We start from the raw sequence: 52,456 nt of genomic DNA, 5'->3' as shown, positions 1-52,456 counted from the left end.
GTTCGACTTCAGGAGATCGAGCCACGGGTCCACGTGCTCGGCGAGCCAGTCGGCAACATAGGAGTGCCGCTCCTCGTCGGACCTCAGCTCGAAGCCGTCCGGGCAGGTGAGCCGCAGAACGGGCGCCTCGGGCGTCATGCAGGCCTCGATCAGCGCCGTGGTCAGATAGACGCCCGATCCCTGTGCCGGGATGCAGTCCAGCTCCTCGGCCGCGCCGGCCCCATACGATGCCCGGATGTTGGCGCGCCATTGCGCTTCCGCTTCCGGCGACCAGGGCTGCCCGTTCACAAGGCAGATGCGCTGATAGAGGCCCTGCTCGATCGCGTCGTCGAAGGTGACCCGCACGATATTGCCCGGCCGGCGGCCGGAGCGGATCTCGTTGAGCAGCTCGTTGAAGGGATTGTCGACGCCGTTGTGCGTCGAGATGACCAGCACCCGGCCGCCCCAGATGAGCAGCGCCATGGCCGCCTTGAGCAGTTCCTCGGCGTCGTCGTGGAAGGCGAACTCGTCGAGGATGACGAAGCCCTGCCTGCCGCGCAGCGACCTCGGCCGCGACGACAGCGCGACGATCTCGAAACCCGAGGCGAAGGTGATGCGGAACGCCTGGATCGCGCGGTCCTCGCCCTTCTCCCCCAGTTCCTTGAAGAGCCACTCGTCGACCGCGGAGCACGCTTGTCCGAAGGCCTTGGCCCACATGGCGCAGGTGTCGATGAACTCCCGCGCCATGTCGAGGTTGTAGCCCAAATAGAGCGTGTCCATGCCGCCTGCGGACTTCTGCGCGCCCGAGATCAGCACGGCCGCCGCGCCGACGCCCCATGTGGCACCGACGCGGCGGCTCTTGTCGGTTGCCGTGAGGGAGTGGAGCGAGACGCTCTCGACCAGCTCTTTCTGGTAGCCGAGGAGCACGCCTTCGAGATCGCTGGCGTCGACACCCGGAGGGAACGCCTGCATCGCCTCCCGGCGGTGCCGTGCCCACTCGTCGGCCGAGATGGGCGCGTTCATGAGCGGATCCCGAGGATCTGTGCCTTGATCGCCGAGACGGTGTCCGCGGTGAGGCCCTTTCGCGCGGCGATCGTGTCGACGGCCTTCGCCGCCTGTTGTTTAAGATCGGCCTCCAGCTTGCTGCGGCGGTCGGAGCTGATCTTCTGCCCCTGAATGGTGGCGAGGAAGGCGCGCGCCAGTTCCATGGCGCCCTTGGGCGTCTGGTTGGGGCTGTCGGTCAGCTCCAGGATGAGCATCTTGATGACCTCGCCCAGGACGATGTTGTTCTCGTCGATGCTCTCGGGCGTGAACTGGGGCGCGATGCCGGCGAAGACGGCGCGGGCCTCGGCCACGCGGCGCGCCGCCGCCGCAGTCCGCACGGCCGTCCGATTGAAGGCGCTGCGCGAGATCGGGTCGATGCCTTTCACCGCGAGCCGGTCGTTGAGCTCGAAGAGGATGTCGGCTTGCGTGCGGCGCCGCTCGTTCAGCTCGCCGAGCGCCCACAAGACGTCTTCCTGTCCCTCTTCGGGGATGAGATCGAGCGACGAGAGCCGGCCGCGTCCCTGCCGCATGTCAGGCCTCCCGGATCGATCGGCGGATGGCAACGCGGTTGAAGGTGCTCCGGAGAACGGGAGCAATCCCCTTGGCCGCGAGCCGGTCATTCAGCTCGAAGAGGATGTCGGCTGACGTGCGACGCCGCTCACTCAGCTCGCCGAGCGCCCACAGGGCATCTCCGTGACCTTCCGCCGGGACACGGTCGAGCAGCAAGGCATCCGGGCCGCGCAACTGCATGTCAGCCCCCCGCGCTCGGCCGGCGGACGCCTTCGAGAACGATGCGGCGCTCAGCGTGATCGACACCCCGCTGCGTCGCCGTGACGATCCAGGCGCCGCCCAATTCCCTCACGGTCACCGCGCCGACGTTCTCCAGCCAGCGGATCTCGTTGCGCAGGAAGTCGCGCCCGCGATCGACGCTGAAGCTCTTGGCGATGTCCAGGAGCATGCCGTCGTTGTGGGAGTAGTTCGGCTCGGCCGCGAGCGCCCGCAGCACGATGAGCCGCGCGTGCTGGCGCATGATGTCGAGAAAATCGCTCATCGCTTCGTGCCCTGGCTGATCAGAAACTCCTCGATCCGCTTGACGCCCTCGGCCGTGGCCCGCTGGGTGTCCCGCAGAGCCGTGATCTCCGTGCCCTGCCGTTCGACATGCAGGGCGAGGGCGTGAAAGGCGTCCTTCGTCGGCAGGTGCTCGGTCGCCGTCTCCAATTGCTGGAGGCGGCGTTCCGTCCGGCTGGCAAGACCGTCCAGACGCTCCTCAAGCCCGGCGAGCGCCTTGTTGACGTGTTCGCTCTGCTTGCGGAACTCACTGCCCGGAACGAACTGCGAGCGCAGATAGAGGATCAGGACCCCGAAGCCGAAGGCGCCGGGGCCGACGACGGCCCACCACCAGCGCTGCAGGACATCGAGCAGCGAGGGCGCGACGACGCCGGGCACGGCCGAGGCCGGCGCCGCCCGCGTGAGCGCGACCGTCAGGAGACCCGCGAGAAGGAGCACGAAGCCGAAGCGCGGCAGGACCGGCCAGATCATCGGGCGCTCCGCCACGTCTTGATGGCGTCCTTGATCGTGTGGCCGCCCATGTAGAAGCCCGAGAAGAGCCCGGTGAATACCATGAGCTGATCCCACGGGATCATGGGCACGCGCGCATCGGTGAACAGGCTGACGAGGGGCGCGAGCGTGCAGTTCTGCAGCCACAGGAAGCCGATGAGCCACATGCCGCCCGGCCGCCATCCCCAGCTGAAGATGCCTTCCTCGCGATCGAGCTGGGCGAGCGCCAGCTGGTGATCGAGCGCCTTCTTCTCCAGCTCGACGATGAGCGCCGCGTGTTCGGCCTCGACCGCCTGGACGACGTCGGCCGCGCGCGGGTCGTTCTGGATGGCCTGTCCGACCGCCTCGGGCGTCGCATCGACGCCGAGGCGACGCGCGATCTCCTTCCCGACGACGCTGCCGAGGGATGCGCCCAGCGGCCCGCCGATCACGGTGCCGAGCCCGGTGGCGCCGGTCTTGATGATTGCCCCCGCGAGATCGCCCCACTGCATGTTGCCCCCCATAGGTCAGAACGATCGCAGCCACGCTGCCAGACGAGGCAGCCGGCGCTGGACGCGGGTCGCGACGACGTCGCGGTAGCGGTAGGCGAGGATCGCCAGCACGGCGATGCCGGCAGCCGCCACGATGAGGCCGATCTGGCCGGCGAGTGCCGGGTCGATGACGGTGGACACCGCGTCGGGCGCCACGTCGCTGCCGCCGGCGAGCGCGCCGCCGCCGGCGGCCGTCGCGGTCTGCGCCTTCGCCTTGGCTCGCGCGTCGATGTCGCGTTGCAGGGCCGACAAGGTGGCGCGGCCGATCTTGCCGTCGACGGTCAGGTCACGGTCGCGCTGGAACGATCGCACGGCATCGGCGGCGATCTCGCCCTTGTGCGGGCCGACCGCGTAGCCGAGCTTCTCCAGCTCCTCGCGCACCGCACCCTTCTGAGCATCGTCGACCGCAACGACGAAGACGGCCCAGGCGCCGGGCTTCGCCGACAGGGTGGCCTTTGCGTCGCTGTGATACTTGCCGCGGAAGATCTTGTCGGCTTCGCGCCGGCGCCGGTTCTGCAGCCCCGCGACCACACGTCCGCCGGCCTTGTTCCACGTCTTGAGCGACGCCTCGGCTTCAGTCAGCTTGCCCGCGTTGAAGAGCTTCACCCACGTCGCGTTGTGGATCCGGCCCGTGTTCCAGTCGAAGTGGACGGCGCCGTCGAACGCTGCCTGATTGTGCGGCACGACGCCCTTGGCCACCGCCTTTCGTACGCGCGGTTCGTAGTTGCGGGCAAGCGCGAGCCTCGTGAGCCGATCGCTCTCGGCCGCGGTGATGACCATTCCCGCGTGCGGCTTGACGACGCCCGAGGCCGCCGTCAGGCCCGCCCCGATAGTCCACACGCCGGCGATGTCGCGATAGGCCTTGAGGACGTCCCCTTCCTCGACCTTGAGATCGGCGAGGCCGCGCTCGCTCGTCGAGTAGTTCGAAAGGGTCTGCATGAAGTCCTCCGACGCGGCTGTCGTCGAAGGACGGTATGTTGGGGAGCCCTCTGCCATCGCCCCGGAAACGCTTCAGGGGCAGCTTGCGAACGATGCGGAAGGACGGCCGATAATCGACGCTTGAGGCGCCCCGCGCAAGAGCCTCTTCGGTTGTTCAGAAGAGGCTCTTTTGCCGCCGGTCGGGAGCCTGCATCGCGCGGCGCCGTGCCCGGCGCTGGCGGATGGCCCGCTCGGTCATGCCGAGCTCCGACGCGATGCGCGCGGCACTCGCGCCGCCGTTCTCGAGTTCGGCATAACGCCGGTCGATCTCCCGGCGCATGCGGGCGAAGGTCCCGGCCGGCCCGAGCGGAATGTCGAGGCGCCCCGGCCCGAAGCTCTCGACGATGGCGCGAGCCGCATCCCAGCCGACAGCCTCCACCAGCCAATTGCCTTCGTGCAGGCGGACGGGCAGGTCCACGCGCCTGCCGCCGTAGCGCTCGGCCAGCACGAGCGCGACGTCCAGGCCGGCCGCGTCGGCGATGGTGCGCAGCACTGAGGGCAGCCAGGACGGGCTCATGCCAGCACCACGCCCTGGATGGTCAGCGCGACCGTCGAGACCATGGCCGAGCGGTTCCGCATGACGAGGCGCACCGTATAGGAGCCGTCCCGGCAGCCATACAGCCGGCCGGACTTGGTGACATAGCCGTCCGCGGACAGCTGGTCATGGAGACCTCGCAGGCGCTCGCTGGCCGCGAGCAGCTGCTCCAGCGTGACCGACCGCCTGCGGTGGGACTTGCGTGCCATCGTCACCTCCCCACCGACCGGACGGCCCTAAGGTCGAAGCCGTATTCGCTGGCGATCTCGCGCGGCGACCAGCCGATCGAGCGCAGGGCGCGGACCGTGCGGATGTCGGCCGGCGACAGTTCAGCCGGCGCGGCCTCAGCCGCGGCCGTCGGCGGCAGGTCGACCGGTTCTGGCTCGACGGGAGCCGGCGCGACCGGTTCCGGCTCCACCGGCACGGGCGCCGGCGGCTTCGGCAACTCGGCCGAGATCGGGGCGAGCTGGGCGACGCCGCAGGCGTGGGACCACGCCGCATCGATCAGCTGCTCGACATAGGTCGAGAGGCGCAGGCCCTTTTCCCTCGCCCGCTCGGAAAAGACTGCATGGAGGCGAACCGGCAGCGCCACGGTGACCGGGATCGGCCGCTCCTGCTGGCGGTACTTCTCAGTGACTTGCACCATGGCCCTTCCTCAATTCCGTCTCCAGCGCGAGCTGGCGCTTGGTGAGTTCGACGAGCTGGGCCGTCAGCACCACCCGGCGGTGGCTGTTCGGCCGCAGGCGAGCAATCCGGTCCTGCAGGGCGGCGCGCTCCGTTTCCATTCGCGCGATCGCCTGAAGGTCGTTCCAGACCAGGAGCGGCGGCGGGGAAGCGGAGCGGCCCGGCATCGGTCACGCCCTCCGCTGCGCCCGGCCGGATTGCCGGCCCCGCAGGTGGTGTCGAAGCTGGTGGCCGAGGCAGGCCATCATCGTGTCGAGGTCGGCATCGCTGGTCTCTGGTTCCAGCCGCACATCCGGGCAGGGCAGATCCAGCTGCCGGAAGATCTCCAACTGAGCGGCGATCACATTGCGCTTCGGGCAGCGGATCTCGCCCGAGCTGGTGACGGCGCCGCCCTGTCCGCGCTGGACGACGAAGTGCTTGGCGCTCCAGTCGACGCCGGCCTCCCGCGACAGCCACGCCTTCAGGCCCTCGATGGCCGTGCTGGCGTCCTCCCGGTCGATCAGGAAGCGTGGATGCGTGATCTTCGTCTGCCGCTCGATGAAGGCGATCAGGGCGCTGTCGTCGCGGTTCTCGATCACGCCGAGGTGATAGCCGGCGAGCCAGAGGGCGCGCAGCACGGATGACCAGCGCCCGCTCATCGTCTTTCCCGGCCTGCGGCCGGGCGGCGCCACGGACGCCGTCAGCACGTTCAGCCGATCGATCACCCGCGCGGCCTCCTGCCGCGTCAGGTCGCGCGAGGAGCGCTTGCCGGTGAGACCTTCGAGCAGGTCCCGGCGGCTGTCCTCGTCGAGGCCCGCCGCCTTGGCTGAGGCGTGGATGCGGGCGATCTGCCCGGTGGTGATGGCGTTCTGCATCGTCAGTCCTTCCGATGCGTCAGGAGCAGAGGTTGCTGTGAGGCGAGTTGCCGTGCCGAGCCGCGCGGGGCCGGCCGCTTGGGCGACACCGCCGAGGCGGCGCGCCGCATGGTTGCAGTCTGCTCCCGACTGATTTCGTGGAGATCCTGCAGCAACATCCCGAGGCGGATGGGATCGCGTACTTCGACCTCGATCTTCACCACCGTCGTCGCGCTCGCCTTCACTGAAGCCGAGAACGTCTTGAGGCGGGCATCGCTGTCCTTCCAGGCAATGGACCGGTACGTCATCGGGCGGTCTCCCGCTGAGAGATCGGGACCGGGCCGCTGCCGTAGGGGTTGACCACGTCGGCCGGTTCAACCGCTTCGAGCAGCTCTGCTTGAAACTCGGCCTGATCGACCTCCGTGGGGACTGCGATGTGCGGGATGAAGGCAAAGAGGGGATGGCCGGAGGCCGTGTGGCCCTTCCACACCCGAGCCGGCACGCCTGCGATGGTGACGAAGTCGGCAGTGCTTTCGAGGACAATCTTCATCGTCCCGCCTCCTCGATCAGGCGAAGGACCTTGCGCCCTCGCTCGGTGATCCCTGCCTTCTGGGAGGAGAGGTCGGTGGCGAATAGAAACTGCCTCTCCAGCACTTGGATGGTCTTGACCCCGATGAGGGTGCCGCCGGCCCAAAAGCCTTCCGGGCTGCGCGTAAGGCTGCCGTTGGCCAGCGCACGCAGGGCGATGACCTGGGCATTGGAGAGGCGCGGCTCGCCATAAAGGCAGCGACGCTTGTCGAGACGTTCCTTCATTGCTTCACCCTCCAATCGGGCCGTAGGCCGGCTCGCCGGCGCGGCGGCGAGCAATCTGTTCCTTGAAGCTCTTCCAGGCTTCGTACGCCTGGACGTCCGTCGTGGCCTCGGGGATGCCCGGCACGAGCAGCGTCTTGCCGTCGTAAGCGTGCCGCGCTGCGATCGAGACGCGGCGGCGGACGGACTGCTCGCCGCCCCTGTCGACCGGGAGCGCGCCCTCCGGGATGCGCGGTCCAAATTCAATGACGCCGGTGCGCCAAGCGTAGGCGTAGAACGAGCGGGCCATCGTTCCCTCCATCACGCCTTGGCGAGATCGATGGTCACCGGCCGCCATTCCGCATCGTGCCGGTCGCGCTCGTAGCAGCGCACATAGGTCTTGGAGCCGATGACCCGCATGGCATCGCGGATCGCCTCCATGGCCCGCTGCCAGCGCTCGTCTTCGATGTCGAGGCGCAGCAGCATGAAGATCTCGGCGCGGTTGATCTGGCCCGCCTTGTCCGTGTTGAAGGCGCGGGTGACGATGGCGCGGATCTCGGGGCGGCTGTCGGCCGACCACTCCATCAGGCACTCGTCGATCAGCTCCTTCGCGTGCTGGAGCTGCGGCCCGAAGTCGATGTTGTCCTGGACCTGCACCTGCACCTTCATCAGGCCGTCGAAAGTGGTGAAGGTCTTGTTGCCCTTCGCGCCCCCTTTGCTCGTGCCGTATTCCTGGGTGAGGATGGCCTCGAAGGCGCCGAGATCGTCGAAGGTGTGCTGCTTGAACCGGCTGATCTGTGCCGACAGGGCCTTGGCGTAGCCCATCACCTTGCGGACGGTCTCGTCCTCAAGCTGGTCGGCCGGCTTGATGGTGTCGACCGGCACGAGGTTGCCCTTGGCATCAGGCATGTAGATCTTGCCGTGCACCTCGACGGTGCCGGCTGATCGGGCGATGGTCTCAGACATGGGTTTCTCCGTCGGTAGGCTCTCGGCGCGGCCGAATGCACAGCTCCAGGCCGAGCACGTTCAGGGCAGCGTCGAAATTCGCGAGGTTGGGATTGGTCCGATAACGCCAGTCGCAAACCGTCTTCGGCCCAAGGCCGGCCCGCGTGGCGCACTCTCGGATCGTGGTCATTTGCGCATTCAGCTCGGCAATGAACTGGCGCACGAGGGGATGACTGTGCGACGGGAGCGGCAGCTTGCCGCGCCAGCGCGTGCCATGCCTGTTGCCGACAGGACGGGCGCGTTTCGTCATGCCGCGTCTCCTCCTGTCGGCGAAGAGCAAGGCAGCGCCCGCTGGGGGAACGGCACGACGTTGTCGACCGCGGCCGGCGCAGGTTCGCGGACCTCAAAGCGTCCGACGAGGTCGAGATCCTCGGCGATGGCGAGCAGCTCGCGCCGCTCGGCCTCGGCGGCTTCCAGCGCGCGTGCCTCGTCGACCATGTCGCTCAGACCTGCCGCAAGTTCGCGGGCGAAGTCCCCGTCGACGTGGAGCCCTTCGGGATGGCGGGCGAACATGTTCTGCAGCGCCTCCAGCATCAGGCTGAGCGGCACGTCTTCGGTTGTGGCCGGGAAGATCACCATGGCGGACCTCATTCGGCATCGACCGGCTGACTGGACAGCTGCTGCCAAGCCTGCCGGATGTGACGGACCGAGAGCGGTTCAGAGGCGCCGGCGGCGATCATGCCGGCGAGGCGCAGCGTCTTCGTCATGCCGCGCAGGGCGCCGGGCTTGCGGGCGATCGTCTTGAGCAGCTCGATCTCGGCCGCGCCGGCGATGCCCCACGCCTCGATCAGCTGGCAGATGTCCTTTGCGCGCGGCTTCGGCTGGGTGACGCGCATACCCACCCGCGAATAGAGCTGAGCGAACTGGGAGGACCGCGCCTCGCCGCTGCCCTGCAGCCGGCTGTAGACGCTCTCGTTGCCGGCGACGGCGACACCGCATTTGGCGAGGTCCTGGATCGTGCGCAGCTGATCGAGCGCCGCGCTGGAGAGGTGCTGCGCCTCGTCGATGACGATGAGGGCGGCGGCTCCGCGAAGCCGGTTGCAGATGGCCCGGCTGATCCACGTGCTGCGCCGCTCCACCACGCCGATCGCGTCGGCGAGCGCCGACAGCATGTTGTTCGGGGACGAGAGCACCGGCTCGGCCGTCATGACGAAGACGTTGGAGGAGCGCTTCTGGTACTCTTCGATCGCCATTGTCTTGCCGATGCCGGCGCCGCCGACCACGACGGCGAAGTCCGGCGCGCTCTGCGCGAATGCCAGCACGTCCATGATGGCGTCCGCAGTGGGTGTGGCGACGAACTCGGGAGCCTTCGGCAGGATCGCTGCCGTCTGTTTGCGCTCCCGTCGGGTTTCCAGCCAGCGCTGCACGGACCGGGCGATCTCGGCCGTCTTGCCCTTATAGGTTCCGCCCATCCACGGCGTGAAGGTGCCGTAGGCGATGCCGGCCTCGCGGGCGATGGCAGCCTGACTGAGGCCCTCCTGGGTCATGATCAGGCGCACCTCAGCGCGCAGCGCGTCCTGATCGTTCGCGGTCATTTCCAAGGTGATGGCGTCCATGGTATTGTCCTTTGCTTCGACAGTGACTTTGGCGGCGCGTGACGTTCAGACGTCCGCGCCGTCCTCTTGTCGGGACACGATGCGGAGCTGCCGCACCGCGCGCCCGAAGTTCTCCAGCACCGCGTCCTGATCGTGTTGTTCGTCGGGGGCATTCGCCGCCTGGACGGCGACCGCGACGTTCCCGAAGACGGGGCGCACGACGCGCGTCTCGGGCGGTTCCGGGGCTGTGATGGTGGGCATCATGGCGGCGACGTCCGCCGGCGAGAGACGCCGCTCGGCCTTTGCCGCCGCCTTCATCGCCTTCAACCAGGCGCTGCGGGCGCGGGCATGGGCGCGGCCCTGTTCGGTCGAGAAGAAGCCGACCGCGTCGAGGCAGGGCGCGTGGCCGAGATAGGCGCCGTCCGCGCGATAGATGTGCACGCCGTCGTGCAGCGCCTGCGGATCGAACCGCAGCACGACCTTGCGGCCGAGCTGCGCGACGAGGAACTCTGCCCAGTACCGGTTGCCATCGAGGTAGACGGCCCCGTCCGGCTGGCGCGCGGTCACCAGCTCGGAGGCGAGCAGCCAGAGGCGGCGTTGCTCAGGCGTCGCCTTGCGAACCGGCGAGACCTCGTAGGAGGCCGTGAACGCTTCCATGAAGGAGCGCCCGGCGCACACCTTCGTGCGCCGGCCGACGCGGGTGTTGTGCTCAATGATGGCCTCCGACACGACACGCAGGAAGACTTCGAGCGGCACCGCACGCGAGCCGTGGTTCTCGGGCTTGTTGGCGATGGTGTTGCCGGTCCATGCCCCGGCGAAGCGAACGTCGCGGGCGATGTTCTGCGCGAAGTCGCGGAAGGCACGCTCGATCGGCTTCGACTGGCCGTGGAAGGGCGTCGTCCAATGCACCTCGCAGCCGAGCGAGGTCATGATGCCGGCCGGTTCCTCGTCCTTGACCTTGAAGCGGTAGCGGTTCGGCGTGCCGCCCGTGATCCACTTCGAGGCGAAGTTGCGGCCGTTATCCAGCGTGACGTGGTCGGGGATGCCGTAGTTTTCGACGACATCGCCGAATGCGAGCCGCACGGCGTCCCGGTTCTCGGTCTTGTCGACCCGCCAGGACAGGATGAGCCCGGAGTAGAGATCCTGGAAGGCGACCATGCAGGGCCGCGTGATCTCGCCGTCCGGCCAGCGGACGAAGTTGTCCCACTTGTGGCCGTCCGCGTTGACGGCCTCCAGCGCGTGGAAGACCGACCGGTCGCGTTCCTGCGCCGGATAGAGCCTCTTGAGAGCCTCTGCGCCCTTGCGCAGATAGGTGCGCGTCGCCGGGTCGATCGAGGCGATCCGGCGCTCCAGCGTCTTGCGCGAAGGGATCTTCCAGCCGCGCTCGGCCGCGACCATCTGCAGCTGCCGATAGCAATGGGCTGCGGTGGGCTGCTCCTGCCGAAGGAAGTTCCCCTTGAACCATTCCCATGCCTCGGGATCGCACTCGACGGCGGCCTGCCGGCCAGCGTGCCGCGGCGCAAGGTATGGCAGCCAGTCCGCCGGATCGACGCCGTCCACCTCGCTCTGCCAGTTATACAGCGTGCGCAGGGAGACGCCGGCCTCGCTGGCGACAAGCTGCAGGGCAACATCGCGCTGGGTGCCGGCGAGCGTCAGATCGCGCACCGCCATCAGCGCATCGAACTTGGCGCGCGCCTGCGCCTTCTTCTTGTCCGGCAGCTGATCGTACCAGCGCCAGAGTTCCTCGCGGCTAAGGTCGGCCTTGGCCGTGGCCCTGTCTGGCTGCTCCGCGGCCTTGCGGGCACGAAAGGCCAGGATGGTCTTCGCGCGCACCGGCAGGGCGTCGAGCCTATATTCGAAGCCGCCGCCACGACCTTTGCGCTTGCGCCACTTGCCGGCAGGGTTCTGCGGATATTCCTCGGCTGGCTCGCGCCAGCCCTCGTCATCGGCCTTCTTGGCGATGCCTTCGCGGGTGTTGGGCAGGCCGGGCAGTTTCTCTGCGGCGAGATCGGCCGGGCTCCACCATTCGCGTGTGACGAAGCCGTTCACAACACGCCTCCCGTCTTGAGCTGGCGGCGCACTGCGTCGATCTCGCGGTCCATCTCGGCGCGCTTCTCCATGCGCTCGGCGAGTTCGATCGCTGGCAGGTAGCGGCGTTCGATGACCGCCCAGTCGAACATGGAGGCGATGAGTTCGAGGAGGCGCCGGTCGCGGGTCGCGTGGATGAGCGCGACGAACCGCACGATGTTGATGATGTGCTCCTCGCGCGCCTCGGAGGCGTAGGCGTTGAGCATGTTCTCGCTGACCGCCTCGCCGAGATAGGCACTCATCGCCTCCGCCACGGCCCCGCGGGGTTTGCCGCATTCCTTCAGCGTGAGCGACATGGCGCGGGCCAGCGACGACGCCAGCGATGCCGCGCGCACCTTCTCGACGGGAAAGGACTTCACGGGCTCGCTCGGCACCCAGCCGAGCAGATCCAGTTGATCAGGGTTGCGAATTCTGGGGTTCCTGCGTCGCGTCATCTCCATGCTCCCGAAAAGATCCGGGTGGCCGCGCTGGGCATGGGGGAGCGATGGCGCGGCCACCCGGACAAGACAGGGAGGAAACTGCGGGTTAGCCCCGCCACCGACCACTGACGCAGGTCGCGCGCTTCCCCTACACTCGACGCGTCACCAAACGAGCTGGGGGAAAGGGGAATGAGCGAACTCACCGCCGATGGCGCCCTGCACATTGCCAACATGCGCATCGACGCCCTGGAGGCGATCGTCGTGGAACTCCTGGTGGAACTGGAGGCGCGCAAGCGCTTGTCGCGCGCCGATGTTGCCAGGACCATGCTGAGAGCCGAGTGTGCCATGATGCAGAGTGATGTTGCCGCTGAGCTGGACGAAGGTGGGGAGCGGGAAACCGATGGCGCCGTCCGCCTCACGAGCGACGTCGTCGAGCACCGCCTCGGCGCGGCGCCCGAGTTTTATCTGGCGCGGACGGCGCAGCATCGCTGGATGATGGAGGGGCAGTCCGGCCCGAGCCCGCTCGAGCCGCGGCAATCCGCTCGTCGAGCCAGGCGCGGCGGGCGGCGTTGAGGGCTCGGGCGTTGTCCATGCTGAGCCAGCTCTGGCTGCGACCGGCAGCGCGGCCACGCACGGTCTCCAGCAGGTCATCAGGCCCCATGTTGGCCAGCACGACGATCAGCCAGGAAGCCTGTTCCTCCGTGAGGAACGCCGCGAGATCGCGAAGGCAGTCGCGCGCAAATCGGTCCGACTGTTCGTCAGTCGCGACCTCGCAGAAGGCCACGAGGGCTTTCTTCGTAGAGCTGGGTGCCCCGCCGCCCCTGATCTCCCGAATGAGTTCGTCGAGCGCGTTCAGTCTCGCCTCGGCGACCTCGGGCGCGTCCAGCAGAGCGGACAGTGCCGACACGCACTGTGCGCCCGTCCATCCCTCGGCCATGGCCAAGGTGATGATGCCGTGGAAGGCGGCCGCACGCTCCCGCGTGAGAGCTTCATTCGCCCAGGAAAACACAGCCGCACCGTCGCGGCTTGAGAACGCCTGCATCACAGAACCTCCTGCAGCATCGAGAGGGCGCGCCCGGCCTCCTGCCCCCACACTGCCGCACAGCCGATGAGGAGAGCGGCCAGGATCAGCCACATGGCCGGGATGGAGATGAGGGACGCACCGAAGCGGGTGTCGTGGGGAGTGCGCATGACGAGCCTCGTTAAGCCGCCGCCTGGGTGAGGAAGACGAAGCCCTGGGCTTCGAGATAGGCGAGGAACTCCGCGCGCGAGCGGGCGCCCGCGCGGCGCCATGCCTTGAGCAGCGCCTCGTATTGCTGGTCGGCTTCGGAGGGCTTCGCCTCGCGTTCGCCCCGCAGCGCCTTGACCGCCGCCCCGACGCTCTTAGGCGCGTCGCCGCCGGCGAGGATCATGTCGACCACCGCCCGCTGCTCGTCGGGGCCGAGCTTGGCCAGCGCATCGAGGTCGACGCCCTTGTCCGCGATCCACGTGCCGGCGATGCGGGCACGCACGTCCGGGGAGATCTTGCTGTAGCGGGCGATGGAGCGCCGGACATCGCGCTCGGAGACCCTGAGCTTCTCGGCGACCTCCGATGCAAAGGACAATTTTGTCCGTTGCATCCAGCGCGCGGCGGCGCCCGCCTCGCCCTGCCGGGTCTCGGGATACAGCTCCTCGTAGATCCGCTTGCGTTCGGCGAGATGGGCGGCGTGATCGAGCGGCGACAATTCGCGCCGCATCAGGTTTTCGTCGATCTCCCGCAGGCGCGCTTCGAGCTTCGAGCCGCTGAAGACGGTTGCCGCGATCTCGGTCCAGCCGAGCATCCGGGCCGCTTCGAGCCGGTGCATGCCGGCGATCAGGGAGTGTCGGCCCTTCTTGTCCGGCGACGTCACCATGATGGGCGTCTGCTGCCCGTTGATGTCCATCGACTGGGCGATGCCGACGACCCAGTCATTGTCGACCTGCCGCAGGCGGTCGCTGGTGATGATCTTGTCGAGTGGGATGTTCTGGACGGTCAGTCCCATGTTCAGGCTGCCTCGTGCATTTGACAGTGACCGGCAACGCGGGGGGCGCTAGATTTCGAACGTGAGCGGCGCTGGGGGCGCCGGCTGCCGTCGACGTTGAAGCGGCTCGGCCAGATGTGCCGGGGCGCGACACCAAGGGCGCCAGCGATCGCCAGCTCGCCGGCAAAGTTGGGCTTCCGCAGCGCGTGGCGGCACGCGTGATCGGGCAGTCCGTTCGCAAGCGACAGGCCCGTGAGGGTCCAACCGCGCTTGCGAATGGCGGCCTTGATGTCTTCGGGATGCCAGTCGCGGGAGGTCCGCTTTGCCATGCCGTTTCCTCGGGTGCCCCGGCCCTGCCAGGCCGGGTTTTTAGGGCGTGCGTTAGGTCCGTTCGGAGATAAGATGGTGTACTTTTCGAGACCAATCAAGCCCCAAAAACAGATTACAGTTCCATTTTCTCTACCGACGCCGGGGTGGTGCGCTAATTCGTTGTTTTACAATGGTTTTTGCACCACTTCCGCGCTGACTTTCAGCCTGATCGGTAGCATTACAGTTCGGTGGGCGAACTGTAATGCATGACGCGGTAGCAAATCGGCTACGCATGGCGCGTGCGGTCACCAAGTGCTCTCAGGCCGAATTCGCCCCGAAGGTCGGCCTATCGTTGAGTGCGCTGAAGCGCATAGAACTAGGACATAACGTCCCGAGCGGAGAGACTTTGCTGGGCTACGCGCGACTAGGCTTCAGCCCGAGTTGGATCCTCACCGGCGACGGCGCGATGCTGCTTGGTGGCTCGCATTCGGGTGTTTCCGAAAATGGCACAACGCGAGGCGACGCAAGGCCGACAGCCGCTCCGGCTTTTGAGGGCTCGGTCGCCCTCGATGACGATCTCTTTCGCGCCGTGCGCAAGCTCGTGGCGCAGGTTCATGCCGATGAAAGGGTGCGCCTGCCGCAGGAGGCACTCTTCGAGGAGGTCGTTCGTTGGTATAAGGAGGTCTGGGCCCGCGGCGAAGATAGCGCGGAGCGCCTCACGCAGATGGGCTGGCTGGAGACACGGCTGCGTAAGGAGTTGCAGGCCGCCCGCACCGAGCCCGGCACCGGGAAACGCTCGGTTTGATGATCATAGACTGCGCCATCTGAGAACGCAGCCTAACGGCGGCCAATCGGGGTTTCCCATAGGCCAAAGGTCTATTTTGAAACTAGAGCTAATTTCCGCGGTTAAGAGGTGTGGGGGCGGGAATTTAGAGGCGTCTAAGAGGGGCTGGCCGCGCGCGCCACGATCTGCAATATCAAGTGTCCCGCGCCCGCCGCCGCCGCTCTTCTGCAAATTCAAAGAGCAGCGCACGCCGCGCCGCCCAGGAGGCCCTGAAACCTATGCCGTGCCGCCACTTTCGCCCGATCGATCCCGCCAGATCCCACCTATTCCCACCTCTGCAGGATTAAGTGTCCCCCTTCATCCTATACCGACCGTCACCGCTCGGTGAGCTTCAGCTCGATGCGGCGGTTGCGACGGAATGCGTCTTCGGTGTCGCCGAGCTCGATGGGCTGGAATTCGCCGAAGCCAGCGGCGAGCAAGTGCTGGGGCGGCACGCCCTTCTCGACGAGATATTGCACCACCGAGATGGCGCGCGCCGCCGACAGGGCCCAGTTGGACTTGTACTGGCCCGTGCCGGACAGGGGGCGCTTGTCGGTGTGCCCGTCGACGCGCAGCACCCACGGGATGTCGGGCGGGATCTCGCCGGCGAGCTCGAGGACCGCGCTCGCGATCTTGTCGAGCTCGGCCGAGCCGGCGGGCAGGAGCGTCGCCTGGCCCGTGTCGAACAGCACCTCGGATTCGAAGACGAAGCGGTCGCCGACGACGCGGATGTCGGACCGGTTGCCGAGGATCTGCCTGAGGCGGCCGAAGAAGTCGGAGCGGAAGCGGGCAAGCTCCTGCACCCGCTGGGCGAGCGCGGTGTTGAGGCGCGAGCCGAGGTCGGCGATACGCGCCTGGGATTGCTTGTCGCGGGCCTCCGAGGCCTCGAGCGCCTCTTCCAGCGCCGCCAGCTGCCGGCGCATGGCGGCGAGCTGCTGGTTGAGCAGCTCGACCTGGGCGAGGGCGCGCGCGGAAACGTCCCGCTCCGCCGACAGCGCGCCTTCGAGCTCGCCGACGCGCCGGCTGGCCGCATCGCCCTCGGCCGTGCCGCTCGTGAGCAGGCCCGAGAGGCGGCTGCGCTCGGCCTCGCTCGCCGACAGCGTCGACTGGAGGAGGGCAAGATTGTCCTGCAGCTCCTTCTTCGAGCCGCGCTCGAGGGCGAGCAACTCGGTCAACTCGGCGATCTGTTGGTTGAGCCGCTGCAGGGCGGTGTCCTTGCCGGAGATCTCCTGCGACAGAAAGAACTGCAGCAGCATGAAGACCGACAGCAGGAAGATGATGGCGAGAACCAGGGTCGACAGCGCGTCGACGAAGCCGGGCCAGTAATCTATCCGGCGGTCGGAACGGCGGGCGCGGGACAGGGCCATGCTAGTCGATCCGCGCGCGCTCGGAGTTCAGGCGCTCGAGCAGCATCTTGATCTCGCGCTGGTGGCTCGCCTGGGCCTCCACCCAGTCGCGGATCATCTGCTGCTCGGTGCGCATGTGCTGGACGAGGCCCTGGATGCCCTCGGCGAGATTGGCCATGGCATGGGTGGCGGCCCGCCCGCTCTGGCCCTCGCCGACGGCGGCGGTGAGCCGCTCCAGCGCGGCCGCGACGTCCTGCCCGGCGGCAAGGGCCGGCGTGCCGGGCATGGCATCGAGCGTGACGTCGGCGACGGAGGCCGCGAGCCAGTCCTCCAGCTCGGTGTAGAAGCGGTTCTGCGCCTGGCCCGCCTGCAGGTCGAGGAAGCCGAGGACGAGGGAGCCGGCGAGGCCGAAGAGCGAGGACGAGAAGGAGATGCCCATGCCTCCGAGCGGCGCGGCAAGACCCGCCTTGAGCTCGTCGAAGAGGGCGCTCGCCTCCCCGCCGGTGCGCATGGACTGGATGACCTTGCCCACCGAGCTCACCGTCTCGAGCAGGCCCCAGAAGGTGCCGAGCAGGCCGAGGAAGACGAGCAGCCCGGCGAGGTAGCGCGTGATGTCGCGGCTCTCGTCGAGGCGCGCGGCGATGGAATCGAGGATGGCCCGCAGGGTCGCCGTGGGCACGCCGCCGCGGCCGAAGCGGTCGCCGATCAGCGTCGCCATGGGTGCGAGCAGCACCGGCATGTCGGTGAGGGCGACGCCGTCGCCGCTGCGGCGCAGGTTGTTGACCCAGCGCACCTCGCGGAAGAGCCGCGCCACCTGCCGCAGGGCGAGCACGATGCCGATGAGCAGCACCCCGAGGATGATACCGTTCAGCGCCGGGTTGGTGAGGAAGGCCGACCAGATCTGGCGGTAGAGCACGAAGGCGAGGAAGCCCACCAGAATGAGGAAGACGCCCATGCGGACCAGGTAGATCCGGGGGGAGGAAAGCTTGATCGTATCGCCGGCCGCCATCTCAAACCATCGGGTTGTGTCCAGAGGGACTATACACCCATGTTCGCCGGGGAATACCCGGCGATCAAGCCGGCACGCGTCGCGTCACGTGCCGACAATGGCCCTTCCTTGCACGTCTTGTCGGCATCTTCGTGACTGCGCTGCAAGGTCGCTGCGCCGCAGGAGCTGCCGCTCAGGCGCGCGCGCCCTTCAGCACCTCGAGCAGCTCGCGGTGCAGCGTTTCGTTGCCGCAGGCGATGGAGCCGCTGGCGACCGGGTTGACGCCGCCGTCGGCATCGCTCGCGAAGCCGCCCGCCTCGCGCAGGATGGCGAGGCCTGCCGCCATGTCCCAGGAATTGAGGCCGCGCTCCCAGAAGATGTCGAGCCGCCCGCAGGCGACATAGGCGATGTCGAGCGCGGCCGAGCCCGAGCGGCGCACGCCGGCGGCGCGCACGGAGACGGCGGCAAGCTCACGGATGAGCTGGCCATGGCCGCCCTTGCCCAGGTGCGGGATGCCGCAGCCGACGAGGGCCTGCGGCATCTCGCGGCGGGCGGAGACGCGGACGCGCCTGTTGTTGAGGAAGGCGCCCTTGCCCTTCTCGGCGACGAACATCTCGTCCTTGATCGGGTCGTAGATGACGCCGGCCACCAGCTGCTCGTCACGCTCGAGGCCGACAGAGATGGCGAAGTGCGGGAAGCCGTGCAGGAAATTCGTCGTGCCGTCGAGCGGATCGATGTGCCAGCGGTGGCTCTTGTCGCTGCCCTCGACGATGCCGCTTTCCTCCATCACGAAGCCGTAGCCGGGACGGGCCTTCTCCAGCGCCTCGCGCAGCGTCTTCTCCGCCTTGCGGTCGGCGGCCGAGACGAAGTCGCCCGGTCCCTTGAGCGTCACCTGCAGCGCCTCGACCTCGCCGAAGTCGCGCTTGAGCGAGCGGGCCGCCTTCATGACGGCGTCGGTCATCACGGTGATGAGGGGGGAGCGGATCATGCCTTGGGGTCTTTCGTCACTGGAATGGCGGCCGGGCGGCGGGTTTGCCCCCGCTGCGCGGCGCGGTCAAGGGCCGATGCCGAATTCGAGGCGTTCGGCCCGTTCACGGGCGTTGTCGGCGGCAGCCTTGCGCTGCTCGTCGGTGAGGGTCTTCAGGGTGTCGTCGAGCCAGCTGTCGGCAAGGCCCGCCTGTGCGGCGAGCATGTGCCAGGTGGCGGCCTCGACCGGATCTGCCGGGCGGCCGCGGCCGGCGGCGAGGATGCGCGCCAGCCGGTTCTGGGCGATGGGATTGCCGCCCCACGCCGCACGCTCGAACCAGCGCGCCGCCTCTTCCTCGCTACGCGCCGTGCCGTCGCCGTTGAAGAGCGCGATCGCGTATTCGACCTGGGCCGGCACGTTGTCGTTCTCGGCGGCGCGCGCCAGCCATTCGGCCATCTTGATGCGGTTGACGGGCACGCCGCGCCCTTCGCGGTAGAGCACGGCGAGCGCGTATTGCGCATCGGCGATATCGGCTTCCGCCGCCCGTTCGAGCAGCGCCACCGCCCGCGCGTCGGCGGCTTCGGAGCGCCTCGGCAGCAGCAGCAGGGCGAGGTTGTAGGAAGCGACCGGGTGGCCCTTGCCGGCGGCCTCTTCGAGCAAGGCCTCGGCCCGGGTCCGGTCCCGGTCGAGGCCCCGCCCGTCCATGGTCAGCATGGCGAGCGCGAAGGTGGCATTGGCATCGCCCTTCTCGTGGGCGAGCCGGTACCAGGAGGCGGCCTCGGCGAAATCCCGCGGCACGGCAAGGCCTTGCGCATAGAGCTCGCCGAGCAGCGTCATGGCGGCGGCGTCGTTGCGGTTGGCCTCCACGCGCGCCGTCGCGTATTTCAGGGCCGACACGTAGAGCCCGCGCTGATAGGCGCCGTAGGCGAGGTCGCTGCGGTCGCTGGGCAGCGTCGGGATGAGCGGGGCAGCCTGCTGGGGCGTCGGCAGGAGGCGCGTACGCCCGGCCTCGGCCGGCGCGGCGCCTTCCGCGGGCGGGGGCAGCGTCGGCTGCGCGGCCGGCTGGGCGATGGCGGCGGCGGGCAGGAGGGCGGCAAGAGCGACGGCGAGGCGCAACCTCATCGTTGCGGCACCTCGGCGGAGGCAAGCGCCCCGAGCGCGCAGGCCACGGCCTTGGCCGGCCCTTCGGGGGCGGACCAGACCGCATCGCCCACCGCGACGAACTCGACGCCCGTCTCGGCGAGCGGTGTCACGTCCTCCAGCGTCGGCGCGAAGGCGACACAGGGGACCGCGAAGATCTCGGCCCACCAGGCCGCGCGCTCGACCACCTGCGCGAAGGGCGGCAGGACGGCATTGGGCAGTGGTTCGCCGAACATGACGTAGTCGATGTCCATCTCGCCCGCGACCATGGCATCGTGCTTGCCGCGCAGCCCGCCGATGCCGACGATGCGGTCGGGCTTCATGGCTTCGAGCGCCTCGCGCGCCGCCGCGATCTCGGCCGGCGAGCCGGTGCCCGTGATGTGCACACCGTCGGCTCCGCCGCGAATGGCGACGACAGGCGCGCCGGCGACGACGACGGCGGCGCCCTCGTTCTGGGCGATGGGCGCGAGCGCCTTCACCTGCTTGATGGCCGCCCGCTCGTCGCTCGTGGCGAGCCGCAGCAGCACGGCCGCGATGTCGCCGACCTTGCAGGCCGCCTCGAGCTGCGGCGCGAAGGCCTCGACATCGGTGACGAGGGGGGAGACGAGATAGAGACGGGGCGTGAGGTCGGACATGGCCCTTGAGGTACCCGAGTAACGAGAGCCCGTGCCGGTCCGGTTGCAGGGCAATCCGGCCGGCTTCGGCTCCGAGGCGGCGTCGTCCGCGCCGGCTGCCGGCAGCGTGAGGTCGCGGGGGGCGACTCTAGAGCGCCGTGCCGGAAAGTGGAAACCTGTTTTTGAAACACGGAGGGCCGCCGTGCGGCGACCCTCGCGTCCTGCTCCGGTCCGGGAACCGGCCGGGCATGGATCAGGCGATCTTCGGGGCGAGCTCGCCGGAGCGGTAGCGCTTGGCCATCTCCGACAGGGAGACGGGCTTGATCTTGCCGGCCTGGCCCGCCGTGCCGAACTGCTCGAGGCGCTCCTTGCAGAGCTTGGTCATCGCCTCCATCGCCGGCTTCAGATATTTGCGCGGGTCGAACTCGCCCGGGTTCTCCGTGAGGATGCGGCGGATCTGGCCGGTCATCGCCATGCGGTTGTCGGTGTCGATGTTGATCTTGCGCACGCCGTGCTTGATGCCGCGCTGGATCTCCTCCACCGGCACGCCCCAGGTCTGGGGCATCTTGCCGCCGTACTGGTTGATGATGTCCTGCAGATCCTGCGGCACGGAGGAGGAGCCGTGCATGACGAGGTGCGTCTCGGGCAGGCGGCGGTGGATCTCCTCGATCACGTGCATGGCGAGGATGGCCCCATCCGGCTTGCGCGTGAACTTGTAGGCGCCGTGCGAGGTGCCCATGGCGATGGCGAGCGCATCGACCTGGGTCTCCTTGACGAACTTCACAGCCTCGTCCGGGTTCGTCAGCAGCTGGTCGTGGCTGAGCTTGCCCTCGGCGCCGTGGCCGTCCTCCTTGTCGCCCATGCCCGTCTCGAGCGAGCCGAGCACGCCGAGCTCGCCCTCCACCGAGACGCCGCCGTAATGGGCCATCTCCGTCACGCGGCGGGTGATGCCGACGTTGTAGTCCCAGTCGGCCGGCGTCTTGCCGTCCTCCTTCAGCGAGCCGTCCATCATCACGGAGGTGAAGCCGTGCTGCATGGCGGTGACGCAGGTCGCTTCGTTGTTGCCATGGTCGAGGTGCATGCACACAGGGATGTGCGGGTAGAGCTCGACGAGCGCGTCGATGAGGCGGGCGAGCACCACGTCGTTGGCATACTGGCGGGCGCCGCGGCTCGCCTGGATGATGACGGGCGCGTCAACGGCATCGGCCGCCGCCATGATGGCGAGGCCCTGCTCCATGTTGTTGATGTTGAAGGCCGGCACGCCGTAGCCGTATTCGGCAGCGTGGTCGAGCAACTGACGCAGGGTGATGCGAGCCACTGTACTTCTCCGCTAGACTGGCCGGGCGGGCGTTGGCTGCCCGCCCCGTTATGGTTGCCGCGCCTCAGCCGGCGCGCAAGGCCTCGACGCCGGGCAGGGCCTTGCCTTCCATCCATTCGAGGAAGGCGCCTCCCGCCGTCGAGACATAGGAAAAGGCTTCCGCTACGCCCGCGTGGTTCAGCGCCGCGACCGTGTCGCCGCCGCCGGCCACGGAAACGAGCTTGCCTCCCGCCGTGCGCTCCGCCGCATGGCGGGCGGCCGCGACCGTGCCGGCGTCGAAGGGCGTGAGCTCGAAGGCGCCGAGCGGGCCGTTCCACACCAGGGTCGCGGCGTCGTCGATGGCCGCGCGCACGCGCTCGATCGACTGCGGGCCGACGTCGAGGATCATGCCGTCCTCGGGGATGGCGTCGAGGCCATAGGCATGCGAGGGGGCGTTCGCCTCGAAATGCCAGGCCACCACCGCATCGACCGGCAGGATGATGGCGCAGTTGTGCGCCGAGGCCTTCTCCATGATCCTGAGCGCCGTCGTCGCCAGGTCCTTCTCGGCGAGCGACTTGCCGACGGGGACGCCTTGGGCGTGCAGGAAGGTGTTGGCCATGCCGCCGCCGATGACGAGGGCATCGACCTTGGTGACGAGGTTTTCGAGGAGGTCGATCTTCGACGATACCTTGGCGCCGCCGACGATGGCGACGACGGGCCGCTTCGGCGCCTCCAGCGCCTTGGCCAGGGCCTCGAGCTCGGCCTGCATGGTGCGCCCGGCATAGGACGGCAGCACATGGGCGAGACCTTCGGTGGAGGCATGCGCCCGGTGGGCGGCGGAGAAGGCGTCGTTGACGTAAAGGTCGCCGTTGGCGGCGAGCGCCTTCACGAAATCGGCGTCGTTCTTCTCCTCGCCCGCGTGGAAGCGGGTGTTCTCGAGAAGGACGATATCGCCGTCCTTCAGGGCGGCGACGGCCTCGGCGGCCGCCTCGCCGATGCAGTCCCCGGCGAAGGCCACCGGCCGGCCGACGTGCTCGGCGACCGCGGCCGCGACCGGCCTCAGGCTGTCCCTGGGCTCGGGCTTGCCCTTCGGGCGGCCGAAATGGGCGAGCAGCACCACGCGGCCGCCGTTGTCGGCGATCTCGCGGATGGTCGGCACGACCCGCTCGATGCGGGTGGCGTCGCTCACGCGGCCATTCTCCATCGGCACGTTGAGGTCGACGCGCAACAGGACGCGCCTGCCCTTCACCTGCGCATCGTCGAGCGTGCGAAAGCTCCGGGTTCCAAGGCTCGGTGTCCCATGGCTCGGTGTCCCATGGCTCATAATCCAATGCCTCCGGGCAGGAATTTGATGAGGGCGACGGTGAAGCTCGCGGCCAGCACCGCCGCGATGACCGCCGCGACGATGAGGGCGGAATAGCCCGGCAGGCGGGCGACCCTGTCATGCAGCGCGGCAAGGTCGCTCTGGCGGGCGAGCTCGCCAGAGAGGTTCGAGGTCGCCTGCACCTTGTCGTCAAGCCGCAGCATCAGCGCCTCGCTGCGGGCGTGCTTCTCCTCGAGCCGTGCCGCCTTTTCCTCGATGCGGGCGAGCTGCTCCGCCAGGGAGCGGGCGCTCGGGGTGGCGGGGGGCGCCGGCGGGTCCTCGACGGGGGCAGGGGGAGAAGCCGGCGGCGGGGCCGGCGCAGGGGCCGGCTCGGCAGGGGCGGCGGCCGGCTCGGCGTCAGGGGCTGACTGAGGCAGAAAGGGTTCGATGCGTTGGCCACCTGTGTCGCTCATTGCGGTCTCCAGCTCGCCCCCCGTCGAACCCCTCAAGTAACGCGGGACGCGGACGTTGGGTCCGCGCCCCGATGCATTTTCAGGCCAGCTTGCCCATCGCCACGGCCGTGTCGGCCATGCGGTTGGAGAAGCCCCACTCGTTGTCGTACCAGGACATGACGCGCACGAGCGTGCCGTCCATCACCTTCGTCTGGTCGAGCGCGAAGGTGGAGGAGTGGCTGTCGTGGTTGAAGTCGACCGAGACGTTGGGGCTCGCCGTGAAGCTGAGGATGCCCTTCAGCTCCTGCGCGGCGGCGCGCTTGATGGCCTCGTTGACCTCGTCCTTCGTCGTCGCCTTGCGGGCGATGAACTTGAAGTCGATGACCGAGACGTTCGGCGTCGGCACGCGGATGGAGACGCCATCGAGCTTGCCGTTGAGCTCCGGCAGCACGAGGCCGACAGCCTTGGCGGCGCCGGTCGAGGTCGGGATCATGCTGAGGGCCGCCGCGCGGGCGCGGTAGAGGTCCTTGTGCATGGTGTCGAGCGTCGGCTGGTCGCCCGTATAGGCGTGGACCGTCGTCATGAAGCCCTTCTCGATGCCGATGGCATCGTTGAGCACCTTCGCCACCGGCGCGAGGCAGTTCGTGGTGCAGGAGGCGTTGGAGACGACGAGGTGGTCCTTCGTCAGCTTGTCGTGGTTGACGCCGTAGACGACCGTGAGGTCGGCGCCGTCAGCCGGGGCCGAGACGAGGACGCGCCGGGCGCCGGCATCGAGATGGGCCTGCGCCTTGTCCCGGGCCGTGAAGATGCCCGTGCACTCGAGGGCGATGTCCACGCCGAGATCCTTGTGCGGCAACTCGGCCGGATTACGGATGGCGGTGACCTTGATGGGGCCGCGGCCGACGTCGATCGTGTCGCCGTCCACCTTCACCTCGGCCGGAAAGCGGCCGTGGACCGAATCGAAGCGCAGCAGGTGGGCGTTGGTCTCCACCGGCCCGAGGTCGTTGATGGCGACGACCTCGATATCCTTGCGCCCGCTCTCGATGATGGCGCGCAGGACGTTGCGGCCGATGCGTCCGAAACCGTTGATGGCTACCCGAACCGTCATGGTGTCACTCCCTCGATCTGTTGCCGTGAGACACGGCCCGTTCGGCGAAACTGAGGCGAAGCGCGCCCGCTCAGGCGTTGTGCCTGGCGAGGACGCGCTCGACGACGGCGTCGGCCGTGATGCCGAAATGCTTGTACAGCTCCTTGTACGGGGCGCTGGCGCCGAAGCCCGACATGCCGACGAAGATGCCGTCGGGGCCGATCACCGCATCCCAGCCGAAGCGCACGGCAGCCTCGACGGCGACCTTGATCCGCGCGTTGCCGATGACGTCGCGGCGCACGTCCTCGGGCTGGGCGAGGAAGAGATCGAGCGACGGCACGGAGACGACACGGGCGGCGATGCCGCGCTCGGCGAGCAGCGACTGGGCGGCGACCGCGATCTCGACCTCGGAGCCCGAGGCGAAGAGGCTGACGACGGCCTCGCCCTCGGCGGCGGCGAGCTCGTAGGCGCCGGTGGCGCACATGTTCCAGTCGGCGAAGGTCGTGCGCTGGGCGGCGAGGTTCTGGCGCGTCAGCGCGAGGACCGTGGGGCCGTCGCGCCGCTCGAGCGCCAATTGCCAGCACTCCAGCGTCTCGACCGCGTCGGCCGGACGGAAGACGCGCATGTTCGGCATGGCGCGCAGGCTGGCGAGATGCTCGACCGGCTGGTGCGTCGGCCCGTCCTCGCCGAGCCCGATCGAATCGTGCGTCATGACGTAGATGGCCTGCGTGCCCATGAGGGCGGCGAGGCGCATCGCCGGGCGCGCATAATCCGCGAAGACGAGGAAGGTGCCGCCGGCGGGGATGAAGCCGCCGTGCAGCGAAAGCCCGTTCATGGCCGCGGCCATGCCGTGCTCGCGGATGCCGTAATGGATGTAGCGCCCGCCGTAATTGCCGGGGCTGACCGCCTCGAGGTTCTTGGTGCGCGTGTTGTTCGAAGGCGTCAGGTCGGCGGAGCCGAGCACCAGTTCGGGCACCGCGTCGGCCAGCACCCCGAGGGCCGTCTCGCTCGCCTTGCGGGTGGCGAGCGTCGGCGCCGTCTCCACGAGCTCCCGCTTCAACCGGGCGACCGCCTCGTCGAGGCCGGCGAGCGGCGTGCCGGTGATGCGGCGGGAGAACTCCTCGCGCAGCTCGGCGTCCATGGCGGCGAGGCGGGCCTGCCAGGCCTCGCGCGTCGCGCGGCCGCGCTCGCCGATGGCGAGCCAGGCGGAGCGAATGTCCTCGGGAATCTCGAAGGCGCCGTATTCCCAGCCGAGGCGCTGCTTCGCCCCGCCGAGCTCCTCGGCGCCGAGCGGCTCGCCGTGCGCCTTGGAGGTGCCGGCCTTGTTCGGCGCGCCGTAGCCGATGGTGGTGCGGCAGGCGATGAGGGTGGGGTATTCGCTGTCGCGGGCGGCGGCGATCGCATCGGCGATGGCCTGCGGGTCATGCCCGTCGACGCGGGTCGTCGCCCAGCCGGCCGCCTCGAAGCGCTTCAGCTGGTCGACGGAATCGGACAGCGACAGCGGCCCGTCGATCGAGATGCCGTTGTCGTCGAAGAGGACGATGAGGCGGTTGAGCCTGAGGTGGCCGGCAAGCGCGATGGCCTCCTGGCTGACGCCCTCCATGAGATCGCCGTCGGAGGCGAGCACATAGGTGTAGTGGTCGACGAGATCGTCGCCGAACTGGGCGTTGAGCATGCGCTCGCCGAGCGCCATGCCGACCGCCGTGGCGATGCCCTGGCCGAGGGGGCCGGTCGTCGTCTCGATGCCCGAGGTGATGAAGTTCTCGGGATGGCCCGGCGTCTTGGAGCCGAGCTGGCGGAAGCGCTTGAGCTCGTCGAGCGTCACATCCGTGTTGCCGGTGAGGTGCAGCAGCGAATAGATGAGCATCGAGCCATGGCCGGCCGACAGCACGAAGCGGTCGCGGTCCGGCCAGCGCGGATCGGCCGCGTCGAACTTCAGGAAGCGCGAGAAGAGGACGGTGGCGATGTCGGCCGCCCCCATGGGCAGGCCGGGATGGCCGGATTTGGCCTGTTCCACCGCGTCCATGCTGAGGGCGCGGATGGCATTGGCAAGGCGGGCGTGCTCGACGGGAGAAGTCACTGGATCGTTTCCGGTACGCTCGAAACCAGGGTCTGACTGCGCGTTCGACGCCGCTTCCGACGTGGGCCGGCACAGCCGCGGGGGGCGCGGGCTTGATAGCAGGTCATCTTTGCGAGTCAATGGAACGACGGCCGGCATGCGATTCCCCGCGCCGCCGACAGTCATCGGGTGAGATCATGGCGCGATCGCAGGCAATGCTCAATGCAGCTCTCGAGCGACTCGAGACCGCTGTCGCGGGGCTCGAGCGCGCGGCATCGCGGCGGCTCGAGCTGGAGCAGCGGCGCGGCGACCTCGAGACCGAGCTGTCGCTGATGCAGGACGACCGGGCGCGGCTCGCCGTCGAGCTCGACGGGGCCCTCGCCCGGCTGGAGCGGCTGGAGGCCGCGGCGGACGATGTGTCGCGGCGGGTCGAGCGCGCCATGGGGGCGGTCAGGACCGTCGTGGGGGCCGAGGGCCAGCCTTAACGCCAAGGGGTAAGAGCGATGCCGCAGGTTTCCGTCACCATCGCCGGGCGCCTCTACCGCATGGCCTGCGGGGAGGGCGAGGAGGCGCATATCGAGGGGCTCGCCGCCACCCTCGACGGGCGCATCGAGGAAATGCGCACGGCCTTCGGCGAGATCGGCGACATGCGCCTGCATGTCATGGCCGCGCTCACCATCGCCGACGAGCTGAGCGAGACGAAGCGCGGCCTGGCGCGGCTCGAGGGCGAGGTCGCCGCGCTGAAGGAGGCCGTTGGCGCGGGCGACGAGCGGCTCGGCGACGTCGAGGAGCGGCTGGCGGAGGCCGTCTCGACCCTCGCCGAGCGCATCGAGCGCGTGACGAAGTCGCTGACGCCCTCGGCGCAGCCGAGCCAGCCGGGCTGAGCCATCCGGGCTGAGCCATCCAGGCGGCTGTTGGCAGGGCGCGCGGGCCTCTAGCAATCTTCCCGGCGCCGTCCTATGTTTGCCGCGCGGTGCTGCGGGGTGCGTCAGGAGAACATATCCCCGGGGCCTTATCGATCCTAACGGGAGCTGTTCCTTGCCTCGTCCGTGGACTTGGCGACCACGGCGCCCACCTACGTTGTAGGTTTCCCGGGATCGATCCTCCAACGGCCATCGTGGCTCCGCACTGTTTTCATCCGCCGGCGAGGCCAGTCGACGCGTGCACGCCCTTCCCGGTTCCCCCTCCAAGGAAGAGCTGCGCCGGGCCGCCCTTGCCCGGCGGGATGAGGCGGCGCTCGACGTCGACACGATGCTGGAGGCGGCCGAGGCCCTGCGCGACAACGCGCTGACCCTGCCGGAGCTCGCCGGTGACGGCCCATTGGCCGGCTATTGGCCGATGCGCAGCGAGATCGATCCGCGCCCTATCCTGGAAGTACTGGCCGACCGGGGAAGCGCCCTTGCCCTGCCGGTGTGCTCGCCGCAGGGGCTCGTCTTCCGGGCGTGGCAGCCATGGCAGCCGCTGGTGCCGGCCGGTTTCGGCACGCTGGGTCCGCCGGAGACGGCTGCGGAGGTGACGCCGCGCGTCCTCTTCGTGCCGCTCGCGGCCTTCGACCGGGCCGGCCATCGCATCGGCTACGGCAAGGGCCACTACGACGGGGCGATCGCCCGGCTTTCGGCCGCCGGGGCTCTGACGACGATCGGCCTTGCGCTTGCCTGCCAGGAGGTTGCGAGCGTGCCGGCAGAAAATCACGACCAGCGGCTTGACGTCGTCGTCACGGAAAGCGAAGTGATCCGCCCACAGGCGGCCTGAGCGCCGCGCGGATTTCGCATCCCGCCCGCAATCGGGGAGTTCACATGCGCCTTCTCTTCCTCGGGGACATCGTCGGTCGTCCGGGGCGCACGGCCGTCGTCGAGCGGCTGCCGCGCCTGCGCGAGCGCTGGAAGCTCGACCTCGTCGTCATCAACGGCGAGAACGCGGCCGGCGGCTTCGGCATCACCGAGGCGATCTGCGACGAGGTGCTCGCGGCCGGTGCCGACGTCATCACCCTCGGCAACCATTCCTTCGACCAGCGTGAGGCGCTCGTCTTCATCGAGCGCCAGCCGCGCCTCCTGCGCCCCGCCAACTATCCGCGCGGCACGCCCGGCCGTGGCGCCACCGTCGTCGAGGCCCGCAACGGTGCGCGCGTCCTCGTGATGAACGTGATGGGCCGCCTGTTCATGGATCCGCTCGACGATCCCTTCACCGTCGTGGCGCAGGAACTGGAGGCCTGCCCCCTGGGCGCGGCCTGCGACGCGGTCGTCATCGACATGCATGCCGAGGCGACGAGCGAGAAGCAGGGGATTGCGGCCTTCGTCGACGGGCGCGCCAGCCTCGTCGTCGGCACGCACACCCACGTGCCGACCGCCGACGGGCGCATCCTGCCCGGCGGCACGGCCTATCTCTCGGACGCCGGCATGTGCGGCGACTACGATTCCATCCTCGGCATGCAGAAGGACGAGCCGATCCGCCGCTTCCTGGAGAAGACGCCGGGCAGCCGGCTGGAGGCCGCGAGCGGCGAGGGCACGCTCGCCGGCATCGCCGTCGAGACCGACGATGCGACGGGCCTCGCACGCCAGGTGGCGCATGTGCGCATAGGGCCACATCTTGCGCCGAGCGGGCCGGATTTCTGGGAATAGCCGCGGCTGCGCCGCTTCCTTTATTTTCGACGAGAGGCGGCTTATAAGGCGCGCACTCATTCCAGACGGGGACGACCTCAGGGCGGCCGGGAGCGGCCCGTGGCGCCCCGCATCCGCCGGAGGACCGATGGCCGGACATTCGCAGTTCAAGAACATCATGCACCGCAAGGGCAAGCAGGACGCCGTGCGGTCGAAGCTCTTCTCCAAGCTGGCGCGCGAGATCACCGTCTCGGCCAAGCTCGGCCTGCCCGACCCTGCCATGAACCCGCGCCTGCGCGCGGCGATCCTGGCGGCGCGCGCGGAGAACATGCCGAAGGACAACATCGAGCGCGCCATCAAGAAGGCGAGCGGTGGCGAGGGCGAGAACTACGAGGAAATCCGCTACGAGGGCTACGGGCCTGGCGGCGTCGCCGTCATCGTCGAGGCGATGACCGACAACCGCAACCGCACCGCCTCGGACGTGCGCTCCTACTTCACCAAGAGCGGCGGCAACCTCGCCGAGACGGGCGCCGTCTCCTTCATGTTCGACCGCGTCGGCTATGTCGCCTTCGCCGCCTCGGTGGCTTCCGCCGACGACATGCTGGAAGCGGCCATCGACGCCGGCGCCGACGACGTGGTCTCGGGCGAGGAGAGCCACGAGGTCTATTGCGAGCAGGGTGCGCTCAACGAGGTCTCCAAGGCGCTCGAGGAGAAGTTCGGCGAGCCGACGGCCTCCAAGCTCGTGTGGAAGCCGCAGAACACCATCGCCGTCGACGACGAGACGGGCGAGAAGCTGATGCGCCTCATCGGCACGCTCGAGGAACACGACGACGTGCAGAACGTCTTCGCCAATTTCGAGATCTCCGACAGCCTCCTCGCCAAGCTGAGCGCCTGATCGAGCGCGGCCGTGCGCCCGGCGCACGGCTGCTGCCCGCCGCGCGACGATGTGCGCCGCCCGACCAGCCGCTATGGATGCGCCACTGGTTTCAGCGGCGTTCCGGAGGCGTGGATGGCGGTGCATACCGAGGGCGCGGTCGATGCTACCGCGGCGGCGCGGGCACCCGTGCGTGACGGCCGGCTCCTCGGCATCCTCGCCGCGCTCACCGCGATCTCCATCTGGGCCGGCTGGCAGATCGCCACGCGCCACAGCGCCTCGACCAGCATGACGCCGTTCGATCTCGCCTTCCTGCGCTACGGCGTGGCGTCGCTGCTGCTGGCGCCGGTGCTGCTGCGCAGCGGCCTCTTGCCCCGCCATGCCAATCCCTGGACGATCGCCGCCATGGTGGCCGGCGCGGGCCTGCCCTTCGGGCTCGTCGCGATGGCCGGCGCGCGCCTCGCCCCGGTCGCCCACATGGGCGCCATCATGCCGACCACCGTGCCGATGTTCGTGATGCTCTTCGGCGCGCTGTGGTTCGGCGAGCGGGCGACGCGCGTCCATCTCGTCGGCTTCGCCCTCATCCTCGCCGGCGTCGCCGCCATCATCGGGCCGAGCCTCGGCGATGCCGCCGGCAGCTGGCGCGGCGACCTGCTCTTCGTCTGCGGCGGCGCGCTGTGGGCAGTCTACACCTTCGGCATCCGCCAGAGCGGTCTGACCGGCTGGCAGGCCGCCGCCGTGCTCAACGCCTGGTCGTTCCTGCTGCTCCTGCCGATCTGGTATCTGTCCGGCGACAGCGGCTTCCTCACCGCTCCCTGGCAGGAACTCGCCATGCAGGTGCTGTGGCAGGGCGTCCTGTCCGGCGTCGTCGGCATCGCGGCCTATTCGCTCGCCGTGCGCCGCCTCGGCGTCACGGTGGCCGCTGCCTTCTCGGCGCTCGTGCCGGCCATGTCCTCCTTCGGCGGCATGCTGCTCCTCGGCGAGAGCCTCGCCCCGCTCGCCATCGGCGCCCTCGTGCTCGTGACCGTCGGCTTCCTCTTCGCGAGCGGCGCCGTCGGGGCGCTGGCGGGCGCCGGCAAGCGCCGCGGGTAAAGAGACTGGTCGTTCGCCCTTTGTTCGGCTAAAGCCGAAGGCATGGGCGTTGACGCGATTCGCATCCTCGGTATCGACCCCGGCCTGCGCAAGATGGGCTGGGGCGTCGTCGACATTGCCGGCACGCGCCTGTCCTTCGTCGCCTGCGGCTGCGTGACCTCCAACGGCGAATTGCCGCTCGCCGAGCGGCTGCGCGAATTGCACGACGGGCTCACGGCCATCGTGCGCGATCACGGGCCGGATGAGGTGGCGGTGGAAGAGACCTTCGTCAACAAGGATGCGCAGGCGACGTTGAAGCTCGGCCATGCGCGCGCCGTGGCGCTGCTGGTGCCGGCGCTCGCCGGCCTCGACGTCGCCGAATATGCGGCCAATCTCGTCAAGAAAACCGTCACGGGCGTCGGCCATGCCGAGAAGCGCCAGATCGCGGCAATGATCAAGGTGCTGCTGCCGAAGGCGGTGGCGACGACGGCGGATGCGGCCGATGCGCTCGCCGTCGCCATCACCCACGCCCAGCACCGGCAGGCACGGGCGCTGCGCAAGGCTCTGGCGCTATGATGGCGGCACGATTCGACAGGCGGGTGCGGGCATGATCGGCAAGCTCAAGGGTGTCGTCGACAGCTACGGCGAGGACCACGTCATCCTCGACGTGCACGGTGTCGGCTATCTGGTGCATTGTTCCTCGCGCACGCTGCAGAACCTGCCGCCGGCCGGCGAGGCGGCGACCCTCGCCATCGAGACCATCGTGCGCGAGGACATGATCCGCCTCTACGGCTTCCGCAGCGATGCGGAGCGGGAATGGTTCCGCTTGCTGCAGACGGTGCAGGGGGTGGGCTCGCGCGTCGCGCTCGGCATCCTCTCCGTGCTCGACCCGGGCGCCCTTGCCTCGGCCGTCGGCATGGGCGACAAGGCCGCGATCGCCCGCGCGCCCGGCGTCGGGCCGAAGCTCGCCGCCCGCCTCATCGCGGAGCTGAAGGACAAGGCGCCGGTGTTCGGCGCGGTCGATCCGGCGGTCATCCGCCTTGCCGGCGCGGTCGAGGAGGGCGGGGCCCCGCCGCCCGTGGCCGACGCCGTCTCCGCGCTGGTCAATCTCGGCTATGGTCAGCCGCAGGCGGCGGCGGCCGTGGCCGCGGCCCTCAAATCGGCGGGAGAGGAGGCGCAGGCCGCGACCCTCATCCGCCTCGGCCTGAAGGAGCTGGCACGTTCATGAGCAGCGAGGGAGAGGCCTGATGGCGGGCGAACGCCTCGTCACCGCCGAACGGCGGGGCGACGATCCCGATCAGTCGCTCAGGCCGCTCGCCCTCGGCGAGTTCATCGGCCAGGCCCAGGCGCGGGCCAACCTGTCCGTCTTCATCGAGGCGGCGAAGACGCGGGGCGACGCGCTCGACCACGTGCTCTTCGTCGGCCCGCCTGGCCTCGGCAAGACGACGCTCGCCCAGATCGTGGCGCGCGAGCTCGGCGTCAACTTCCGCTCCACCTCCGGGCCCGTCATCGCCAAGGCGGGGGACCTTGCCGCCCAGCTCACCAATCTCGACGAGCGCGACGTGCTCTTCATCGACGAGATCCACCGCCTCAACCCGGCGGTGGAGGAGATCCTCTATCCGGCCATGGAGGACTACCAGCTCGACCTCATCATCGGCGAGGGGCCGGCGGCGCGCTCGGTCAAAATCGACCTGCCGAAGTTCACGCTCGTCGGCGCGACCACGCGCCAGGGCCTCTTGACGACGCCGCTGCGCGACCGCTTCGGCATTCCCATCCGCCTGCAGTTCTACACGGTGGAGGAGCTCGAGCTCATCGTGAAGAGGGGCGCGCGGGTCATCGGCATCGGCATGAGCGACGACGGCGCCAACGAGATCGCCCGCCGGGCCCGCGGCACGCCGCGCATCGCCGGGCGCCTCCTGCGCCGGGTGCGCGATTTCGCGGTGGTCGACGGGGCCGACACGGTCACCCGCGCGATCGCCGACAAGGCGCTGCAGCTGCTCGAGGTCGACGGCGCCGGGCTCGACCTGATGGACCGGCGCTATCTCTCGACCATCGCGCTCTCCTTCGGCGGCGGGCCGGTGGGCATCGAGACGATCGCCGCCGCCTTGTCGGAGCCGCGCGACGCCATCGAGGAGATCATCGAGCCCTTCCTCATCCAGAAGGGCTTCGTGCAGCGCACGCCGCGCGGGCGCATCCTGACCCCGCACGCCTTCCGCCACCTCGGCCTCGAGGAGCCGCAGCGCGAGACGGTGCAGTTCGGCCTGTTCGGCGGCGACGACGACGCCTGAGGCTCAGGGCTTGTAGGCGACGAGGACGACGCCGGCCGTGATGAGGACCACCCCGAGCCAGTTGATCGAGGCCAGCCGCTCGTTGAGGAAGAGGGCGGCGAAGACGGCGACGAGGACGACGCTGAGCTTGTCGATGGGCGCGACGCGCGAGGCGTCGCCCAGCTTCAGGGCGCGGAAGTAGCACAGCCAGGACGCGGCCGTCGCAAGGCCGGAGAGGACGAGGAAGAGATAGCTCCTCCCCGGCACCGAGGCGGGCGACTGCCACTGCCCGGTCATCGCGACGATGGCCGCCGCGGCGGCGAGGATGACGAGCGTGCGCACCAGCGTCGCGTAGTCGGAGTTGATTTGTTCTACGCCGACCTTGGCGAGGACCGCCGTCAGGGCCGCGAAGGTGGCGGACAGAAAGGCCCAGAGCTGCCAGCTATTGATGAGGGATTTCATCGGAAGGACCGGTCATGCGGCCGCGGACGGCCGGATCGCCGCGACGATAGCACAGGCGTCCGCGGGGGGCAGGGGATGGAAATCGTCGGCCGGGACGTATAGGTCAGTGCCCGGGAGAGGAGCGGCCGATGGAAAGGACGAGATGGACGGGCGAAGGGACGACCTGATGACGACTGACACCGCAGACCGGCAGTGGCCGCACCTTGCCGGCGTGCTCGAGGGGCGCACCCACATCCTGCCGGTGCGCGTCTATTACGAGGACACCGATTTCTCCGGCATCGTCTATCACGCGAACTACCTGCGCTTCCTGGAGCGCGGGCGCACCGACTTCCTGCGCCTTGCGGGCGTCGCCCAGTCCGACCTGCATGCCGACGGCGAGGGCCTCATCTTCGCCGTGCGGCGCATGACGATCGATTATTTCCTGCCGGCGCGCATGGACGACGTGCTGACGGTGGAGACGCGCACCGATGAGGTGCGGGGCGCCTCGCTCGTCATCGCCCAGCGTATCCTCCGGGGCGAGGAGGTTATCGTCACGGCCGACGTGCGCGTCGCCGCCATCGCCGGCGGGCGTCCGGCACGCATCCCGGACCATCTGCGCAGGATCCTCGGCGGCGAGGCTTAAGGACCGGCCGCCTTACATCGACAGCGCCCTCAAAGGCATGTAAGACCTTTTCACATGAGCTGGAAACGCGGCGGATCGGATGGCCCCCGGGGCTATCATCACGGGAATTTGAAGGAGACGCTCGTCCGTGCCGCTCTCGAGCTCATCGCCGAGAAGGGGCCGGCCGGCTTCACCTTCGCCGAGGCGGCGCGCTGGGCGGGGGTCAGCCCCGCTGCGCCCTATCGCCATTTCCGGGACCGGGAAGAGCTGCTCGCCGACGTAGCGCTGCGCGGCTTCAGCCAGTTCGAGGGCGAACTCGCGGCTGCCTGGGCAAACGGGGCGCCCGACCCGGGCACGGCCTTCGAGCGTCTCGGCAAGGCCTATCTCGCCTTCGCCCGCAACGAGCCGGCCTATTACTCGGCCATGTTCGAGGCGGGGGTCTCGCTCGACACCAACCCGGAGCTGAGGCTCGCCGCCGAGCGGGCCTTCCTGGTGCTGCGCAATGCGTCGGACGCGCTGGTCGCGACCGTGCCGACGGGCAAGCGGCCGCCGGCGCTGATGATGGCGCTGCACATCTGGGCGATGTCGCACGGCATCGCCTCGCTGTTCGCCCGTGGCGACGCCGGGCGCCGTGCGCTGCCGATGACGCCCGAGGAGCTGCTGGAGGCGGGCATGCTCGTCTACCTGCAGGGGCTCGGCATCGGCGCCCCGGCAGAGGCCGGCGAGTAACGGGCAAGGCCGCAGGCCGTCGTTCCCCGGATGCGCCGCAGCACGAAGCGATGCGGCGCTGATCCGGAGCCCGTTCGCAAGCAGTGCCTTCGGCCAGTTGTTGTGCTGGGTCCCGGATCGCATTCCGCTTCGCTGCATGCGTCCGGGACACGAGGTTGCTCTTGCGCGCGGCGGCGTGTGATCCCTCCGACAGCCGACCACCGCTTTCGCTTGACAAGCCCCCCGACCTTGCCTACCTATGTAAATGTGATTTACATTCACAGCCGATCGACACTCACCGATGGAGCCCAGTCATGCCGATCGCGGCGAAGCTCGACGAGATGGGACGGGGGGCATGGATTGCGCTCACGATCCTCGGTTTTCTCGTCTGGTGGCCTCTCGGCCTGTTTGTCCTGATTTATGCAATGTGGAGCGGACGTATGATGTGCGGAAGAGGCGGTGACCGCTGGGAGCGCAAGATGTCGCGCCTGCAGGAGAAGATGGATCGCCTGCGCAACGGCATGGGAGGCCATGGCGGCTGGGCGGGCGGTTCGAGCGGCAACAGCGCCTTCGACGAATACCGCGAGGAGACGCTGCGCCGGCTCGAGGAAGAGCAGCGCGAGTTCAAGACCTTCCTCGACAAGCTGCGCTTTGCCAAGGACAAGGCCGAGTTCGACCAGTTCATGGCCGAGCGTCGCCAGCGCCCCGAGCCCGAGGCTCCCGCGGCGTAACGCCGCTCACGCTGCCCGAATGCGGGCAGCCTTTGCGAACGCCCGCCTTCCGGCGGGCGTTTTCGCTTGTCCGGCCCTGGCGCCCGTCCACCTTGCCGTCAATGCATCGCGCCGCGGAAACCTGGCGTTAACCTTGTCGCGTGCCTTACTGGTAGCAATGGCAAGTTGCCTATTGCGCGGGAAGCGAGGGCCGGGGGCGCCCTCATTTCGACAGATTCGGAAGCGACTGAGCATCTGCGCGACGCTTCCGGAATTTCGACAGCCTGCCGTTTGCCGTTGATGACGGCGAATGCCGCGGCGCATGCGGCGCGAGAGTGCAGAAGGACAAGCGAATGGACCCCGCCGAAGTGACGCAAGGTGCCTTGCAGGCCGTGAACGAGGTATCCCTCTGGGGGCTGTTCTGGCAGGCGCATTTCGTCGTCAAGCTCGTGATGCTGGGCCTTCTCGGCGCCTCCATCTGGTCCTGGGCCATCATCGTCGACAAGACGCTGCTGTTCATGCGCACCAAGCGCCAGATGGACCGTTTCGAGGAGGTCTTCTGGTCCGGCCAGTCGCTCGAGGAGCTCTATCGCTCGCTCGCGAACCGGCCCGTCTCGGGCATGGGCGCCCTGTTCGTCGCCGCCATGCGCGAGTGGAAGCGCTCCTTCGAGGGCAGCGGTCGCGCGGTCGCGAGCCTTGCCCAGCGCATCGACAAGGTGCTCGACGTATCGATCCAGCGCGAGGTCGAGCGGCTCGAGTCGAAGCTTCTCGTGCTCGCCACCATCGGCTCGGCCTCGCCCTTCATCGGCCTGTTCGGCACGGTCTGGGGCATCATGACCTCCTTCCGCTCCATCGCCGCCTCGAAGAACACCAGCCTCGCCGTTGTCGCGCCGGGCATCGCCGAGGCGCTCTTCGCCACGGCCATCGGCCTTTTCGCAGCCATTCCGGCCGTCATCGCCTACAACCGGCTGCAGGCCGAGGCGGCGAAGTCGCAGGGGCGCCTCGAAGGCTTCGCCGACGAGTTCTCCGCCATCCTGTCGCGGCAGATCGACGAACGGGCGGCCGCCTGAGCGGCGCGAAAGACCAGGGGATCTGACCATGGCCATGTCCGTCGGAGCAGGAGCGGGTGGAGGCGGCCGGGGCCGGCGTCGGCGCCGGCGCCACGGCGCCATGTCCGAGATCAACATGACGCCGTTCATCGACGTCATGCTCGTGCTGCTCATCATCTTCATGGTCGCGGCGCCGCTCCTCACCGTCGGCGTGCCGCTCGACCTGCCGGAGACGGCCGCCAAGCCCATCAACGTCGAGCAGAAGCCGCTGATGCTGTCGATCGACGACAAGGGACGCGTCTTCCTGATGGAGACGCCGCTCGAGGACGGCGAGATCGTGCCCAAGCTGATGGCGGTCGCCAAGGCCGGCGCCGAGGAGCGCATCTACATCCGCGGCGCCCGCCAGGTCGACTATGGCCGCGTCGCCCAGGTCATGGCGCTCGTCACCTCCGCCGGCTTCAAGCGCGTCGCGCTGGTGACGGAGCCGGAGCAGCAGAGCTGAGGGGCGGGACCGTGGCGCTGCGCTTCCTTCGCCAGCAACCGGGGTTGATCGTTTCGGGCGTCGGCCATGCCGCCGTGCTCGTGGCGGGGCTCGTCGCCTTTTCGACGGCGACGCCCTTTGCCGACCAGCAGGAGGCGATCGCCGTCGACGTGGTCAGCGAGAGCGACCTGCGCGAGCTGACGCGCGGCACGCCGACCGAGAAGAAAGTGGCCGAGAACCCGCGGCCGGTGGTCGACAAGCTGTCGGAGAAGGTCGAGGAGCAGCCGAAGCCCGGCGAGGCGCCGCGTGACGTGCCGGCGCCTCCCTCGCGCCCGCAGACCGCCGAGACCGAGCAGCCGGAGGCGCCGAAGCCGCCGCCTCCGCCGCCGCCCCCTCCGCCGCAGCAGGCTACGCCGCCGAAGCCGCAGCCGGCGCCCACCGCCGAGACCGCCGAGAAGCAGGCCGAGGAAAAGCCCGAGCCCGCCCGGACGGAGCCCGCGCCGCAGCCGCCGAAGCGGCCCGAGATCGCGGAGAAGCCGCCCGAGCGCCAGCCGGAGCCCAAGAAGCCCGAGCCCAAGCCCGAGCCGAAGCGCGAGGACCTCGCCAAGCTCATCGAGGACACCAAGCCGCAGGAGAAGCCGGCCCCCGCGAAATCGCAGGAGCCGGACCGCAAGTTCAGCCCGAACGACATCCGCAAGCTGCTCGAGAGCAAGGACAAGCCACAGAACGCGGCCGCCACGGGGCAGGAGGTGAACCGCACCGCCTCGCTCGGCACGCGCACGGGCAACGCCGCCCGGCTGTCGCCCGCCGATGCCGACATCCTCGGCGGCATCGTGCGCGAGCAACTGGCCCAGTGCTGGTCGCCGCCGCCGGGCGCCAATCCCGCGGTCAAGCCGATCGTGCGCATGAGCCTCAATCCGGACGGCTCGCTGAAGGCGACGCCTTCCCTGGCGAACGCGTCCGGCGAGGCCGCCTTCCGTTCGGTGGCGGACAGCGCGCTCAGGGCCGTGCGGCGCTGTGCGCCCTTCCGCATTCCCGAGCGCTTCCAGCCGTTCTATGCCGACTGGCAGGAATGGAACGTGATCCTCGATCCGAGCGAATTCCTGGGCTGACATGGTTTCGTCGTCAGCCTCATCCATAACCAACGCCCCACGGACGTCATGTCTCTCCCGGCAAGAGCCAAGAAAAGCCCGATGATGAAGACCCTGATGGCGCGCCTCGCGCTGCCGCTGATCGCGGCAATGACCCTGGTGCCGGCGGTGCTGACACCGGCGCGCGCGGAGATCACCATCACGCTCGACCGTGCGAATTTCCAGCCGCTGCCGATCGCCATCACCAATTTCGGCGGCGACGTCGAGTTCGGCGCGCGCATCGCCGAGGTCATCACGGCCAACCTGCGCCGCTGCGGCTATTTCGTGCCCGTCGATCCGCAGGCCTTCGTCGAGCCGTCGCCGGCCTTCGATGCCGCGCCCCAGTTCAGCGCCTGGCAGGCGATCAACGCCCAGGCGCTGGTGACGGGGCGGGTGACGCGCGAGGGGGGCGGGCGGCTCAAGGCCGAGTTCCGCCTGTGGGACGTCTTCGCCGGCCAGCAGCTCACCGGCCAGCAGTATTTCACCGACCCGAACAACTGGCGCCGCATCGCGCATATCATCTCCGACGCCATCTTCACGCGCATCACCGGCCTCAAGGGCTTCTTCGACACGCGCGTCGTCTTCGTCGATGAATCCGGGCCGAAGGAGCAGCGGCGCAAGCGCCTCGCCATCATGGACCAGGACGGCGCCAACCTGCGCTATCTCACGCGCGGTGAGGACCTCGTCGTCACCCCGCGTTTCTCGCCGGTGGCGCAGGAGATCACCTTCATGTCGCAGCGCACGGGCGAGCAGCCGCACGTGCAGCTCCTCAACCTCGACACCGGGCAGCGCGAGATCGTCGGCAACTTCCCCGACATGACGTCGAGCCCGCGCTTCTCGCCGGACGGGCAGCGCATCGTCATGAGCCTGCAGCAGGGCGGCAACGCCAACATCTACATCATGGACCTGCGCTCGCGCACGACGACGCGCGTCACCTCGACGAACGCCATCGACACCTCGCCGTCCTTCTCGCCCGACGGCGCGCGCATCGCCTTCGAATCCGACCGCGGCGGCCGGCAGCAGATCTACGTGATGAACGTCGACGGCTCGGACGTGCAGCGCGTCTCCTTCGGCGAGGGCTCCTACGCCCAGCCGGTCTGGTCACCGCGCGGCGACTACATCGCCTTCACGCGCCAGAAGGGTGGCACCTTCTCCATCGGCATCATGCGGCCGGACGGCACGGGCGAGCGCATCCTGACCGAGGGCTTCCACAACGAGGGGCCGAGCTGGGCGCCGAACGGCCAGTACATCATGTTCTGGCGCGATCCCGGCGGGCAGGGCGGCGGCAAGCTCTACATGGTGGACGTGACCGGCCGCGTCGAAGTGCCGGTGCCGACGCCGTCCTTCGGCTCCGACCCCGCGTGGTCGCCGCTTCTGACGGAAGTGCGCTGAGCGGGCGCGTTTACCAGCGGTTAACCCCAAGGCGAGCTTTACGGCACCTGTCGCTTTTGGGTCCCTGTCGTCAACCTCTCGTCAAGGTTGACGGCTCATTGATCAGGCTTCGTTCCGCGTCTGTCCGGTGGTCGCCGACAGCCGGAGGTGCGTCAAGGAGTTGTCAGATGATGTCCTCGCTCTTCTCGTCGGGCGGCCTCAAGGTGGCGGCCGCCGTGGCTGCGGCCCTGACGCTGGCCGCCTGCTCGTCCGACCCCAACAAGGACGGCCTCGCCGGCGGCGCCGGCGCTGCCGGCGGCTATGCCGCCCCCGGCACGGCCCAGGACTTCGTGGTGAACGTCGGCGATCGCGTCTTCTTCGAGACCGATTCCTCCGACCTGACGCCGACCGCGGTCGCGACCTTGAACAAGCAGGCGCAGTGGCTGGCGCAATATCCGCGCTACACCTTCCTCATCGAGGGCCATGCCGACGAGCGCGGCACGCGCGAGTACAACTTCTCGCTCGGCGCCCGCCGCGCGCAGACGGTGCGCGACTATCTCGCCTCGCGCGGCGTGCCCGCCTCGCGCATGCGCACGATCTCCTACGGCAAGGAGCGGCCGGTCGCGGTGTGCAACGACATCTCCTGCTGGTCGCAGAACCGTCGCGCCGTCACGGTGCTCGACGGCGGGGCCGGCGTCTGACCGGCGCTGCCCGCGCCGGAAGCGGCGCTTGCGTGGAAAGGGCCGGGCTGCAGCCATATTGTGGCCGCAACCGGCCTGTTCTGCTAGGCAAACGCGACAACCGCGGCTAATCGAATGCATCGCATGATCCAGACACTCCGAAGCATCGCCGTCGCGCTCCTCGCGGCGGCCGCTGCCATTGTCGTCCTGCCTCAAGGCGCACGCGCGCAGGATGCTGCCGACATGTTCGTGCGCCTCAACCGGCTCGAAGGGCAGGTGCGGGAGCTCTCCGGCCAGGTGGAGCAACTGCAGCACCAGAACCGGCAGCTCATGCAGACGCTGCAGCGCTTCCAGGAAGACGTGGAATTCCGCTTCCAGGAAGGGGGCGGCGCCGGCCGCTCCGGCGCGACGACGCCGCGCACCCAGCCGGCGCCTGCGCCGCAGCGGCGCGGCGACGCCTTCGACCCCTCGGCGGCGCCCGCGGCGCCGGGGGCCCCGCGCAATCTCGGCGAGGCGCCGGTCAACACGGACAACAGCGCCACGGGCGGCATCGCCATCATCGGCGACGATCCCGCGCCGGGTGCCGGCGCGCCGCTCGACATCAACTCGCTCGCGCGGGAGGCGATGGCGGCCTCCGCGCCGGCGGCGCGCAGCGGCCCGAGCATTGCCGCCACGGGCTCGACCAACCCGGCGCAGGACTACGACACGGCCGTCGCCCTGCTGCGCCAGCGCCAGTACGATGCGGCGGAGATGAGCCTGCGCCAGTTCCTCCAGTCACATCCCCGCGACCGGCTCGTGCCCGACGCGACCTTTTTCCTCGGCGAGACCTATTACCAGCGCAAGCGCTACAACGAGGCGGCCGAGCAGTACCTGAAGCTCGCCACCGACTATCCCACTGCCGGCCGCGCCCCCGAGGGGCTGCTCAAGCTCGGACAGGCGCTCAATGCCATCGGCGCCCGCGAGCAGGCCTGCGCCACCTTCGGCGAAGTCACCCGCAAATATCCGCAGGCTCCCGGAGCCGTGCGCCAGGCGGCCGAGCGCGAGCGGGCGCGCTGCTGACCCGTGAGCGGGTCTTCGCATCCTAACGACGAGCCTCTCGCGCCCGATGAGGTCGACGCAGCTTTCGCGAACCTCGCCGACAGCCGCCATCTTCTCCTTGCCGTCTCGGGCGGCCCCGATTCCCTTGCCCTTCTGATCACCGTCGCCGGCTGGCTGGACCGTGCCGGACGCAAACCGAGCGTCAGCGTCGCCACCGTCGACCATGGCCTCAGGGCCGAAAGCGCGGCCGAGGCCGAGGCTGTGGCGCGGATCTCGGCCGGCTTCGGCCTGGCGCACGCGACCCTCTGCTGGCACGGCGAGAAGCCGGCGCACGGCATCCAGGAAGCCGCCCGCGCCGCGCGCTATCGCCTGCTCGCCGACCATGCCACCGCGATCGGCGCCGATTGCATCGTCACGGCCCATCACCGTGACGACCAGGCCGAGACGGTGCTCATGCGCCTTGCCGCGGGCAGCGGCATCGCCGGCCTGGCCGCCATGCGACCTCGGGTCGCGGCTGCGCCCGGCCTCGCGCTCGCGCGGCCGTTCCTCGCCTTCCCCAAGGCGCGCCTCGTGGCGACGGTGACGGCGGCCGGCCTTGCGGCTGCGGACGATCCCTCGAACCGGGATGCGGCCTATGCGCGGGGGCGCCTGCGCAGCCCGGTAGCTCGGGCCGCCGCCGAGACGCTCGGGTTGACGCAGGAGCGGCTCGCCCGCCTTGCCGCGCGTGCCGCGAGGGCGGACGAGGCCCTCGCGTCGGCGGCTGAGGCCGAGGCAGCCCGGCTCATCCGGCCCCTTGCGAAGGGGGGAGGGGGAGTGGAGGTGTCCGCTGAAACCTTCGACCTGCCGGAGGAGTTGATGCTACGCGTGTTCGAGCGTGCCATTGCGGAAGCCGTGGGTGCGGCGACCCGGCCGGCGGTTCCCTTGCGCCTCGAGCGGCTGGAGGCGCTGGCGGTGTCGTTGCGCCGGGCGCGCGCGGCGGGGAGCACCATGCGCACGACGCTAGCGGGGGCGCTCGTTGCCCTCGATGTCGCAGGTCGCGTGCGCATTGGGCCCGAGCCGCCACGCAGACGCGGCCGGCGCGCCCTAGAAAAGCCGCCGGTGTCTGGCTGATACGAAGGTGATACGAACTTTCCCTTAAGGGTGCTCGCGGATTGGGTTTCCCTTGGCAAGGGTTTAGCGCGATCTTAAATTAGCTTGGACATGAGTGCGGCCCGGGTTCCGGTGCCGGAAGAACAAAGCGACAGGGAAACGATGAATCCCAATTTCCGTAATTTTGCCCTCTGGGTGGTCATCTTTCTCCTGGTGCTGGCACTGGTCACGCTCTTCCAGAACCCGGGGCAGCGACAGGCCGCGAACGAAATTCCCTATTCGCAGCTCATCGCCGACGCGGAGAACGGCCGCATCGGCTCCGTGGTGATCTCGGGCCAGAACATCACGGGCACCTATATCGGCGGGGGCGGCACCTTCACCACCTACGCGCCCTACGACCCCAACCTGATCAGCAAGCTGTCGCAGAAGGGCGTGCAGATCACGGCCAAGCCGCCGCAGGATTCCACGCCCTGGTTCATCGCGCTGCTCGTCAACTGGCTGCCGCTGCTCGTCTTCATCGGCGCCTGGATCTTCCTGTCGCGCCAGATGCAGAACGGCGCCGGTCGCGCCATGGGCTTCGGCAAGTCCAAGGCCAAGCTCCTGACCGAGGCGCACGGGCGCGTGACCTTCGAGGATGTCGCGGGCATCGAGGAGGCCAAGGAGGACCTGCAGGAGATCGTGGAGTTCCTCCGCGATCCGCAGAAGTTCCAGCGCCTCGGCGGGCGCATCCCTCGCGGCTGCCTGCTCGTCGGCCCGCCCGGCACCGGCAAGACGCTGACCGCCCGCGCCGTCGCGGGTGAAGCGAACGTGCCCTTCTTCACGATTTCGGGATCGGATTTCGTCGAGATGTTCGTCGGCGTCGGCGCGAGCCGCGTGCGCGACATGTTCGAGCAGGCGAAGAAAAACGCGCCCTGCATCATCTTCATCGACGAGATCGACGCGGTCGGCCGCCACCGCGGCGCCGGCCTCGGCGGCGGCAACGACGAGCGCGAGCAGACCCTGAACCAGCTCCTCGTCGAGATGGACGGCTTCGAGGCCAACGAGGGCGTCATCATCATCGCCGCCACCAACCGCCCGGACGTGCTCGACCCGGCGCTGCTGCGCCCCGGCCGCTTCGACCGGCAGATCGTGGTGCCGAACCCGGATGTCGCCGGCCGCGAGAAGATCCTGCGCGTGCACGTGCGCAAGGTGCCGCTCGCCCCGGATGTCGACCTCAAGGTTATCGCCCGCGGCACGCCGGGCTTCTCCGGCGCCGATCTCATGAACCTCGTCAACGAGGCGGCCCTGCTTGCCGCCCGCCGCTCCAAGCGCATCGTCACCATGCGCGAGTTCGAGGATGCCAAGGACAAGGTGATGATGGGCGCCGAGCGCCGCACCCTCGTCATGAGCGAGGAGGAGAAGCGCCTCACCGCCTATCACGAGGCCGGCCACGCCGTCGTCGCCCTCAATGTTCCGGCGACGGACCCGGTGCACAAGGCGACCATCATCCCGCGCGGCCGCGCGCTCGGCATGGTCATGCAGCTGCCGGAGCGCGACAAGCTCTCTATGAGCTACGAGCAGATGACCTCGCGCCTCGCCATCATGATGGGCGGCCGCGTGGCCGAGGAGCTCATCTTCGGCAAGGACAAGGTCACTTCGGGCGCCGCCTCCGACATCCAGCAGGCGACCAAGCTCGCCCGCATGATGGTGACGCAGTGGGGCTTCTCGGACGAGCTCGGCACCGTCATGTACGGCGAGAACCAGGACGAGGTCTTCCTCGGCATGTCCGTGGCGCGCCAGCAGAACGTCTCCGAGGCCACCTCCCAGAAGATCGACGCCGAGATCCGCCGCTTCGTCGAGGCGGGCTATGCCGAGGCGACGCGCATCCTCAAGGAGAAGGCCGAGCAGCTGGAGCTCCTGGCCAAGGGCCTGCTCGAATACGAGACGCTGACCGGCGAGGAGATCCGGGACCTGCTCGACGGCAAGCCGCCCGTGCGCGATGCCGGCGAGCCGGCGGCGCCCACGCGCCACTCGCCCGTGCCGTCGGCCGGCTTCAACCGCCCCCGCGGCGAGCCGGACGCCGGCCTCGAGCCGCAACCGCAGGCCTGATACACAATCATCCATCGCAGGCCGAACGGCGCCGTCGGGCGCCGTTCGTCTTTCTGGTCGCACGGCTGTAACCTGCGCTCATACTTTGTGAACAAAACGCGCGCATCCTTGGCCGATGCCGGATGATATATTCGCGCGGGTTCAGATAAGAGTGACCTCTTCTTGCACGCACCGAGCTCTACGCACATGACACGCAGCTTCTTCGGAACCGACGGCATCCGCGGCCGGGCCAACGGCACCATCACGCCGGAACTTGCCCTGCGCGTCGGCCAGGCGGCCGGCCTCGTCTTCCACCGCGGCGACTATCGCCACCGTGTCGTCATCGGCAAGGACACGCGCCTGTCCGGCTACATGATCGAATCGGCCCTGCAGGCCGGCTTCACCTCGGTCGGCATGGACGTGCTGCTGCTCGGGCCCGTGCCGACGCCGGCGGTCGCCATGCTGACGCGGTCCATGCGCTGCGACCTCGGCGTGATGATCTCCGCCTCGCACAACCCTTACGAGGACAACGGCATCAAGCTCTTCGGCCCGGATGGCTACAAGCTGTCCGACGAGGTGGAGAGCGAGATCGAGACGCTGATGACGAGCGACCTGACGAGCCGGCTGGCGCCGCCCGCGGGCCTCGGCCGGGCCAAGCGCATCGAGAGCGTGCACGCGCGCTACATCGAATTCGCCAAGCGCACCCTGCCGCGCCAGCTCGACCTCGAGGGCCTGCGCATCGTCGTCGACTGCGCCAACGGCGCCGCCTACAAGGTCGCGCCCGAGGCGCTTTGGGAACTGGGTGCCGAGGTCATCACCATCGGCGACGAGCCGGACGGCTTCAACATCAACCACGAGGTGGGCTCGACGGCGCCCGAGGCGCTGGTGCGCAAGGTGCGGGAGACGCGCGCCGACATCGGCATCGCGCTCGACGGCGATGCCGACCGCGTGCTCATCGTCGACGAGAAGGGCCATCTCGTGGACGGCGATCAGCTGATGGCCGTCATCGCCTCGAGCTGGCAGACCGACGGGCGCCTGTCCAAGCCCGGCATCGTCGCCACCATCATGTCGAACCTCGGCCTCGAGCGCTATCTCGCCGGCCGCGGGCTCGAACTCGCCCGCACGGCGGTGGGCGACCGTTACGTGCTCGAGCACATGCGGGCGCACGGCTACAACCTCGGCGGCGAGCAGTCCGGCCACATCATCCTGTCCGACCATACGACGACCGGCGACGGCCTCATCGCGGCCCTGCAGCTGCTGGCCGTCCTCAAGGCGCAGGATCGGCCGGTGAGCGAGGTCTGCCATTGCTTCGAGCCGCTGCCGCAGGTCCTGAAGAACGTGCGCTACAAGGACGGCCAGCCGCTGAAGAACGATTCCGTCGTCAACGCCGTCGATGCGGCGCGCGAGCGGCTTGGCAGCAACGGACGCCTCGTCATCCGGCCCTCGGGCACCGAGCCGGTGATCCGCGTGATGGCCGAGGGCGACGACCGTGACCTCGTGGAGCAGGTGGTGGGCGACGTCTGCGACGCGCTGACCAGGGCCGCCGCCTGACGCCGGCCCAAGCCCCAGCGTCGTCCGCACAAGAGCACCAGCAACGATCGGCGATGCGGTAGCACTTCCCACCCCCCGCGGGGAGGGAAGGCTGCCGGTTGCCGTCTTGCGCCATCCCGGCGGCCGGCGGCGTCGATGGCGTCTTAACGGATCGGTAGGGTTAAGCGTTAGGCTTAAGCGATATTTAACGAGTGATGCCTAGATTGCCTTCGTCTGCGGTTTTGCGGGCAAACATGATTTGCCTGGTACGAAGGAAATACTCATGGGCAGCCTGAAATCCATCGCGTGCGCCGGCCTCATGGCCGCCGGGCTCGTCTCCGGCGCCCGGGCGGCCGATCTCCTGCCTGCGCCGGCGCCATTGCCGGTGCCGGAGCCCGTCGCCTTCGGCGGCTGGTATCTGAGGGGCGATATCGGCTTCAGTAACCAGGAGGTCGACAGCCTCGACAACGCGCTCTACGACGCCAGCGTCGTGAACATCGACAAGGCCTTCGATGCGGCACCGTTCTTCGGCGTCGGCGTCGGCTACCAGTTCAACAGCTGGTTCCGTTTCGATGTCACGGGTGAGTATCGCGCCCGGGCGAACTTCCACGGCTACGACGTCTATCCGGCCGGTCCCGGCTATTCCGCCGGCTCCAACAACTATTCGGGCTCCAAGTCCGAATGGCTGTTCCTCGCCAATGCCTATCTCGATCTCGGCACGTGGAGCGGCCTGACGCCCTTCATCGGCGCGGGCATCGGCGGCTCCTACAACACCATCCACAGCTTCCGCGACGAGAACGTGCCGAACCTCGGCTCGGCCTATGCGCGCGATGCCTCGAAGTGGAACTTCGCCTGGGCGCTCTATGCGGGCCTTGCCTATGCCGTGACGCCGAATTTCACGGTGGAACTCGGCTATCGCTACGTCAATCTGGGCGATGCGCAGAGCGGCGACATCATCACGTACACGGGCACGAACAACGTGTACAACCCGATGAAGTTCAAGGACCTGTCCTCGCACGACGTGAAGCTCGGCGTGCGCTGGATGTTCGGCGGCCCCGTGGTCGCCGAGAGCTACGAGCCGATCGTCGCCAAATACTGATCGGCTGCAGAGCGGGCCATCATCGCAGTTCTAGGAGCGCGGCGTCCTACGCCGCGCTTTCTTTTTGCCGGCCGTCGGCGAAAGGAGCCGAGATCTTCGGTCAACATTCGTTAAGGTTAATGGTCACTTAACTTCTTGGCGGCAAGCTCCCGGCAAACGGTGGTGCCTCCCTTGCCCACGCCCATTGCGTCCGTCCCGGGAGTATTTCTCGATGCGTCATGCCTCTCTCGTCGCAGCCCTGTCCCTCGTCGTGGCGGCCCCCGTCGCTGCGGCCGAGCTTCCGCCGGCGCCGGTGCTCGATCCCGAGCCGGGGATGCTGGCGAGCGGGGAGGGATTCTACCTGCGCGGCGACGTCGGCTACGCCATGCCGATCGACCCCGCGCTGTCCATCAACGGCCTCGGCTACATCGGGGAGCGGCTGGACAAGAACGCCACCTTCGGGCTCGGTCTCGGCTACGACTTCGGCTGGCTGCGGGCGGACGTGACGGGGGACGTCTTCGCCGAGCGCAGCCTCTCGGCCTCTGCCCCGGGCCTTGCCGCCACGGCCAAGCTCAATTCCGTCGCGGTGCTCGCCAATCTCTATGCCGACCTCGGCACGTGGTCCGGCATCACGCCCTATGTCGGCGCGGGCGCCGGTCTTGCGGTCAACCGGCTCGGTTCGGTCCGGGAGACCGTGACGGCGACCGGTGCGGACATCGCCTACGGCGGCGGCACGCGCACCGGGTTCGCCTGGGCGCTGATGGCGGGTGCGGCCATCGACATCACCACCTCGCTCAAGTTCGACATCGGCTATCGCTTCGCCGATCTCGGCAAGGCGCGGGCGGCGGGCGGGGCGGTGCGCGTCGGCGACCTGCGCAGCCACGAGGTGCGCTTCGGCCTGCGCTACACCTTCGAGTGAGCGGCATTCGCAACGGAATATTAAGGTTAACGAGCAATGATCAGGACCGTACTGAGGGTTGGGGAGTTCTGATCGATGCGCGCGCTTCTTCCGGGCCTGGTCATTGGTCTCGGCTGGGCTTTCGCGGCTCCGGCCGCTCACGCCGCCGATCTCGGCGACAGCTGGCTGCGCGGCTCGATGCCCGCCTATGGCGACAGCGAGCCGACCGGCGCCTGGGGCGGCTTCTACATCGGCGTGCAGGGCGGCTATTCCAACGCCAATATCGATTTCGGCACGGCGAACAGCAGCCAGATCGCCTATATCCTGCGCAATACGACAGTCGAATCCGAAGGGCGGGTGTCCAGCTGGACGACCCTGCCGGAACGCGACACGCGTAATGGCAGCTACGGCTTCCTCGTCGGCTACAACAGTCAGTGGGAGGATGTCGTCCTCGGCGTCGAGCTCAACTACAACCATACCAATCTCGACGTGCGCGCGAGCGACAGCCTCGGCCGCAGCTATGTGACGTCGGACCAGTACCGCTACAACGTGAACATCGACGCCGAGAGCCGGGTACGCATGACGGATTACGCCACGTTGCGGGCGCGCGCCGGCTATGACCTCGGCAACTTCCTGCCCTATGCGACGCTCGGATTCGCCATCGGCCGGGCCGACGTGTGGCGCACCACCTCGGTTGCCGCGACAGCGGTCGATCAATCGGGTGCCGGACGGCCGGACCTTGCGCTCAACCCGAACCCGACGGTCGTGACCGAGCGCAAGAAGGACACGTTCGCCTACGGTGTCTCCGCGGGTCTCGGCCTCGATATCCTGCTGACCGAGAACCTCTTCCTGCGCGGCGAATACGAATACGTGCGCTTCGCTTCCTTCAGCGACGTCAACCTCAACATCCACAACGTTCGCGGTGCGCTCGCCGCGAAGTTCTGAGCGGGCGGGAACGGGCTTCGCGGGGTCTTCTGCCGCGCAACCTGCGCCTTTCACGCCGCGCGCCCCCTCGCGTCCCGGACACACCGCAGCATGTGAATGATGCGGTGCTGAGCCGGGGCCTATTTCCATGGTGCCTTCGGCAGATTTATGTGCTGGTTCCCGGGCCGCATTCCGCTTCGCTGCATGCGCCCGGGAAACGAGGTTGCTCGTGAGCGAGCGGTGGGGGATCTCCCGACTGCCGACTGCCGACTGCCGACTGCCGACTGCCCCTCTGGCCCTGCGGCATCGTTGTCCAATTCCGTCGTTGACGCGGGGGCGGGGCTCGCGTATCCCCATCCGCGGGACACTTCCCCCCAACGGGAAGCGCCCATCTGAGAGGATGGATACATGTCGACGAATGCTCCCGCCGCGCGGCCCGCGCGCGCGCAGTTTTCTTCCGGCCCCTGCGCCAAGCGCCCCGGCTGGACCTTAGACGCCCTCAACGACGCGCCGCTCGGCCGCTCTCACCGCGCCAAGGTGGGCAAGGCGAAGCTGAAGCTCGCCATCGACCTCACCCGCGAAGTGCTGAACGTGCCGGCGGACTACCGCATCGGCATCGTGCCGGCCTCCGACACCGGCGCCGTCGAGATGGCGCTGTGGTCGATGCTCGGCGCCCGCGGCGTCGACATGCTCGCCTGGGAGTCGTTCGGTGAGGGTTGGGTCACCGACGTCGTCAAGCAGCTCAAGCTCACCGACGCGCGCGTCATCAAGGCGCCCTACGGCACGCTGCCGAACCTCGCCGAGGTCGACACCAGGACGCGCGACGTCGTCTTCACCTGGAACGGCACGACCTCGGGCGTGCGCGTGCCGAATGCCGACTGGATCGCGGCCGACCGCGAAGGCCTCGCCATCTGCGACGCGACCTCCGCCGCCTTCGCGCAGGATCTCGACTGGCAGAAGCTCGATGTCGTCACCTTCTCCTGGCAGAAGGTGCTCGGCGGCGAGGCGGCGCACGGCATGCTGATCCTCTCCCCGCGCGCCGTCGCGCGGCTCGAGAGCTACACGCCGGCCTGGCCTCTGCCCAAGATCTTCCGCATGACCAAGGGCGGCAAGCTCGTCGAAGGCATCTTCCAGGGCGAGACGATCAACACGCCGTCGATGCTCTGCGTCGAGGACTATATCGACGCGCTCCAATGGGCGAAGTCGCTCGGCGGCCTCAAGGCGCTCGTCGCGAAGGCCGATGCCAATGCGAAGGCGCTCCTCGACTGGGTCGAGGCAAACCCGTGGATCGCCAATCTCGCCGAGGATCCGGCGACGGCCTCCAATACCTCCGTCTGCCTCAAGATCGTCGATCCCGAGGTGGTGGCGAAGGGGTCCGAGACGGTCGCCGCGGTCGCCAAGGGCATCGCCGCCGCCCTCGAGAAGGAGGGCGTCGCCTATGACATCGGCGCCTATCGCGACGCGCCTCCCGGCCTGCGCATCTGGTGCGGCGCCACCGTCGAGGCGGATGACGTCAAGGCCCTGACGGCCTGGCTCGACTGGGCCTTCGCCGCCGAGAAGGCGAAGCTCGCCGCTGCCGCCTGACGGCGGGGACAGTCGGGAATGGGCGGTCGGCAATCGTCGATCTGCCTTCTCCGACTGCCTATCTGCCGATTGCCGACTGCCCAATTCCATCGAGGCGAAAACCCATGACCGCCCCCAAGGTTCTCATTTCCGACGCCCTGTCGCCCGCCGCCGTGCAGATCTTCAAGGATCGCGGCATCGAGGTCGACTTCCAGCCGAACCTCGGCAAGGACAAGGACAAGCTGGCCGAGATCATCGGCAATTACGACGGCCTCGCCATCCGCTCGGCCACGAAGGTCACCCCGAAGATCCTGGAGCAGGCCTCGCGCCTCAAGGTCATCGGCCGGGCCGGCATCGGCGTCGACAACGTCGACATCCCGGCCGCGACCGCCAAGGGCATCATCGTGATGAACACGCCCTTCGGCAATTCGATCACGACCGCCGAGCACGCGATCGCCATGATGTTCGCGCTCGCGCGCGAGATCCCCGCCGCCGACGCCTCGACCCAGGCCGGCAAGTGGGAGAAGAACCGCTTCATGGGCGTCGAGATCACCGGCAAGACGCTGGGCATCATCGGCTGCGGCAACATCGGCTCCATCGTCGCCGAGCGGGCGCTCGGCCTCAGGATGAAGGTCGTCGCCTACGACCCGTTCCTGTCGCCGGAGCGGGCGCTCGACATCGGCGTCGAGAAGGTGGAACTGGACGACCTCCTGGCCCGGGCCGACGTCATCACCCTGCACACGCCGCTCACCGAAAAGACCAAGAACGTCCTCTCGGCCGAGAACATCGCCAAGACGAAGAAGGGCGTGCGCATCGTCAACTGCGCCCGCGGCGGCCTCGTGGACGAGGCGGCGCTGCGCAAGGCGCTCGACGAGGGCCATGTGGCGGGCGCGGCCTTCGACGTCTTCACCATCGAGCCGGCGACGGAGAACCCGCTCTTCGGCCACCCGAACGTCGTGTGCACGCCGCATCTCGGCGCGGCGACCACGGAGGCGCAGGAAAACGTCGCCCTGCAGGTCGCCGAGCAGATGTCGGACTACCTGCTGCGCGGCGCCATCTCCAACGCGGTGAACTTCCCCTCGATCACGGCGGAAGAGGCGCCCAAGCTCAAGCCCTTCATCGCGCTCGCGGAGAAGCTCGGCTCCTTCGCCGGTCAGCTCACCGAGACCGGCATGAAGAGCGTGCACATCACCTACGAGGGTACGGTGGCGCATCTCAACACGCGCGCCCTTTCGTCGGCGGCCATCGCCGGCCTGCTGCGCCCGATCCTGCAGGACGTCAACGTCGTGTCGGCGCCGGTCGTCGCCAAGGAACGCGGCATCGTCGTCGAGGAGACGGTGCGCGAGGCCGAGCACGACTACGACGCGCTCGTCACCCTGACGGTCGTCACCGAGCGGCAGACCCGCTCGGTCGCCGGCACGGTCTTCGCCAACGGCAAGCCGCGCATCGTCAACATCAAGGGCATCACGGTCGACGCCGAGTTCGCCCCGTCGATGATCTATGTGACGAACGAGGACAAGCCCGGCTTCATCGGCCGCTTCGCCGGCATCCTGGGCAATGCGGGCGTCAACATCGCCACCTTCGCCCTCGGCCGCGACGCCCCCGGCGGCTCCGCCATCGCGCTCGTCGAGGTGGACGGCGAGGTGCCCGCCAAGGTGCTGGAGGACATCCAGACCATCCCGGGCGTGAAGCAGGCCAAGGCGCTGACGTTCTGAGCCTCGCTCTCTCGCATGTATCTTGTGATGCCCGGCCTCGTGCCGGGCATTTACGTTTGGGTGATTGGCACGCGTCCGGTGTCGATGCCGGCAGGGCCCACGGGAGGCTGCTATCCCCTGCAATCAAACGCCAGGCACGGGGCAGTGGCTTCCGCTGTCCTGGCCGGGCTTGTCCCGGCCATCCATGCCTTC

64 protein-coding genes and 1 other RNA gene (1 of these 65 cut by a window edge) are annotated in these 52,456 nt (G+C 68.8%); 29 read left to right on the top strand and 36 right to left on the bottom strand.

The genetic code is table 11. The features are described 5' to 3' along the window. The 22 genes from GGR16_RS16090 to GGR16_RS15985 all read right to left on the bottom strand — a co-directional run. On the bottom strand, positions 1–1,002 hold the 5' portion of the coding sequence (locus GGR16_RS16090; RefSeq protein WP_183317217.1) for a hypothetical protein. 618 nt of this gene lie to the left of the window's left edge; 1,002 of the gene's 1,620 nt are visible here — the first part of the coding sequence; it begins with the start codon at positions 1,000–1,002; its stop codon lies off the left edge, out of view. Continuing rightward, entirely contained in the window at positions 999–1,553 is a 555-nt protein-coding gene (locus GGR16_RS16085) for a phage protein Gp27 family protein (protein ID WP_183317216.1), read from the bottom strand. Before GGR16_RS16085 ends, GGR16_RS16090 begins: the two co-directional genes overlap by 4 nt. Position 1,554: 1 nt before the next feature. Further along, positions 1,555–1,773 carry a hypothetical protein gene (locus tag GGR16_RS16080; RefSeq protein WP_183317215.1) on the bottom strand — a complete coding sequence of 73 codons (219 nt, stop codon included), beginning with the start codon at positions 1,771–1,773 and terminating at the stop codon, positions 1,555–1,557. Between the two features lies 1 nt (position 1,774). Continuing rightward, the gene (locus GGR16_RS16075; RefSeq protein WP_183317214.1) at positions 1,775–2,074 is read right to left on the bottom strand and encodes a VpaChn25_0724 family phage protein; all 300 of its coding nucleotides are present in this window, start codon (positions 2,072–2,074) and stop codon (positions 1,775–1,777) included. After that, positions 2,071–2,562, bottom strand: a complete 492-nt coding sequence (locus GGR16_RS16070; RefSeq protein WP_183317213.1) for a hypothetical protein — start codon at positions 2,560–2,562, stop codon at positions 2,071–2,073. Before GGR16_RS16070 ends, GGR16_RS16075 begins: the two co-directional genes overlap by 4 nt. Then, positions 2,559–3,071, bottom strand: coding sequence for a hypothetical protein (locus GGR16_RS16065; RefSeq protein WP_183317212.1), 513 nt, complete (start codon positions 3,069–3,071; stop codon positions 2,559–2,561). Before GGR16_RS16065 ends, GGR16_RS16070 begins: the two co-directional genes overlap by 4 nt. 15 nt (positions 3,072–3,086) lie before the next feature. Next, entirely contained in the window at positions 3,087–4,049 is a 963-nt protein-coding gene (locus GGR16_RS16060) for a glycoside hydrolase family protein (RefSeq protein ID WP_183317211.1), read from the bottom strand. A gap of 154 nt (positions 4,050–4,203) precedes the next feature. Beyond that, the gene (locus GGR16_RS16055) at positions 4,204–4,605 is read right to left on the bottom strand and encodes a hypothetical protein (protein WP_183317210.1); all 402 of its coding nucleotides are present in this window, start codon (positions 4,603–4,605) and stop codon (positions 4,204–4,206) included. Continuing rightward, a complete protein-coding gene (locus GGR16_RS16050; protein ID WP_183317209.1) occupies positions 4,602–4,832 on the bottom strand; it encodes a hypothetical protein in 231 nt (76 codons plus the stop codon). Before GGR16_RS16050 ends, GGR16_RS16055 begins: the two co-directional genes overlap by 4 nt. 2 nt (positions 4,833–4,834) lie before the next feature. Then, positions 4,835–5,269, bottom strand: coding sequence for a hypothetical protein (locus tag GGR16_RS16045; RefSeq protein ID WP_183317208.1), 435 nt, complete (start codon positions 5,267–5,269; stop codon positions 4,835–4,837). Next, positions 5,253–5,474: a hypothetical protein gene (locus tag GGR16_RS16040; RefSeq protein WP_183317207.1), complete on the bottom strand. Its 222-nt coding sequence runs from the start codon at positions 5,472–5,474 to the stop codon at positions 5,253–5,255. Before GGR16_RS16040 ends, GGR16_RS16045 begins: the two co-directional genes overlap by 17 nt. A gap of 3 nt (positions 5,475–5,477) precedes the next feature. Next, positions 5,478–6,161 (bottom strand): regulatory protein GemA, encoded by a 684-nt coding sequence (locus tag GGR16_RS16035; RefSeq protein ID WP_183317206.1) that lies wholly within the window; start codon positions 6,159–6,161, stop codon positions 5,478–5,480. Between the two features lie 2 nt (positions 6,162–6,163). Then, positions 6,164–6,448, bottom strand: a complete 285-nt coding sequence (locus tag GGR16_RS16030) for a hypothetical protein (RefSeq protein WP_183317205.1) — start codon at positions 6,446–6,448, stop codon at positions 6,164–6,166. Continuing rightward, a complete protein-coding gene (locus tag GGR16_RS16025; protein WP_183317204.1) occupies positions 6,445–6,690 on the bottom strand; it encodes a hypothetical protein in 246 nt (81 codons plus the stop codon). The genes GGR16_RS16030 and GGR16_RS16025 overlap by 4 nt, the downstream gene beginning before the upstream one ends. Continuing rightward, on the bottom strand, positions 6,687–6,953 hold the full coding sequence (locus GGR16_RS16020; protein WP_183317203.1) for a hypothetical protein: 267 nt from the start codon (positions 6,951–6,953) through the stop codon (positions 6,687–6,689). The genes GGR16_RS16025 and GGR16_RS16020 overlap by 4 nt, the downstream gene beginning before the upstream one ends. Positions 6,954–6,957: 4 nt before the next feature. Continuing rightward, positions 6,958–7,239, bottom strand: a complete 282-nt coding sequence (locus GGR16_RS16015; RefSeq protein WP_183317202.1) for a host nuclease inhibitor protein — start codon at positions 7,237–7,239, stop codon at positions 6,958–6,960. An 11-nt stretch (positions 7,240–7,250) separates the two neighbouring features. Then, the gene (locus GGR16_RS16010) at positions 7,251–7,895 is read right to left on the bottom strand and encodes a DUF3164 family protein (RefSeq protein WP_183317201.1); all 645 of its coding nucleotides are present in this window, start codon (positions 7,893–7,895) and stop codon (positions 7,251–7,253) included. After that, on the bottom strand, positions 7,888–8,184 hold the full coding sequence (locus tag GGR16_RS16005) for a hypothetical protein (protein ID WP_183317200.1): 297 nt from the start codon (positions 8,182–8,184) through the stop codon (positions 7,888–7,890). The genes GGR16_RS16010 and GGR16_RS16005 overlap by 8 nt, the downstream gene beginning before the upstream one ends. Then, positions 8,181–8,513, bottom strand: a complete 333-nt coding sequence (locus GGR16_RS16000) for a hypothetical protein (RefSeq protein ID WP_183317199.1) — start codon at positions 8,511–8,513, stop codon at positions 8,181–8,183. The genes GGR16_RS16005 and GGR16_RS16000 overlap by 4 nt, the downstream gene beginning before the upstream one ends. A gap of 8 nt (positions 8,514–8,521) precedes the next feature. Continuing rightward, positions 8,522–9,490: an AAA family ATPase gene (locus GGR16_RS15995; RefSeq protein ID WP_183317198.1), complete on the bottom strand. Its 969-nt coding sequence runs from the start codon at positions 9,488–9,490 to the stop codon at positions 8,522–8,524. Positions 9,491–9,535: 45 nt separating this feature from the next. Next, the gene (locus GGR16_RS15990; protein WP_183317197.1) at positions 9,536–11,518 is read right to left on the bottom strand and encodes a transposase domain-containing protein; all 1,983 of its coding nucleotides are present in this window, start codon (positions 11,516–11,518) and stop codon (positions 9,536–9,538) included. After that, positions 11,515–11,991 carry a DNA transposition protein gene (locus GGR16_RS15985; protein ID WP_183317196.1) on the bottom strand — a complete coding sequence of 159 codons (477 nt, stop codon included), beginning with the start codon at positions 11,989–11,991 and terminating at the stop codon, positions 11,515–11,517. Before GGR16_RS15985 ends, GGR16_RS15990 begins: the two co-directional genes overlap by 4 nt. Positions 11,992–12,165: 174 nt before the next feature. On the opposite strand from GGR16_RS15985, the gene GGR16_RS15980 reads away from it, so the two are divergent. Continuing rightward, positions 12,166–12,549, top strand: coding sequence for a hypothetical protein (locus tag GGR16_RS15980; protein WP_183317195.1), 384 nt, complete (start codon positions 12,166–12,168; stop codon positions 12,547–12,549). Between the two features lie 468 nt (positions 12,550–13,017). Here GGR16_RS15980 and GGR16_RS15975 read toward each other — a convergent pair whose 3' ends face one another. The 3 genes from GGR16_RS15975 to GGR16_RS15965 are packed head-to-tail and all read right to left on the bottom strand — an operon-like array spanning position 13,018 to position 14,305. Beyond that, on the bottom strand, positions 13,018–13,167 hold the full coding sequence (locus tag GGR16_RS15975) for a hypothetical protein (RefSeq protein WP_183317194.1): 150 nt from the start codon (positions 13,165–13,167) through the stop codon (positions 13,018–13,020). Between the two features lie 11 nt (positions 13,168–13,178). Beyond that, positions 13,179–13,997, bottom strand: coding sequence for a ParB/RepB/Spo0J family partition protein (locus GGR16_RS15970; protein WP_183317193.1), 819 nt, complete (start codon positions 13,995–13,997; stop codon positions 13,179–13,181). 2 nt (positions 13,998–13,999) lie between these two features. Then, on the bottom strand, positions 14,000–14,305 hold the full coding sequence (locus GGR16_RS15965; RefSeq protein ID WP_183317192.1) for a helix-turn-helix domain-containing protein: 306 nt from the start codon (positions 14,303–14,305) through the stop codon (positions 14,000–14,002). 242 nt (positions 14,306–14,547) lie between these two features. Here GGR16_RS15965 and GGR16_RS15960 point away from each other — a divergent pair, with 242 nt between their 5' ends. After that, positions 14,548–15,090 carry a helix-turn-helix domain-containing protein gene (locus GGR16_RS15960; protein WP_343059809.1) on the top strand — a complete coding sequence of 181 codons (543 nt, stop codon included), beginning with the start codon at positions 14,548–14,550 and terminating at the stop codon, positions 15,088–15,090. 353 nt (positions 15,091–15,443) lie between these two features. Here GGR16_RS15960 and GGR16_RS15955 read toward each other — a convergent pair whose 3' ends face one another. The 10 genes from GGR16_RS15955 to tkt form a co-directional block, all read right to left on the bottom strand. Beyond that, positions 15,444–16,475 (bottom strand): peptidoglycan -binding protein, encoded by a 1,032-nt coding sequence (locus tag GGR16_RS15955; RefSeq protein ID WP_019404322.1) that lies wholly within the window; start codon positions 16,473–16,475, stop codon positions 15,444–15,446. Between the two features lies 1 nt (position 16,476). Continuing rightward, positions 16,477–17,463, bottom strand: a complete 987-nt coding sequence (locus GGR16_RS15950) for a flagellar motor protein MotA (RefSeq protein WP_183317190.1) — start codon at positions 17,461–17,463, stop codon at positions 16,477–16,479. A gap of 172 nt (positions 17,464–17,635) precedes the next feature. Next, on the bottom strand, positions 17,636–18,430 hold the full coding sequence (locus GGR16_RS15945; protein WP_019404320.1) for an inositol monophosphatase family protein: 795 nt from the start codon (positions 18,428–18,430) through the stop codon (positions 17,636–17,638). A 66-nt stretch (positions 18,431–18,496) separates the two neighbouring features. Further along, entirely contained in the window at positions 18,497–19,531 is a 1,035-nt protein-coding gene (locus GGR16_RS15940; protein WP_246373099.1) for a tetratricopeptide repeat protein, read from the bottom strand. Continuing rightward, a complete protein-coding gene (locus GGR16_RS15935; RefSeq protein ID WP_183317189.1) occupies positions 19,528–20,184 on the bottom strand; it encodes a thiamine phosphate synthase in 657 nt (218 codons plus the stop codon). The genes GGR16_RS15940 and GGR16_RS15935 overlap by 4 nt, the downstream gene beginning before the upstream one ends. 232 nt (positions 20,185–20,416) lie before the next feature. Then, entirely contained in the window at positions 20,417–21,481 is a 1,065-nt protein-coding gene (gene fba / locus GGR16_RS15930) for a class II fructose-bisphosphate aldolase (protein WP_183317188.1), read from the bottom strand. Between the two features lie 64 nt (positions 21,482–21,545). After that, entirely contained in the window at positions 21,546–22,784 is a 1,239-nt protein-coding gene (locus tag GGR16_RS15925) for a phosphoglycerate kinase (protein WP_183317187.1), read from the bottom strand. Continuing rightward, positions 22,781–23,236, bottom strand: a complete 456-nt coding sequence (locus GGR16_RS15920; RefSeq protein WP_183317186.1) for a hypothetical protein — start codon at positions 23,234–23,236, stop codon at positions 22,781–22,783. The genes GGR16_RS15925 and GGR16_RS15920 overlap by 4 nt, the downstream gene beginning before the upstream one ends. A gap of 79 nt (positions 23,237–23,315) precedes the next feature. Beyond that, the gene (gap, locus tag GGR16_RS15915; RefSeq protein ID WP_019404032.1) at positions 23,316–24,323 is read right to left on the bottom strand and encodes a type I glyceraldehyde-3-phosphate dehydrogenase; all 1,008 of its coding nucleotides are present in this window, start codon (positions 24,321–24,323) and stop codon (positions 23,316–23,318) included. Between the two features lie 70 nt (positions 24,324–24,393). Further along, the gene (gene tkt, locus GGR16_RS15910) at positions 24,394–26,328 is read right to left on the bottom strand and encodes a transketolase (protein ID WP_245258943.1); all 1,935 of its coding nucleotides are present in this window, start codon (positions 26,326–26,328) and stop codon (positions 24,394–24,396) included. A 248-nt stretch (positions 26,329–26,576) separates the two neighbouring features. On the opposite strand from tkt, the gene GGR16_RS15905 reads away from it, so the two are divergent. The 10 genes from GGR16_RS15905 to ruvB all read left to right on the top strand — a co-directional run bounded on the left by GGR16_RS15905 (position 26,577) and on the right by ruvB (position 33,191). Continuing rightward, positions 26,577–26,846: a DUF4164 domain-containing protein gene (locus GGR16_RS15905; RefSeq protein WP_183317184.1), complete on the top strand. Its 270-nt coding sequence runs from the start codon at positions 26,577–26,579 to the stop codon at positions 26,844–26,846. An 18-nt stretch (positions 26,847–26,864) separates the two neighbouring features. Then, positions 26,865–27,245, top strand: coding sequence for a cell division protein ZapA (locus GGR16_RS15900; protein WP_019404029.1), 381 nt, complete (start codon positions 26,865–26,867; stop codon positions 27,243–27,245). An 86-nt stretch (positions 27,246–27,331) separates the two neighbouring features. Continuing rightward, positions 27,332–27,489: non-coding RNA, 6S RNA (gene ssrS / locus GGR16_RS15895), on the top strand. A 33-nt stretch (positions 27,490–27,522) separates the two neighbouring features. Beyond that, positions 27,523–28,113, top strand: a complete 591-nt coding sequence (locus tag GGR16_RS15890; RefSeq protein WP_019404028.1) for a 5-formyltetrahydrofolate cyclo-ligase — start codon at positions 27,523–27,525, stop codon at positions 28,111–28,113. Positions 28,114–28,157: 44 nt separating this feature from the next. Further along, complete coding sequence (locus GGR16_RS15885) at positions 28,158–28,979, top strand: TIGR00282 family metallophosphoesterase (protein WP_019404027.1); 822 nt, start codon at positions 28,158–28,160, stop codon at positions 28,977–28,979. Between the two features lie 127 nt (positions 28,980–29,106). After that, entirely contained in the window at positions 29,107–29,853 is a 747-nt protein-coding gene (locus GGR16_RS15880) for a YebC/PmpR family DNA-binding transcriptional regulator (RefSeq protein ID WP_019404026.1), read from the top strand. A 114-nt stretch (positions 29,854–29,967) separates the two neighbouring features. After that, a complete protein-coding gene (locus GGR16_RS15875; RefSeq protein ID WP_183317183.1) occupies positions 29,968–30,924 on the top strand; it encodes a DMT family transporter in 957 nt (318 codons plus the stop codon). 42 nt (positions 30,925–30,966) lie between these two features. After that, positions 30,967–31,479, top strand: coding sequence for a crossover junction endodeoxyribonuclease RuvC (ruvC, locus tag GGR16_RS15870; RefSeq protein WP_019404024.1), 513 nt, complete (start codon positions 30,967–30,969; stop codon positions 31,477–31,479). 31 nt (positions 31,480–31,510) lie between these two features. Then, a complete protein-coding gene (gene ruvA, locus GGR16_RS15865; RefSeq protein ID WP_019404023.1) occupies positions 31,511–32,131 on the top strand; it encodes a Holliday junction branch migration protein RuvA in 621 nt (206 codons plus the stop codon). 19 nt (positions 32,132–32,150) lie between these two features. Continuing rightward, positions 32,151–33,191 (top strand): Holliday junction branch migration DNA helicase RuvB, encoded by a 1,041-nt coding sequence (ruvB, locus tag GGR16_RS15860; protein WP_019404022.1) that lies wholly within the window; start codon positions 32,151–32,153, stop codon positions 33,189–33,191. 3 nt (positions 33,192–33,194) lie between these two features. On the opposite strand, the gene GGR16_RS15855 is transcribed toward ruvB, so the two are convergent. Continuing rightward, positions 33,195–33,632: an EamA family transporter gene (locus GGR16_RS15855; RefSeq protein WP_053193255.1), complete on the bottom strand. Its 438-nt coding sequence runs from the start codon at positions 33,630–33,632 to the stop codon at positions 33,195–33,197. Between the two features lie 166 nt (positions 33,633–33,798). Here GGR16_RS15855 and ybgC point away from each other — a divergent pair, with 166 nt between their 5' ends. The 17 genes from ybgC (at position 33,799) to serA (ending at position 52,264) form a co-directional block, all read left to right on the top strand. After that, positions 33,799–34,254 (top strand): tol-pal system-associated acyl-CoA thioesterase, encoded by a 456-nt coding sequence (gene ybgC, locus GGR16_RS15850; RefSeq protein ID WP_040405337.1) that lies wholly within the window; start codon positions 33,799–33,801, stop codon positions 34,252–34,254. Between the two features lie 54 nt (positions 34,255–34,308). Next, entirely contained in the window at positions 34,309–34,962 is a 654-nt protein-coding gene (locus GGR16_RS15845; RefSeq protein WP_183317182.1) for a TetR/AcrR family transcriptional regulator, read from the top strand. A 293-nt stretch (positions 34,963–35,255) separates the two neighbouring features. After that, a complete protein-coding gene (locus GGR16_RS15840) occupies positions 35,256–35,672 on the top strand; it encodes a DUF2852 domain-containing protein (RefSeq protein WP_019404018.1) in 417 nt (138 codons plus the stop codon). A gap of 332 nt (positions 35,673–36,004) precedes the next feature. After that, positions 36,005–36,721, top strand: a complete 717-nt coding sequence (gene tolQ / locus GGR16_RS15835; protein WP_053193253.1) for a protein TolQ — start codon at positions 36,005–36,007, stop codon at positions 36,719–36,721. A 28-nt stretch (positions 36,722–36,749) separates the two neighbouring features. Next, positions 36,750–37,202, top strand: coding sequence for an ExbD/TolR family protein (locus GGR16_RS15830; RefSeq protein ID WP_026015451.1), 453 nt, complete (start codon positions 36,750–36,752; stop codon positions 37,200–37,202). 11 nt (positions 37,203–37,213) lie between these two features. Then, positions 37,214–38,293, top strand: coding sequence for a cell envelope integrity TolA family protein (locus GGR16_RS15825; RefSeq protein ID WP_183317181.1), 1,080 nt, complete (start codon positions 37,214–37,216; stop codon positions 38,291–38,293). An 81-nt stretch (positions 38,294–38,374) separates the two neighbouring features. Continuing rightward, positions 38,375–39,703: a Tol-Pal system beta propeller repeat protein TolB gene (gene tolB / locus GGR16_RS15820; RefSeq protein ID WP_183317180.1), complete on the top strand. Its 1,329-nt coding sequence runs from the start codon at positions 38,375–38,377 to the stop codon at positions 39,701–39,703. 167 nt (positions 39,704–39,870) lie between these two features. Beyond that, positions 39,871–40,383 (top strand): peptidoglycan-associated lipoprotein Pal, encoded by a 513-nt coding sequence (pal, locus tag GGR16_RS15815; RefSeq protein ID WP_019404013.1) that lies wholly within the window; start codon positions 39,871–39,873, stop codon positions 40,381–40,383. Positions 40,384–40,506: 123 nt separating this feature from the next. Next, positions 40,507–41,421, top strand: coding sequence for a tol-pal system protein YbgF (gene ybgF, locus GGR16_RS15810; RefSeq protein ID WP_019404012.1), 915 nt, complete (start codon positions 40,507–40,509; stop codon positions 41,419–41,421). Positions 41,422–41,424: 3 nt separating this feature from the next. Then, on the top strand, positions 41,425–42,510 hold the full coding sequence (gene tilS / locus GGR16_RS15805) for a tRNA lysidine(34) synthetase TilS (RefSeq protein ID WP_183317179.1): 1,086 nt from the start codon (positions 41,425–41,427) through the stop codon (positions 42,508–42,510). A 141-nt stretch (positions 42,511–42,651) separates the two neighbouring features. After that, complete coding sequence (ftsH, locus tag GGR16_RS15800; RefSeq protein WP_053193250.1) at positions 42,652–44,577, top strand: ATP-dependent zinc metalloprotease FtsH; 1,926 nt, start codon at positions 42,652–42,654, stop codon at positions 44,575–44,577. Between the two features lie 186 nt (positions 44,578–44,763). Then, on the top strand, positions 44,764–46,107 hold the full coding sequence (glmM, locus tag GGR16_RS15795) for a phosphoglucosamine mutase (RefSeq protein ID WP_019404009.1): 1,344 nt from the start codon (positions 44,764–44,766) through the stop codon (positions 46,105–46,107). Between the two features lie 262 nt (positions 46,108–46,369). Next, positions 46,370–47,185, top strand: coding sequence for an outer membrane protein (locus tag GGR16_RS15790; RefSeq protein ID WP_019404008.1), 816 nt, complete (start codon positions 46,370–46,372; stop codon positions 47,183–47,185). Positions 47,186–47,396: 211 nt separating this feature from the next. Then, complete coding sequence (locus GGR16_RS15785) at positions 47,397–48,083, top strand: outer membrane protein (RefSeq protein WP_183317178.1); 687 nt, start codon at positions 47,397–47,399, stop codon at positions 48,081–48,083. 75 nt (positions 48,084–48,158) lie between these two features. Beyond that, positions 48,159–49,007, top strand: coding sequence for an outer membrane protein (locus tag GGR16_RS15780; RefSeq protein ID WP_183317177.1), 849 nt, complete (start codon positions 48,159–48,161; stop codon positions 49,005–49,007). 387 nt (positions 49,008–49,394) lie between these two features. Then, positions 49,395–50,570, top strand: a complete 1,176-nt coding sequence (locus tag GGR16_RS15775; RefSeq protein WP_183317176.1) for a phosphoserine transaminase — start codon at positions 49,395–49,397, stop codon at positions 50,568–50,570. 104 nt (positions 50,571–50,674) lie between these two features. Further along, the gene (gene serA, locus GGR16_RS15770; protein WP_183317175.1) at positions 50,675–52,264 is read left to right on the top strand and encodes a phosphoglycerate dehydrogenase; all 1,590 of its coding nucleotides are present in this window, start codon (positions 50,675–50,677) and stop codon (positions 52,262–52,264) included. The last annotated feature ends 192 nt before the right edge of the window (positions 52,265–52,456 follow it).

Origin of the sequence: Chelatococcus caeni (assembly GCF_014196925.1) — a bacterium.
Taxonomy (GTDB): Bacteria; Pseudomonadota; Alphaproteobacteria; order Rhizobiales; family Beijerinckiaceae; genus Chelatococcus_A; species Chelatococcus_A caeni.
This window is presented reverse-complemented; position numbering and strand designations above follow the sequence as displayed.

What these genes read in the sequence shown, in the direction of transcription:
- GGR16_RS16085 (WP_183317216.1), bottom strand. Translation starts at nt 1,553, where the DNA reads ATGCGGCAGGGACGCGGCCGGCTCTCGTCGCTCGATCTCATCCCCGAA.
- GGR16_RS16080 (WP_183317215.1), bottom strand. Translation starts at nt 1,773, where the DNA reads ATGCAGTTGCGCGGCCCGGATGCCTTGCTGCTCGACCGTGTCCCGGCG.
- GGR16_RS16075 (WP_183317214.1), bottom strand. Translation starts at nt 2,074, where the DNA reads ATGAGCGATTTTCTCGACATCATGCGCCAGCACGCGCGGCTCATCGTG.
- GGR16_RS16070 (WP_183317213.1), bottom strand. Translation starts at nt 2,562, where the DNA reads ATGATCTGGCCGGTCCTGCCGCGCTTCGGCTTCGTGCTCCTTCTCGCG.
- GGR16_RS16065 (WP_183317212.1), bottom strand. Translation starts at nt 3,071, where the DNA reads ATGCAGTGGGGCGATCTCGCGGGGGCAATCATCAAGACCGGCGCCACC.
- GGR16_RS16060 (WP_183317211.1), bottom strand. Translation starts at nt 4,049, where the DNA reads ATGCAGACCCTTTCGAACTACTCGACGAGCGAGCGCGGCCTCGCCGAT.
- GGR16_RS16055 (WP_183317210.1), bottom strand. Translation starts at nt 4,605, where the DNA reads ATGAGCCCGTCCTGGCTGCCCTCAGTGCTGCGCACCATCGCCGACGCG.
- GGR16_RS16050 (WP_183317209.1), bottom strand. Translation starts at nt 4,832, where the DNA reads ATGGCACGCAAGTCCCACCGCAGGCGGTCGGTCACGCTGGAGCAGCTG.
- GGR16_RS16045 (WP_183317208.1), bottom strand. Translation starts at nt 5,269, where the DNA reads ATGGTGCAAGTCACTGAGAAGTACCGCCAGCAGGAGCGGCCGATCCCG.
- GGR16_RS16040 (WP_183317207.1), bottom strand. Translation starts at nt 5,474, where the DNA reads ATGCCGGGCCGCTCCGCTTCCCCGCCGCCGCTCCTGGTCTGGAACGAC.
- GGR16_RS16035 (WP_183317206.1), bottom strand. Translation starts at nt 6,161, where the DNA reads ATGCAGAACGCCATCACCACCGGGCAGATCGCCCGCATCCACGCCTCA.
- GGR16_RS16030 (WP_183317205.1), bottom strand. Translation starts at nt 6,448, where the DNA reads ATGACGTACCGGTCCATTGCCTGGAAGGACAGCGATGCCCGCCTCAAG.
- GGR16_RS16025 (WP_183317204.1), bottom strand. Translation starts at nt 6,690, where the DNA reads ATGAAGATTGTCCTCGAAAGCACTGCCGACTTCGTCACCATCGCAGGC.
- GGR16_RS16020 (WP_183317203.1), bottom strand. Translation starts at nt 6,953, where the DNA reads ATGAAGGAACGTCTCGACAAGCGTCGCTGCCTTTATGGCGAGCCGCGC.
- GGR16_RS16015 (WP_183317202.1), bottom strand. Translation starts at nt 7,239, where the DNA reads ATGGCCCGCTCGTTCTACGCCTACGCTTGGCGCACCGGCGTCATTGAA.
- GGR16_RS16010 (WP_183317201.1), bottom strand. Translation starts at nt 7,895, where the DNA reads ATGTCTGAGACCATCGCCCGATCAGCCGGCACCGTCGAGGTGCACGGC.
- GGR16_RS16005 (WP_183317200.1), bottom strand. Translation starts at nt 8,184, where the DNA reads ATGACGAAACGCGCCCGTCCTGTCGGCAACAGGCATGGCACGCGCTGG.
- GGR16_RS16000 (WP_183317199.1), bottom strand. Translation starts at nt 8,513, where the DNA reads ATGGTGATCTTCCCGGCCACAACCGAAGACGTGCCGCTCAGCCTGATG.
- GGR16_RS15995 (WP_183317198.1), bottom strand. Translation starts at nt 9,490, where the DNA reads ATGGACGCCATCACCTTGGAAATGACCGCGAACGATCAGGACGCGCTG.
- GGR16_RS15985 (WP_183317196.1), bottom strand. Translation starts at nt 11,991, where the DNA reads ATGACGCGACGCAGGAACCCCAGAATTCGCAACCCTGATCAACTGGAT.
- GGR16_RS15980 (WP_183317195.1), top strand. Translation starts at nt 12,166, where the DNA reads ATGAGCGAACTCACCGCCGATGGCGCCCTGCACATTGCCAACATGCGC.
- GGR16_RS15975 (WP_183317194.1), bottom strand. Translation starts at nt 13,167, where the DNA reads ATGCGCACTCCCCACGACACCCGCTTCGGTGCGTCCCTCATCTCCATC.
- GGR16_RS15970 (WP_183317193.1), bottom strand. Translation starts at nt 13,997, where the DNA reads ATGGGACTGACCGTCCAGAACATCCCACTCGACAAGATCATCACCAGC.
- GGR16_RS15965 (WP_183317192.1), bottom strand. Translation starts at nt 14,305, where the DNA reads ATGGCAAAGCGGACCTCCCGCGACTGGCATCCCGAAGACATCAAGGCC.
- GGR16_RS15960 (WP_343059809.1), top strand. Translation starts at nt 14,548, where the DNA reads ATGCATGACGCGGTAGCAAATCGGCTACGCATGGCGCGTGCGGTCACC.
- GGR16_RS15955 (WP_019404322.1), bottom strand. Translation starts at nt 16,475, where the DNA reads ATGGCCCTGTCCCGCGCCCGCCGTTCCGACCGCCGGATAGATTACTGG.
- GGR16_RS15950 (WP_183317190.1), bottom strand. Translation starts at nt 17,463, where the DNA reads ATGGCGGCCGGCGATACGATCAAGCTTTCCTCCCCCCGGATCTACCTG.
- GGR16_RS15945 (WP_019404320.1), bottom strand. Translation starts at nt 18,430, where the DNA reads ATGATCCGCTCCCCCCTCATCACCGTGATGACCGACGCCGTCATGAAG.
- GGR16_RS15940 (WP_246373099.1), bottom strand. Translation starts at nt 19,531, where the DNA reads ATGAGGTTGCGCCTCGCCGTCGCTCTTGCCGCCCTCCTGCCCGCCGCC.
- GGR16_RS15935 (WP_183317189.1), bottom strand. Translation starts at nt 20,184, where the DNA reads ATGTCCGACCTCACGCCCCGTCTCTATCTCGTCTCCCCCCTCGTCACC.
- GGR16_RS15925 (WP_183317187.1), bottom strand. Translation starts at nt 22,784, where the DNA reads ATGAGCCATGGGACACCGAGCCATGGGACACCGAGCCTTGGAACCCGG.
- GGR16_RS15920 (WP_183317186.1), bottom strand. Translation starts at nt 23,236, where the DNA reads ATGAGCGACACAGGTGGCCAACGCATCGAACCCTTTCTGCCTCAGTCA.
- gap (WP_019404032.1), bottom strand. Translation starts at nt 24,323, where the DNA reads ATGACGGTTCGGGTAGCCATCAACGGTTTCGGACGCATCGGCCGCAAC.
- tkt (WP_245258943.1), bottom strand. Translation starts at nt 26,328, where the DNA reads ATGGACGCGGTGGAACAGGCCAAATCCGGCCATCCCGGCCTGCCCATG.
- GGR16_RS15905 (WP_183317184.1), top strand. Translation starts at nt 26,577, where the DNA reads ATGCTCAATGCAGCTCTCGAGCGACTCGAGACCGCTGTCGCGGGGCTC.
- GGR16_RS15900 (WP_019404029.1), top strand. Translation starts at nt 26,865, where the DNA reads ATGCCGCAGGTTTCCGTCACCATCGCCGGGCGCCTCTACCGCATGGCC.
- GGR16_RS15885 (WP_019404027.1), top strand. Translation starts at nt 28,158, where the DNA reads ATGCGCCTTCTCTTCCTCGGGGACATCGTCGGTCGTCCGGGGCGCACG.
- GGR16_RS15880 (WP_019404026.1), top strand. Translation starts at nt 29,107, where the DNA reads ATGGCCGGACATTCGCAGTTCAAGAACATCATGCACCGCAAGGGCAAG.
- GGR16_RS15875 (WP_183317183.1), top strand. Translation starts at nt 29,968, where the DNA reads ATGGCGGTGCATACCGAGGGCGCGGTCGATGCTACCGCGGCGGCGCGG.
- ruvC (WP_019404024.1), top strand. Translation starts at nt 30,967, where the DNA reads ATGGGCGTTGACGCGATTCGCATCCTCGGTATCGACCCCGGCCTGCGC.
- ruvA (WP_019404023.1), top strand. Translation starts at nt 31,511, where the DNA reads ATGATCGGCAAGCTCAAGGGTGTCGTCGACAGCTACGGCGAGGACCAC.
- ruvB (WP_019404022.1), top strand. Translation starts at nt 32,151, where the DNA reads ATGGCGGGCGAACGCCTCGTCACCGCCGAACGGCGGGGCGACGATCCC.
- GGR16_RS15855 (WP_053193255.1), bottom strand. Translation starts at nt 33,632, where the DNA reads ATGAAATCCCTCATCAATAGCTGGCAGCTCTGGGCCTTTCTGTCCGCC.
- ybgC (WP_040405337.1), top strand. Translation starts at nt 33,799, where the DNA reads ATGACGACTGACACCGCAGACCGGCAGTGGCCGCACCTTGCCGGCGTG.
- GGR16_RS15845 (WP_183317182.1), top strand. Translation starts at nt 34,309, where the DNA reads ATGAGCTGGAAACGCGGCGGATCGGATGGCCCCCGGGGCTATCATCAC.
- GGR16_RS15840 (WP_019404018.1), top strand. Translation starts at nt 35,256, where the DNA reads ATGCCGATCGCGGCGAAGCTCGACGAGATGGGACGGGGGGCATGGATT.
- tolQ (WP_053193253.1), top strand. Translation starts at nt 36,005, where the DNA reads ATGGACCCCGCCGAAGTGACGCAAGGTGCCTTGCAGGCCGTGAACGAG.
- GGR16_RS15830 (WP_026015451.1), top strand. Translation starts at nt 36,750, where the DNA reads ATGGCCATGTCCGTCGGAGCAGGAGCGGGTGGAGGCGGCCGGGGCCGG.
- tolB (WP_183317180.1), top strand. Translation starts at nt 38,375, where the DNA reads ATGATGAAGACCCTGATGGCGCGCCTCGCGCTGCCGCTGATCGCGGCA.
- pal (WP_019404013.1), top strand. Translation starts at nt 39,871, where the DNA reads ATGATGTCCTCGCTCTTCTCGTCGGGCGGCCTCAAGGTGGCGGCCGCC.
- ybgF (WP_019404012.1), top strand. Translation starts at nt 40,507, where the DNA reads ATGATCCAGACACTCCGAAGCATCGCCGTCGCGCTCCTCGCGGCGGCC.
- ftsH (WP_053193250.1), top strand. Translation starts at nt 42,652, where the DNA reads ATGAATCCCAATTTCCGTAATTTTGCCCTCTGGGTGGTCATCTTTCTC.
- glmM (WP_019404009.1), top strand. Translation starts at nt 44,764, where the DNA reads ATGACACGCAGCTTCTTCGGAACCGACGGCATCCGCGGCCGGGCCAAC.
- GGR16_RS15790 (WP_019404008.1), top strand. Translation starts at nt 46,370, where the DNA reads ATGGGCAGCCTGAAATCCATCGCGTGCGCCGGCCTCATGGCCGCCGGG.
- GGR16_RS15785 (WP_183317178.1), top strand. Translation starts at nt 47,397, where the DNA reads ATGCGTCATGCCTCTCTCGTCGCAGCCCTGTCCCTCGTCGTGGCGGCC.
- GGR16_RS15780 (WP_183317177.1), top strand. Translation starts at nt 48,159, where the DNA reads ATGCGCGCGCTTCTTCCGGGCCTGGTCATTGGTCTCGGCTGGGCTTTC.
- GGR16_RS15775 (WP_183317176.1), top strand. Translation starts at nt 49,395, where the DNA reads ATGTCGACGAATGCTCCCGCCGCGCGGCCCGCGCGCGCGCAGTTTTCT.
- serA (WP_183317175.1), top strand. Translation starts at nt 50,675, where the DNA reads ATGACCGCCCCCAAGGTTCTCATTTCCGACGCCCTGTCGCCCGCCGCC.